Annotated in this window: 63 protein-coding genes and 1 rRNA gene (1 of these 64 running past the window's edge); 43 read left to right on the top strand and 21 right to left on the bottom strand. The window is 63.8% G+C overall.

From position 1 onward, the window contains the following. Together DPV74_RS05860 and DPV74_RS05865 are read right to left on the bottom strand one after the other, a co-directional pair. Positions 1–1,013, bottom strand: a 16S ribosomal RNA gene (locus tag DPV74_RS05860); the annotation flags it as partial. A gap of 563 nt (positions 1,014–1,576) precedes the next feature. After that, on the bottom strand, positions 1,577–2,848 hold the full coding sequence (locus tag DPV74_RS05865; protein WP_119336776.1) for an SGNH/GDSL hydrolase family protein: 1,272 nt from the start codon (positions 2,846–2,848) through the stop codon (positions 1,577–1,579). Between the two features lie 198 nt (positions 2,849–3,046). Between DPV74_RS05865 and paaA the strand changes: the two genes are divergently transcribed. From paaA to DPV74_RS05905, 8 genes are all read left to right on the top strand, one after another. Continuing rightward, complete coding sequence (gene paaA, locus DPV74_RS05870; RefSeq protein WP_027788584.1) at positions 3,047–4,045, top strand: 1,2-phenylacetyl-CoA epoxidase subunit PaaA; 999 nt, start codon at positions 3,047–3,049, stop codon at positions 4,043–4,045. Between the two features lie 37 nt (positions 4,046–4,082). Beyond that, entirely contained in the window at positions 4,083–4,367 is a 285-nt protein-coding gene (paaB, locus tag DPV74_RS05875) for a 1,2-phenylacetyl-CoA epoxidase subunit PaaB (RefSeq protein ID WP_027788585.1), read from the top strand. 10 nt (positions 4,368–4,377) lie between these two features. After that, positions 4,378–5,181, top strand: a complete 804-nt coding sequence (gene paaC, locus DPV74_RS05880) for a 1,2-phenylacetyl-CoA epoxidase subunit PaaC (protein WP_119336747.1) — start codon at positions 4,378–4,380, stop codon at positions 5,179–5,181. 23 nt (positions 5,182–5,204) lie between these two features. Next, on the top strand, positions 5,205–5,765 hold the full coding sequence (paaD, locus tag DPV74_RS05885) for a 1,2-phenylacetyl-CoA epoxidase subunit PaaD (RefSeq protein ID WP_119336748.1): 561 nt from the start codon (positions 5,205–5,207) through the stop codon (positions 5,763–5,765). Between the two features lie 5 nt (positions 5,766–5,770). Then, positions 5,771–6,859, top strand: coding sequence for a 1,2-phenylacetyl-CoA epoxidase subunit PaaE (gene paaE / locus DPV74_RS05890; protein ID WP_027788588.1), 1,089 nt, complete (start codon positions 5,771–5,773; stop codon positions 6,857–6,859). 128 nt (positions 6,860–6,987) lie between these two features. Further along, positions 6,988–7,812, top strand: coding sequence for a DUF1835 domain-containing protein (locus DPV74_RS05895; RefSeq protein WP_059490190.1), 825 nt, complete (start codon positions 6,988–6,990; stop codon positions 7,810–7,812). 16 nt (positions 7,813–7,828) lie between these two features. After that, positions 7,829–8,434, top strand: coding sequence for a TetR/AcrR family transcriptional regulator (locus tag DPV74_RS05900; RefSeq protein ID WP_011350658.1), 606 nt, complete (start codon positions 7,829–7,831; stop codon positions 8,432–8,434). A gap of 244 nt (positions 8,435–8,678) precedes the next feature. Next, positions 8,679–9,326 carry a GNAT family N-acetyltransferase gene (locus DPV74_RS05905; protein ID WP_027788590.1) on the top strand — a complete coding sequence of 216 codons (648 nt, stop codon included), beginning with the start codon at positions 8,679–8,681 and terminating at the stop codon, positions 9,324–9,326. 62 nt (positions 9,327–9,388) lie between these two features. On the opposite strand, the gene DPV74_RS05910 is transcribed toward DPV74_RS05905, so the two are convergent. After that, a complete protein-coding gene (locus DPV74_RS05910) occupies positions 9,389–9,913 on the bottom strand; it encodes an Lrp/AsnC family transcriptional regulator (protein ID WP_021158575.1) in 525 nt (174 codons plus the stop codon). Positions 9,914–10,125: 212 nt separating this feature from the next. On the opposite strand from DPV74_RS05910, the gene hppD reads away from it, so the two are divergent. Then, a complete protein-coding gene (gene hppD, locus DPV74_RS05915) occupies positions 10,126–11,223 on the top strand; it encodes a 4-hydroxyphenylpyruvate dioxygenase (RefSeq protein ID WP_060175012.1) in 1,098 nt (365 codons plus the stop codon). A 133-nt stretch (positions 11,224–11,356) separates the two neighbouring features. Here hppD and DPV74_RS05920 read toward each other — a convergent pair whose 3' ends face one another. After that, complete coding sequence (locus tag DPV74_RS05920) at positions 11,357–11,551, bottom strand: hypothetical protein (RefSeq protein WP_027788593.1); 195 nt, start codon at positions 11,549–11,551, stop codon at positions 11,357–11,359. Between the two features lie 330 nt (positions 11,552–11,881). Between DPV74_RS05920 and DPV74_RS05925 the strand changes: the two genes are divergently transcribed. Continuing rightward, the gene (locus tag DPV74_RS05925; RefSeq protein WP_119336749.1) at positions 11,882–15,472 is read left to right on the top strand and encodes an indolepyruvate ferredoxin oxidoreductase family protein; all 3,591 of its coding nucleotides are present in this window, start codon (positions 11,882–11,884) and stop codon (positions 15,470–15,472) included. A 142-nt stretch (positions 15,473–15,614) separates the two neighbouring features. Here DPV74_RS05925 and DPV74_RS05930 read toward each other — a convergent pair whose 3' ends face one another. After that, on the bottom strand, positions 15,615–17,885 hold the full coding sequence (locus DPV74_RS05930) for an NADP-dependent malic enzyme (RefSeq protein WP_027788595.1): 2,271 nt from the start codon (positions 17,883–17,885) through the stop codon (positions 15,615–15,617). A gap of 458 nt (positions 17,886–18,343) precedes the next feature. On the opposite strand from DPV74_RS05930, the gene DPV74_RS05935 reads away from it, so the two are divergent. Then, on the top strand, positions 18,344–19,030 hold the full coding sequence (locus DPV74_RS05935) for an orotate phosphoribosyltransferase (RefSeq protein WP_011546659.1): 687 nt from the start codon (positions 18,344–18,346) through the stop codon (positions 19,028–19,030). Between the two features lie 623 nt (positions 19,031–19,653). Here the strand turns inward: DPV74_RS05935 and DPV74_RS05940 are convergent. From DPV74_RS05940 to DPV74_RS05995, 12 genes are all read right to left on the bottom strand, one after another. Then, entirely contained in the window at positions 19,654–20,025 is a 372-nt protein-coding gene (locus DPV74_RS05940) for a Mor transcription activator family protein (protein ID WP_060083550.1), read from the bottom strand. Next, positions 20,022–20,438, bottom strand: coding sequence for a gp16 family protein (locus DPV74_RS05945; protein ID WP_119336777.1), 417 nt, complete (start codon positions 20,436–20,438; stop codon positions 20,022–20,024). The genes DPV74_RS05940 and DPV74_RS05945 overlap by 4 nt, the downstream gene beginning before the upstream one ends. Beyond that, the gene (locus DPV74_RS05950) at positions 20,431–20,922 is read right to left on the bottom strand and encodes a hypothetical protein (protein ID WP_119336750.1); all 492 of its coding nucleotides are present in this window, start codon (positions 20,920–20,922) and stop codon (positions 20,431–20,433) included. Before DPV74_RS05950 ends, DPV74_RS05945 begins: the two co-directional genes overlap by 8 nt. Positions 20,923–21,003: 81 nt before the next feature. After that, a complete protein-coding gene (locus DPV74_RS05955; RefSeq protein ID WP_060083548.1) occupies positions 21,004–21,276 on the bottom strand; it encodes an HU family DNA-binding protein in 273 nt (90 codons plus the stop codon). Between the two features lie 63 nt (positions 21,277–21,339). Then, entirely contained in the window at positions 21,340–21,957 is a 618-nt protein-coding gene (locus tag DPV74_RS05960; RefSeq protein WP_021158480.1) for a DUF3164 family protein, read from the bottom strand. 118 nt (positions 21,958–22,075) lie between these two features. Continuing rightward, positions 22,076–22,324 (bottom strand): hypothetical protein, encoded by a 249-nt coding sequence (locus tag DPV74_RS05965; protein ID WP_021158479.1) that lies wholly within the window; start codon positions 22,322–22,324, stop codon positions 22,076–22,078. After that, a complete protein-coding gene (locus DPV74_RS05970; RefSeq protein ID WP_119336751.1) occupies positions 22,321–22,650 on the bottom strand; it encodes a hypothetical protein in 330 nt (109 codons plus the stop codon). Before DPV74_RS05970 ends, DPV74_RS05965 begins: the two co-directional genes overlap by 4 nt. A 1-nt stretch (position 22,651) precedes the next feature. Further along, entirely contained in the window at positions 22,652–23,866 is a 1,215-nt protein-coding gene (locus DPV74_RS05975; RefSeq protein ID WP_119336752.1) for an ExeA family protein, read from the bottom strand. Further along, on the bottom strand, positions 23,863–25,662 hold the full coding sequence (locus DPV74_RS05980; RefSeq protein ID WP_042974073.1) for a DDE-type integrase/transposase/recombinase: 1,800 nt from the start codon (positions 25,660–25,662) through the stop codon (positions 23,863–23,865). The genes DPV74_RS05975 and DPV74_RS05980 overlap by 4 nt, the downstream gene beginning before the upstream one ends. Before the next feature lie 17 nt (positions 25,663–25,679). Beyond that, entirely contained in the window at positions 25,680–26,597 is a 918-nt protein-coding gene (locus DPV74_RS05985; protein ID WP_119336753.1) for a DUF3102 domain-containing protein, read from the bottom strand. A 12-nt stretch (positions 26,598–26,609) separates the two neighbouring features. Beyond that, positions 26,610–26,915 carry a helix-turn-helix domain-containing protein gene (locus DPV74_RS05990; protein ID WP_021158474.1) on the bottom strand — a complete coding sequence of 102 codons (306 nt, stop codon included), beginning with the start codon at positions 26,913–26,915 and terminating at the stop codon, positions 26,610–26,612. Beyond that, positions 26,912–27,391 (bottom strand): hypothetical protein, encoded by a 480-nt coding sequence (locus DPV74_RS05995; RefSeq protein WP_119336754.1) that lies wholly within the window; start codon positions 27,389–27,391, stop codon positions 26,912–26,914. The genes DPV74_RS05990 and DPV74_RS05995 overlap by 4 nt, the downstream gene beginning before the upstream one ends. Before the next feature lie 120 nt (positions 27,392–27,511). On the opposite strand from DPV74_RS05995, the gene DPV74_RS06000 reads away from it, so the two are divergent. Further along, positions 27,512–27,748, top strand: a complete 237-nt coding sequence (locus tag DPV74_RS06000) for a hypothetical protein (protein WP_081712833.1) — start codon at positions 27,512–27,514, stop codon at positions 27,746–27,748. A 45-nt stretch (positions 27,749–27,793) separates the two neighbouring features. On the opposite strand, the gene DPV74_RS06005 is transcribed toward DPV74_RS06000, so the two are convergent. After that, positions 27,794–28,036 carry a DNA-binding protein gene (locus DPV74_RS06005; RefSeq protein WP_042974071.1) on the bottom strand — a complete coding sequence of 81 codons (243 nt, stop codon included), beginning with the start codon at positions 28,034–28,036 and terminating at the stop codon, positions 27,794–27,796. Between the two features lie 102 nt (positions 28,037–28,138). Between DPV74_RS06005 and DPV74_RS06010 the strand changes: the two genes are divergently transcribed. The 22 genes from DPV74_RS06010 to DPV74_RS06115 all read left to right on the top strand — a co-directional run bounded on the left by DPV74_RS06010 (position 28,139) and on the right by DPV74_RS06115 (position 43,214). Then, complete coding sequence (locus tag DPV74_RS06010) at positions 28,139–28,588, top strand: helix-turn-helix domain-containing protein (RefSeq protein ID WP_119336755.1); 450 nt, start codon at positions 28,139–28,141, stop codon at positions 28,586–28,588. Beyond that, complete coding sequence (locus tag DPV74_RS06015; protein WP_119336756.1) at positions 28,585–29,367, top strand: hypothetical protein; 783 nt, start codon at positions 28,585–28,587, stop codon at positions 29,365–29,367. Before DPV74_RS06010 ends, DPV74_RS06015 begins: the two co-directional genes overlap by 4 nt. Before the next feature lie 179 nt (positions 29,368–29,546). Beyond that, positions 29,547–29,771, top strand: a complete 225-nt coding sequence (locus tag DPV74_RS06020; protein ID WP_021158468.1) for a hypothetical protein — start codon at positions 29,547–29,549, stop codon at positions 29,769–29,771. A 66-nt stretch (positions 29,772–29,837) separates the two neighbouring features. After that, on the top strand, positions 29,838–30,185 hold the full coding sequence (locus tag DPV74_RS06025; protein WP_021158467.1) for a putative holin: 348 nt from the start codon (positions 29,838–29,840) through the stop codon (positions 30,183–30,185). Positions 30,186–30,187: 2 nt separating this feature from the next. Beyond that, complete coding sequence (locus tag DPV74_RS06030; protein ID WP_119336778.1) at positions 30,188–30,799, top strand: transglycosylase SLT domain-containing protein; 612 nt, start codon at positions 30,188–30,190, stop codon at positions 30,797–30,799. Continuing rightward, complete coding sequence (locus DPV74_RS06035; protein WP_119336757.1) at positions 30,796–31,395, top strand: hypothetical protein; 600 nt, start codon at positions 30,796–30,798, stop codon at positions 31,393–31,395. The genes DPV74_RS06030 and DPV74_RS06035 overlap by 4 nt, the downstream gene beginning before the upstream one ends. After that, positions 31,392–31,730 (top strand): hypothetical protein, encoded by a 339-nt coding sequence (locus DPV74_RS06040; RefSeq protein WP_015985069.1) that lies wholly within the window; start codon positions 31,392–31,394, stop codon positions 31,728–31,730. Before DPV74_RS06035 ends, DPV74_RS06040 begins: the two co-directional genes overlap by 4 nt. Continuing rightward, positions 31,727–32,059 (top strand): hypothetical protein, encoded by a 333-nt coding sequence (locus DPV74_RS06045; RefSeq protein ID WP_006485389.1) that lies wholly within the window; start codon positions 31,727–31,729, stop codon positions 32,057–32,059. The genes DPV74_RS06040 and DPV74_RS06045 overlap by 4 nt, the downstream gene beginning before the upstream one ends. Before the next feature lies 1 nt (position 32,060). Beyond that, entirely contained in the window at positions 32,061–32,606 is a 546-nt protein-coding gene (locus DPV74_RS06050; protein ID WP_060083524.1) for a DUF3486 family protein, read from the top strand. Beyond that, positions 32,603–34,105, top strand: a complete 1,503-nt coding sequence (locus DPV74_RS06055) for a terminase large subunit domain-containing protein (RefSeq protein WP_021158462.1) — start codon at positions 32,603–32,605, stop codon at positions 34,103–34,105. Before DPV74_RS06050 ends, DPV74_RS06055 begins: the two co-directional genes overlap by 4 nt. Further along, the gene (locus DPV74_RS06060; protein ID WP_119336758.1) at positions 34,102–35,577 is read left to right on the top strand and encodes a DUF935 domain-containing protein; all 1,476 of its coding nucleotides are present in this window, start codon (positions 34,102–34,104) and stop codon (positions 35,575–35,577) included. Before DPV74_RS06055 ends, DPV74_RS06060 begins: the two co-directional genes overlap by 4 nt. After that, positions 35,570–36,406 (top strand): phage minor head protein, encoded by an 837-nt coding sequence (locus DPV74_RS06065; protein WP_119336759.1) that lies wholly within the window; start codon positions 35,570–35,572, stop codon positions 36,404–36,406. Before DPV74_RS06060 ends, DPV74_RS06065 begins: the two co-directional genes overlap by 8 nt. Beyond that, complete coding sequence (locus DPV74_RS06070) at positions 36,403–36,930, top strand: phage virion morphogenesis protein (protein WP_119336760.1); 528 nt, start codon at positions 36,403–36,405, stop codon at positions 36,928–36,930. Before DPV74_RS06065 ends, DPV74_RS06070 begins: the two co-directional genes overlap by 4 nt. Before the next feature lie 214 nt (positions 36,931–37,144). Continuing rightward, a complete protein-coding gene (locus DPV74_RS06075) occupies positions 37,145–38,263 on the top strand; it encodes a peptidase (protein ID WP_042974066.1) in 1,119 nt (372 codons plus the stop codon). Positions 38,264–38,308: 45 nt separating this feature from the next. Further along, positions 38,309–39,232: a hypothetical protein gene (locus DPV74_RS06080; RefSeq protein WP_119336779.1), complete on the top strand. Its 924-nt coding sequence runs from the start codon at positions 38,309–38,311 to the stop codon at positions 39,230–39,232. Between the two features lie 74 nt (positions 39,233–39,306). Next, positions 39,307–39,639: a DUF2190 family protein gene (locus DPV74_RS06085; RefSeq protein WP_119336761.1), complete on the top strand. Its 333-nt coding sequence runs from the start codon at positions 39,307–39,309 to the stop codon at positions 39,637–39,639. 1 nt (position 39,640) lies between these two features. Further along, the gene (locus DPV74_RS06090) at positions 39,641–40,093 is read left to right on the top strand and encodes a gp436 family protein (protein WP_119336762.1); all 453 of its coding nucleotides are present in this window, start codon (positions 39,641–39,643) and stop codon (positions 40,091–40,093) included. Then, positions 40,093–40,557, top strand: a complete 465-nt coding sequence (locus tag DPV74_RS06095; RefSeq protein ID WP_021158454.1) for a Gp37 family protein — start codon at positions 40,093–40,095, stop codon at positions 40,555–40,557. The genes DPV74_RS06090 and DPV74_RS06095 overlap by 1 nt, the downstream gene beginning before the upstream one ends. Then, positions 40,554–40,799 (top strand): hypothetical protein, encoded by a 246-nt coding sequence (locus DPV74_RS06100; RefSeq protein ID WP_021158453.1) that lies wholly within the window; start codon positions 40,554–40,556, stop codon positions 40,797–40,799. Before DPV74_RS06095 ends, DPV74_RS06100 begins: the two co-directional genes overlap by 4 nt. 3 nt (positions 40,800–40,802) lie before the next feature. Beyond that, positions 40,803–42,236, top strand: a complete 1,434-nt coding sequence (locus DPV74_RS06105; RefSeq protein ID WP_119336763.1) for a phage tail sheath subtilisin-like domain-containing protein — start codon at positions 40,803–40,805, stop codon at positions 42,234–42,236. Between the two features lie 2 nt (positions 42,237–42,238). Then, on the top strand, positions 42,239–42,763 hold the full coding sequence (locus DPV74_RS06110) for a phage major tail tube protein (RefSeq protein ID WP_021158451.1): 525 nt from the start codon (positions 42,239–42,241) through the stop codon (positions 42,761–42,763). A gap of 121 nt (positions 42,764–42,884) precedes the next feature. Further along, on the top strand, positions 42,885–43,214 hold the full coding sequence (locus tag DPV74_RS06115; RefSeq protein WP_060083723.1) for a phage tail assembly protein: 330 nt from the start codon (positions 42,885–42,887) through the stop codon (positions 43,212–43,214). A gap of 132 nt (positions 43,215–43,346) precedes the next feature. Here the strand turns inward: DPV74_RS06115 and DPV74_RS06120 are convergent, their stop codons facing one another. Continuing rightward, on the bottom strand, positions 43,347–43,589 hold the full coding sequence (locus tag DPV74_RS06120; RefSeq protein ID WP_119336764.1) for a hypothetical protein: 243 nt from the start codon (positions 43,587–43,589) through the stop codon (positions 43,347–43,349). Between the two features lie 29 nt (positions 43,590–43,618). Here DPV74_RS06120 and DPV74_RS06125 point away from each other — a divergent pair, with 29 nt between their 5' ends. The 9 genes from DPV74_RS06125 to DPV74_RS06165 are packed head-to-tail and all read left to right on the top strand — an operon-like array spanning position 43,619 to position 54,066. After that, entirely contained in the window at positions 43,619–46,297 is a 2,679-nt protein-coding gene (locus DPV74_RS06125; protein ID WP_119336765.1) for a phage tail tape measure protein, read from the top strand. 1 nt (position 46,298) lies between these two features. Continuing rightward, the gene (locus tag DPV74_RS06130; protein WP_060083505.1) at positions 46,299–47,189 is read left to right on the top strand and encodes a phage tail protein; all 891 of its coding nucleotides are present in this window, start codon (positions 46,299–46,301) and stop codon (positions 47,187–47,189) included. Continuing rightward, complete coding sequence (locus DPV74_RS06135) at positions 47,189–47,398, top strand: tail protein X (RefSeq protein WP_119336766.1); 210 nt, start codon at positions 47,189–47,191, stop codon at positions 47,396–47,398. Before DPV74_RS06130 ends, DPV74_RS06135 begins: the two co-directional genes overlap by 1 nt. Next, entirely contained in the window at positions 47,386–48,591 is a 1,206-nt protein-coding gene (locus tag DPV74_RS06140) for a contractile injection system protein, VgrG/Pvc8 family (RefSeq protein WP_119336767.1), read from the top strand. Before DPV74_RS06135 ends, DPV74_RS06140 begins: the two co-directional genes overlap by 13 nt. Beyond that, positions 48,588–49,190, top strand: coding sequence for a phage baseplate assembly protein V (locus tag DPV74_RS06145; RefSeq protein WP_119336768.1), 603 nt, complete (start codon positions 48,588–48,590; stop codon positions 49,188–49,190). Before DPV74_RS06140 ends, DPV74_RS06145 begins: the two co-directional genes overlap by 4 nt. Positions 49,191–49,243: 53 nt before the next feature. Further along, positions 49,244–49,597 carry a GPW/gp25 family protein gene (locus DPV74_RS06150; protein ID WP_119336769.1) on the top strand — a complete coding sequence of 118 codons (354 nt, stop codon included), beginning with the start codon at positions 49,244–49,246 and terminating at the stop codon, positions 49,595–49,597. Then, a complete protein-coding gene (locus DPV74_RS06155; protein ID WP_119336770.1) occupies positions 49,594–50,745 on the top strand; it encodes a baseplate J/gp47 family protein in 1,152 nt (383 codons plus the stop codon). The genes DPV74_RS06150 and DPV74_RS06155 overlap by 4 nt, the downstream gene beginning before the upstream one ends. Next, on the top strand, positions 50,738–51,319 hold the full coding sequence (locus tag DPV74_RS06160; protein ID WP_060220711.1) for a phage tail protein I: 582 nt from the start codon (positions 50,738–50,740) through the stop codon (positions 51,317–51,319). Before DPV74_RS06155 ends, DPV74_RS06160 begins: the two co-directional genes overlap by 8 nt. Then, the gene (locus tag DPV74_RS06165; RefSeq protein ID WP_240439932.1) at positions 51,319–54,066 is read left to right on the top strand and encodes a hypothetical protein; all 2,748 of its coding nucleotides are present in this window, start codon (positions 51,319–51,321) and stop codon (positions 54,064–54,066) included. The genes DPV74_RS06160 and DPV74_RS06165 overlap by 1 nt, the downstream gene beginning before the upstream one ends. 165 nt (positions 54,067–54,231) lie before the next feature. Here the strand turns inward: DPV74_RS06165 and DPV74_RS06170 are convergent, their stop codons facing one another. Further along, the gene (locus DPV74_RS06170) at positions 54,232–54,999 is read right to left on the bottom strand and encodes an SGNH/GDSL hydrolase family protein (RefSeq protein ID WP_162922962.1); all 768 of its coding nucleotides are present in this window, start codon (positions 54,997–54,999) and stop codon (positions 54,232–54,234) included. Continuing rightward, a protein-coding gene (locus DPV74_RS06175) for an XRE family transcriptional regulator (RefSeq protein ID WP_119336772.1) crosses the window boundary here: on the bottom strand, positions 54,996–55,037 show its end. Its footprint extends 231 nt past the window's final position; only the last 42 of its 273 coding nucleotides appear in the window; its start codon lies off the right edge, out of view — the gene reads right to left on this strand; its stop codon occupies positions 54,996–54,998. The genes DPV74_RS06170 and DPV74_RS06175 overlap by 4 nt, the downstream gene beginning before the upstream one ends.

Raw genomic sequence — 55,037 nt, forward strand, 5'->3', positions numbered from 1 at the left:
CCTCTCAGCAGGATTCCGACCATGTCAAGGGTAGGTAAGGTTTTTCGCGTTGCATCGAATTAATCCACATCATCCACCGCTTGTGCGGGTCCCCGTCAATTCCTTTGAGTTTTAATCTTGCGACCGTACTCCCCAGGCGGTCAACTTCACGCGTTAGCTACGTTACTAAGGAAATGAATCCCCAACAACTAGTTGACATCGTTTAGGGCGTGGACTACCAGGGTATCTAATCCTGTTTGCTCCCCACGCTTTCGTGCATGAGCGTCAGTATTGGCCCAGGGGGCTGCCTTCGCCATCGGTATTCCTCCACATCTCTACGCATTTCACTGCTACACGTGGAATTCTACCCCCCTCTGCCATACTCTAGCCTGCCAGTCACCAATGCAGTTCCCAGGTTGAGCCCGGGGATTTCACATCGGTCTTAGCAAACCGCCTGCGCACGCTTTACGCCCAGTAATTCCGATTAACGCTTGCACCCTACGTATTACCGCGGCTGCTGGCACGTAGTTAGCCGGTGCTTATTCTTCCGGTACCGTCATCCCCCGACTGTATTAGAGCCAAGGATTTCTTTCCGGACAAAAGTGCTTTACAACCCGAAGGCCTTCTTCACACACGCGGCATTGCTGGATCAGGCTTTCGCCCATTGTCCAAAATTCCCCACTGCTGCCTCCCGTAGGAGTCTGGGCCGTGTCTCAGTCCCAGTGTGGCTGGTCGTCCTCTCAGACCAGCTACTGATCGTCGCCTTGGTAGGCCTTTACCCCACCAACTAGCTAATCAGCCATCGGCCAACCCTATAGCGCGAGGCCCGAAGGTCCCCCGCTTTCATCCGTAGATCGTATGCGGTATTAATCCGGCTTTCGCCGGGCTATCCCCCACTACAGGACATGTTCCGATGTATTACTCACCCGTTCGCCACTCGCCACCAGGTGCAAGCACCCGTGCTGCCGTTCGACTTGCATGTGTAAGGCATGCCGCCAGCGTTCAATCTGAGCCAGGATCAAACTCTTCAGTTTAAACCTGTTACTGTTTTCGGTTCGGTTAAGAACCGGTCGCTCACTCAAAGCTGACAGGAATATGAATCACTTCATAAACCTGACTTACTTTAGTGTGAGACTCTTGATACTTTTGCTATCTGATCCGAGGATCAGCTCGCTTCCATCAAGCGCCCACACTTATCGGCTGTTAATTTTTAAAGAGCAATCTGCGAGGAACTTCGTGTTTCCCGGCAGCGCTGCGTTTTCAGCAGCAGAGAAGCGAGATTATGAACCGTGTTTCGCAGCTCGTCAACAACTTTTTACACTACATCGTTGCGACTGCGGGGTTCAACTTCCAGGCCAGCCGCGCGCCCGACACTGCGGCACACCACCAGCTTCGCTTCCCCCTTCCGCGCTGCGTTTCCGTTAGCGCGAAAGAGGCGTGATTCTAAGCACCCGCCCCCATCCACGCAAGCCCTTTGTGAAAATATTTTGAAAAGCCCCCGTGCGCTGACGCGCACCGGGGCTAGGGCTCGGCGGGCCGCCGGTGGCCATCGACCACAAGGGGGCCGGCGACACTTCCCTCTATATATAGACGCTCATTACTTGCCGCCCACCGCGGTCTGCAGTTGCTCAATCGGCACCGCGTCGGCCATCGCCGTGTATCCAGCGTCGCTCGGATGAATACCGTCGCCACTATCGAATCGACGCTGCAGCACGCTCGGGCGCGCCGGATCGCGCAGCACCGCGTCGAAGTCCACTACGCCGTCGAACCCGCCACCGCTCCGGATCCACCGGTTCACCTCGAGCCGGAGCGCCTCGCGCCCCGCCGGCAGCCCGGCCGGCGTCAGCGTCGCGCCGAAGACCTTCACGCCCTGACGGTGCGCCGCGTCGATCAGTCGGCGGTAGCCGTCGATCAGCGATGCAGCCGTGACCTGCGTATGCGGGTGGTCGCAATCGAGCCCCGCGCGCGGCGGCATTGCCGCAAAGTTGATGTCGTTGATCCCGATCAGCACGATCGCCGCCTTTACGCCCGCGCGCGACAGCGCATCGCGCTCGAACCGCGACGCCAGCGACGTGCCATAGCAAGCCGAATCGCTGAGCAGCCGGTTTCCGCTGATCCCGAGATTCGCGACGCCGATCGATTCCGCGCCCGAGGCGGCCAGCCGACGCGCCAGTGCGTCCGGCCAGCGGCGGTTCCGGTTCACGCTCGAGCGCAGCCCGTCGGTGATCGAATCGCCGATCGCGGCTACGCTTGCGCGCGCGGAACCGGTCTCGACCGCGAGCTCGGTCACCCATGCAAATTGGGTAAAGTGGGTGCGGAACGCGGCAGCCCCCGGATCACTCACGTGCTCGCCCGGCACCGACACATAATTGAACTGGTTCGACACGCGGTGCCAGACCGTCATCCGCTGGTTCGGCCCCATCTGGAGGCTGATCGCATACGGCTGCCCGGCCCTGACGTCGATCCCCACCGGATCGCTTTCGAGTTCCTGGCCCGGCGCAAGCGTCACCGACACCTTGCCGCCGAACCGGACCGGCGCGGCCGCATCGCCGGACAGCGCCGCACCTTCGCCAGCGCGCGCGACGCTCGCCGCCTCGACGACGAGGGGGGAACGACCGTATGCATTGCTGACGCGGATCCGTGCGGCGCGCCCCGACACTGTCGGATAGACGATCTGGCGCAAGGTGCGACCGGCAACGTCGGGCGCGCGATAAAGCGGCGGCGGTGCGGCAAGGTCGGGAATCGGCTGCAACGCGGTCGCCCACGCGGCAACCCATCCCGCCGGCGCGGCCGAAGCCGACGCCACGAGCGGCGAGACAAAAGCGGCCGCACCCAGCACGGCCGCGGCGATACTGCTTCGGAATGACATCGGCAAAATCCTCGTCGGAAAGCGGGCATTGTGCCGCAGAAGGCGCGGCTCCCGCGTGCCGGCCGCCATCACGCAGCACCATCGCGCCCCGATGTCCCTCGTTTACCCGAGTCTTTCCGCAAATCCGCAAGAAATTTATTAACCGACCGGTCGGTTGGTTTATAATTCGCACACATTCAACCGGACGAGAGCCTCGCCATGTACACGCAATCCCTCGACATCCCCGGCAACGTCGCGCCGCTCGACGCCGCAGCCGAGTCGCCCGAGCAGGCGCGGTTCGATGCGGTCATGGCTGCCGACGGCAAGATCGAACCGCAGGACTGGATGCCCGACGCCTATCGCAAGACGCTGGTCCGCCAGATCTCGCAGCACGCGCACTCGGAAGTCGTCGGCATGCTGCCGGAAGGCAACTGGATCTCCCGCGCGCCGAGCCTGAAGCGCAAGGCGATCCTGCTCGCGAAGGTCCAGGACGAAGCCGGCCACGGCCTCTATCTTTATAGCGCGGCCGAAACGCTCGGGGTATCGCGCGATTCGCTGATCGACGCGCTGCACGCCGGCAAGGCGAAATACTCGAGCATCTTCAACTACCCGACGCCGACCTGGGCCGACGTCGGCGTGATCGGCTGGCTGGTCGACGGCGCCGCGATCATGAACCAGATCCCGCTGTGCCGCTGCACGTACGGCCCGTACGCGCGCGCGATGATCCGCGTGTGCAAGGAAGAATCGTTCCACCAGCGCCAGGGCTTCGACGCGCTGCTGTCGATGATGAAGGGCAGCGACGCGCAACGCGCGATGGTCCAGCAGGCCGTGAACCGCTGGTGGTGGCCGGTGCTGATGATGTTCGGCCCGAGCGACGCCGATTCGGTCCACAGCAACCAGTCCGCGAAATGGGGCATCAAGCGGATCACGAACGACGACCTCCGGCAAAAATTCGTCGACGCGACGGTCGACCAGGCGAAGGTGCTCGGCGTGACGCTGCCCGATCCCGACCTGAAGTGGAACGAAGCACGTGGCCACCACGACTACGGCACGATCGACTGGGACGAATTCTGGCGCGTGGTCAACGGCGACGGCCCGTGCAACAAGGAACGCCTCGCGACCCGCGTGAAAGCGCACGAGGACGGCGCATGGGTGCGCGAAGCCGCCCTCGCCCACGAAGCAAAGCGCCGCGCGCGCGCCGAACAGCACGCCGCCTGAGCGGCACACCATCGAATTCAGGATTCAGGAGAAAGTGATGAACAAGGAATGGCCGATCTGGGAAGTGTTCGTGCGCAGCAAGCAGGGGCTCGACCACAAGCATTGCGGCAGCCTGCATGCCGCCGACGCGTCGATGGCGCTGCGCATGGCGCGCGACGTCTACACGCGCCGCCAGGAAGGCGTGAGCATCTGGGTGGTGCCGTCGTCGGCGATCACCGCGTCGGATCCGAGCGAGAAGGCCGAGCTGTTCGAACCGGCGGGCGACAAGATCTATCGTCACCCGACGTTCTACACGCTGCCCGACGAAGTCAACCACATGTAACGCCCGCGCCATGACGATCACGCCCGAACACCTCTCCTACGTGCTGCGACTCGCGGACAACACGCTGATCCTCGGTCAGCGCAATGCCGAATGGTGCGGCCATGGCCCGATCCTCGAGGAAGACATCGCGCTCACCAACATGAGCCTCGACCTCATCGGCCAGGCACGCATGCTGTATACGCATGCGGCCGAACTCGAGCGCCAGCTCACCGGCGCGACGAAGACCGAGGACGACTACGCGTACTTCCGCACCGAGCGCGAGTTCGCGAACTTCACGCTCGCCGAACTGCCGCATTACGGCCCGCTCGCCGGCACCGCGCACGCCGACAAGGACTACGCGGTGACGATCGTGCGCAACTTCCTGTACTCGGCGCTGATGCTGCACGTGTGGAGCGCGCTGGAAACGTCGACCGACACGCAGCTCGCCGCGATCGCCGCGAAATCGGTGAAGGAAACCCGCTATCACGTGCAGCACGCACGCGAGTGGCTCGTGCGCCTCGGCGACGGCACCGACGAATCGCACCGTCGCGCGCAGGACGCGCTCGACTACCTGACGCCGTATACGCGCGAATTCTTCGCCGCCGATGCGATCGACGACGCAGTCGCGGCCGAAGGCATCGCCCCGGCACCGGCCACGCTCGAAGCGGCGTGGCGCGCGGACGTGGACGACGCGCTCGTGGAGGCGACGCTCACGCTGCCGGCCCCCGTGCAGCACGTGACGACCGGCAAGCAGGGCGAGCATTCGGAACACATGGGCTACCTGCTCGCGGAACTGCAAAGCCTCGCACGCCAGCACCCCGGCGCGACCTGGTAACCCCGACGCCACGGAGCCCGACGATGTCCGTCCAGACCACCCCCGCCAACGCCGTGCCTGCCGCGCGCCGCGACGATCCGCTGCTCGCCCGCGCATGGGACGTGCTCGAAGCCGTGCCCGATCCCGAGATCCCGGTCGTGTCGATCCGCGAGCTCGGCATCCTGCGCGACGTCCGCCGCGCGGACGACGGCCAGCTCGAGGTCGTGATCACGCCGACCTACTCGGGCTGCCCGGCCATGTCGCAGATCGCCGAAGACATCGCCGCCGCGCTGCAGGCCGCCGACCTGCCGCCGCACCGGATCGAGACGGTGCTCGCGCCCGCGTGGACGACCGACTGGATCACGCAGGAAGCGCGCGACAAGCTGCGTGCGTACGGCATCGCGCCGCCGGTCGGCCAATGCGGCACCGCCGCGCCGCGGGAAAACGTCGTGCGCTTCGTGCCGCGGCCCGTCGCGGCGCCCGCGTGCCCGCGCTGCGGCTCGGCACGCACCGAGCGTCTCGCGCAATTCGCGTCCACGGCCTGCAAGGCGCTGTATCGCTGCGTCGACTGCCGCGAACCCTTCGACTACTTCAAACCCTACTAATCGATATGGCGACCCCGCAATTTCATCCGCTGCGTATCCGCGACGTGCGGCCCGAGACCGCCGACGCCGTGACCGTCTCCTTCGACGTGCCGCCCGAGCTGCGCGACGCGTACCGCTTCACGCAGGGCCAGTTCGTCACGCTGAAGACCCACATCGACGGCGAGGAAACGCGCCGCTCGTATTCGATCTGCGTCGGCACGACGGACTACGACCGTGACGGCGAACTGCGCATCGGCATCAAGCGCGTACGCGGCGGCCGCTTCTCGAACTTCGCCTTCGATACGCTGAAGCCCGGCCACACGATCGACGTGATGACGCCGGACGGCCGTTTCTTCACGCACCTGAACGCCGACCACGGCAAGCAGTACGTCGCGTTCTCCGGCGGCTCCGGGATCACGCCGGTGCTCGCGATCGTGAAGACGACGCTCGAACTGGAGCCCCGCAGCACGTTCACGCTGATCTACGGCAACCGCAGCGTCGACGCGATCATGTTCGCGGAGGAGCTCGAGGACCTGAAGAACCGCTACATGAACCGCTTCGTCCTCTATCACGTGCTGTCGGACGACCAGCAGGACGTCGAACTGTTCAACGGCGTGCTCGACCAGGCGAAATGCGCGGAATTCCTCGGCACGCTGACGCCGGCCGACGCGATCGACGAAGCATTCATCTGCGGCCCGGCGCCGATGATGGACGCGGCGGAAGCCGCGCTGAAGGCAGCCGGCGTGCCGCAGGCGAAGGTGCACGTCGAGCGCTTCGGCACGCCGCTGCCGCAAGCCGGTGCGCCGGTCGTCGAAATCACCGACCAGACGCCGGCCGCCGACCTCGAAATCGTGCTCGACGGCAAGAAGCGCAAGCTGCGGCTGCCGTACGAAGGCGTGAGCCTGCTCGATATCGGCCTGCGGGCGGGCCTCGCGCTGCCCTACGCGTGCAAGGGCGGCGTGTGCTGCACGTGCCGCGCGAAGGTGCTCGAGGGCGAAGTGCGGATGGAGAAGAACTACACGCTCGAGGAGCATGAAGTGAAGGACGGCTTCGTGCTCACGTGCCAGTGCCACCCGGTCAGCGACAAGGTCGTCGTGAGCTTCGACGAGCGTTGAGCGACGTCGCGTCGCGGCGCCGGACGGTTTCTCGCCGTCACACATCTCGCTTACACTAGGGGCCGCCGGCCGGCTGGACATCGCAACGTCCGCCCGGCCGGCGGTTTTCTTTTGTTGACGACAGGCCGATGAGTACCATTCATGTGATTCAGGGCGGCACCGCCGCCGCGTCGCTGCGCGAGGCACTCGCGCAAGCCGGGCGCGACGAGCATGTCGTCGGATTGCTCGACGATCTCGGCGTCGGACCGCTCAAGGGCGCCGACGAGACGCCCGACACGCGCGCAGCCTTCTGGCAGCGCGTGCTCGGCGACCAGATTCCCGACTGGAACGCAGAGATCGAAGCCGAGTTCGCACGCCTCGACCAGCTGGCGACGGAGACGGGCCAGGTGGTGGTGTGGCATGCGCCGAGCGTCGGCGACAAGCTGCTGCTGCGGCGCGTCGCCTATCACCTGCGCAATGTCCCGCAACGCCTGAACGAAGTGCGGCTGTCGGCCGCCGACCTCGATCCGGCGCAGCGCGCGTCGCTGTCGCGCACCGATCAGGCATGCGCGACCGGCATGTTCTCGCCCGCCGAACTGGCGCGCAAGCGTCCGGTGGCCGCGCCGATCTCGGTGCTGCGCATCGGCCGCCTCGCGCTCGAATGGCAGGAGGCGAAGCACCAGAACGCCGAACTGCGCTACTGGGTCAGCAACACGATCAAGAGCGGCCACTATGAAGAACTCGACGCGCTGATCCTCGCGCGCGCGGAAACCGACTGGCTGCCCGCGCGGCGCCTCGTCGGCAGCATCATGGCCGACGCCGATCGCGGCGGGCTGTTCGTCAGCGACTCGATCGCCTGGTGGCGCTGCCGCGAACTCGCGGCGGCCGGCCGGCTCGAGCTGCAGGACGACACGCCCGACGCCCTCTCCTCCACGCAGGTGCGCGCGGCCCGCGCGGCCGCCACGCACCGCTAATCTTCCGCATTCGACCATGGCCCGTACCCGAGCGCCCGACCACGAATCCCAGCGCGAGCAGATCCTCGATCTGGCCGCCGACAAATTCGCGCAGACGAGCTATCCGAGCACGTCGATGTCCGATCTCGCGACCGCGAGCGGCACGTCGAAAGCACGCCTCTATCACTATTACGAGAGCAAGGAAGCGATCCTGTTCGACCTGCTCGACCGCTACACGAAACGGCTGATGCTGATCATCGCCGAGGTCGAAGGGGCGAGCCAGCGGCGCGGCCTCAGCGAGCGCGACGCGTTCGCGGAGCTCGTGCGCGCGTTCCTCGCCGAATACGAGACATCGCACAGCCGCCACGTCGCGCTGCTCAACGACGTGAAGTATCTCGAGGACGCGCAGCGTGAAATCGTGCTCGACCGCCAGCGCGACATCGTCGCGGCATTCACGCGACAGCTGGCGCGCGCGTACCCGGACCGCATCTCGAAGGAAAACCAGACTTCCGTGACGATGATGGTGTTCGGGATGATCAACTGGACGTTCACGTGGCTGAAGCCCGGCGGCCGCCTCGGCTACCGCGACTTCGCCGAGCAGGTGATCGACCTGATCGAACGCGGGCTGTCGACGGCCGCCTGATTGCCGCGCAGCAGCAAGCGTTGCGCGACGGGCACACTGCGACCGCCCGCCGCGCGTTTCATATGATGAATTTTAAATCCGTTTAAAATCAAATAGATATCCGATTAACTAAGCGGATTTAGAATTCATCCTCCAGCTCAAACATCGTTAAATACGGGTTTTCCCCAATCCGAGGGCTGACGGTCGGGTAAAATGCTGCTGCATTGCACAACCCGCTGTACGGTCACACATTGAGGAACCCACGATGAACACGCGATTCAACGGCTCTGCCGATGTCGTCGGCACCGCCGGTACTGCGCCGGTTCTCGTCAGGGAACTGGCTTCCAAAGACCGTGAGCAGATGCTCACCCACTTTCTCTCGCTCGACGAAGAGGACCGCCTGCTGCGCTTCGGCCAGATGGTGCCCGACCACGTGCTCGAGAACTATGTCCGCACGATCGACTTCGGTCGCGACACCGTGTTCGGCGTGTTCGACCACGACCTCGAACTGATCGGCGTCGGCCACCTGGCCTACCTGCCGGCCGAGGGCGACAAGCGCACGGCCGAATTCGGCGTGTCGGTGCTCGAAAGCGCACGCGGCCGCGGTGTCGGCTCAAAGCTGTTCGAACGCGCGGCGATCCGCAGCCGCAACACGCACGTGACGACGCTGTACATGCACTGCCTGTCGCGTAACGCGACGATGATGCACATCGCGAAGAAATCCGGGATGCGGATCGAGTATGCGTACGGCGAAGCCGATGCGTACCTGTCGCTGCCGCCGGCCGACCACTCGACGATCATCGCCGAGATGCTGCAGGAGCAGGCCGCGGTGTTCGACTACGCGATGAAGCGCCAGGCGCGCCGCACCACGAAGTTCATCGAATCGCTGATGCCCGCCGCCCTGACGGCGTAACGTCGGCCAGCCGGGCCGCGCCTTCTTCCGCGCGCCCGGCCCCTCCCTCCCCCGCCGCGCAACTAGCGCACCGACCGAATCGGCAACGCCGTCGTCTCCTTGAAGCATTCGAGCGAAAAGCTCGTCTTCACGTCGATCACCGACGGGTGATGCAGCAAATGCTCCTGCACGAAGCGGGAGAAATGCGCCATGTCCTCGACCTGCACGCGCAGCAGGTAATCCATGTCCCCCGTCATCGCGTGGCACGCGACCACTTCCGGCCAGGTCTGCACGGCCGCGCGAAACAGCTCCGCATGGGTCGCGCCCGCGCGCGCCGACGTTTCGTCGACCCGCACCGGCGCCAGGCCGCCGCGTTTCTCGAGCCGCACGCTCACGTACGCGAGCAGGTCGAGCCCGAGCTTCTGCGGATTCAGCAGCGCGACATAACCGGTGATCACGCCGATCTCCTCGAGCCGCCTGATCCGCCGCAGGCACGGGCTCGGCGACAGGTTCACGCGCTCGGCGATCTCCTGGTTCGACAGGCGTCCGTTCTCCTGAAGAATCGCGAGAATCCGCCGGTCGATGGCATCCAATTCGGCGTGCGCCATCTTCTGCCCTCCAATGATTATTTCAAGACTGGAAATTGCGCCATCGTAGGTTCGGGCGATCAAGTTCGCAAGTTTACGCTCGCGACTGCCCGCTACACTCTGTCGCACGTACCGATTCGTCGCGCACGCCGCCGCGTGTGCCACGTTCGACATCGAACCAGGCCGGACAGGCGCACGTCGCCGCGGCCGATCGCCCCCACAGGAGACACGCCATGCAGATCCCGAACTGGGACAACCCCGTCGGCACCGACGGCTTCGAATTCATCGAATACACGGCACCGGACCCGAAAGCGCTCGGACAGCTGTTCGAACGGATGGGTTTCACCGCGATCGCGCGCCACCGCCACAAGGACGTGACGCTGTACCGCCAGGGCGACATCAACTTCATCATCAACGCCGAACCCGATTCGTTCGCCCAACGCTTCGCGCGCCTGCACGGCCCGTCGATCTGCGCGATCGCGTTCCGCGTGCAGGACGCCGCGAAGGCGTACAAGCGCGCGCTCGAACTCGGCGCATGGGGCTTCGACAACAAGACGGGCCCGATGGAGCTGAACATCCCGGCGATCAAGGGCATCGGCGATTCGCTGATCTACTTCGTCGACCGCTGGCGCGGCAAGAACGGCGCGCAGCCGGGCGCAATCGGCGACATCAGCATCTACGACGTCGACTTCGAGCCGATCGCCGGCGCGAACCCGAACCCGGTCGGCCACGGCCTCACCTATATCGACCACCTGACGCACAACGTGCATCGCGGCCGCATGCAGGAATGGGCCGAGTTCTACGAGCGCCTGTTCAACTTCCGCGAAGTGCGCTACTTCGACATCGAAGGCAAGGTGACGGGCGTGAAGTCGAAGGCGATGACGTCGCCGTGCGGCAAGATCCGCATCCCGATCAACGAGGAAGGATCGGATACGGCCGGCCAGATCCAGGAATACCTCGACGCATACCACGGCGAAGGCATCCAGCACATCGCGCTCGGCGCCAGCGACATCTACCGGGCGGTCGACGGCCTGCGCAGCAAGGAAGTGAAGCTGCTCGACACGATCGACACGTATTACGAACTGGTCGACCGCCGCGTGCCGAACCACGGCGAATCGCTGGATGAACTGAAGAAGCGCAAGATCCTGATCGACGGCGCGCGCGACGATCTGCTGCTGCAGATCTTCACCGAGAACCAGATCGGACCGATCTTCTTCGAGATCATCCAGCGCAAGGGCAACCAGGGCTTCGGCGAAGGCAACTTCAAGGCGCTGTTCGAATCGATCGAGCTCGACCAGATCCGTCGCGGCGTCGTGCAGGACAAGGCCTGACGCATCCGGCGGGCGGCTGCCCCGGGGCAACCCGGCAACCCGCCCGATCCGGCGGTACAAAGAAAAAGGGCGGGAATCCGAGGATTCCCGCCCTTTTTGCATTCCGGCGCGGCCCGCCGGCCGCGCGAACGGATCAACGCGCGTTCGCCTTCGACGCGACGGCGCGCTCGGCCGACGGCTGCGCGACGGCGTCCTGGGCCGGCGCGATCTGCTGCATCTGCGCGCCGGCTGCCGCCAGTGCGCTCGCGCCTCGCGCGTGCACCGGGCCGGTCATCGAGAAAAACGCGGCGGACACGATCAGGAAACTCTGGATATGACGTGTGTTCATTGCACCTCCTGTAAAACTGCCGGCGCCTCCCCGATGCGTCGAAACAGACCGACGCGACCGGGCACCTCCGGCAGGCCGACAAGATTAACGGCATTTGCGCGCAGATGAACGCGGCCTTACATGCTTTTACATGATGTAACGCATGATTCAGCCCCTTTTTTACGGTGCGCCGCCGCGGCTCTCCCGGCATTCCAACCGATGGGCGGCGGGTTTGCCCCAGTGCTACCATCGCTTAAAACCGGCGAACATGCCGGCCACTGCCGACGCATCCAAAAGATGCCGACGCAACCGAAGTTTTGGTGATCCCAGACCGGGTGGAGGAGACAGTTAATGAATGCCCCGCTAGACGCAGACCAACGCGCGTCGCTAGAAGCCGCGCTGAAGTCCGTCACGCTTGACGACAAATACACACTTGAGCGCGGTCGCGCGTACATGAGCGGCATCCAGGCCCTCGTGCGCCTGCCGATGCTCCAGCAGGAACGCGACCGCGCCGCCGGTCTCAATACGGCCGGCTTCATCTCCGGCTACCGCGGCTCGCCGCTTGGCGGCCTCGATCTGTCGCTCTGGAAAGCCAAGCAGCACCTGGCAGCCCACCAGATCGTCTTCCAGCCCGGCCTCAACGAAGATCTCGCCGCCACCGCCGTGTGGGGCTCGCAGCAGGTGAACCTGTACCCCGGCGCGAAGCACGACGGCGTGTTCGGCATGTGGTACGGCAAGGGCCCGGGCGTCGACCGCACCGGCGACGTCTTCAAGCACGCGAACTCGGCCGGCTCGTCGCAGCACGGCGGCGTGCTGGTGCTCGCCGGCGACGACCACGCGGCAAAATCGTCGACGCTCGCACACCAGTCCGAACACATCTTCAAGGCCTGCGGGCTGCCCGTGCTGTTCCCGTCCAACGTGCAGGAATATCTCGATTTCGGCCTGCACGGCTGGGCGATGAGCCGCTACTCGGGCCTGTGGGTCGCGCTCAAGTGCGTGACGGACGTCGTCGAATCGTCGGCATCGGTCGACATCGACCCGCATCGCACCGAGATCGTGCTGCCGACCGACTTCATCCTGCCGGAAGGCGGCCTGAACATCCGCTGGCCCGACCCGCCGCTCGTGCAGGAAGCGCGGCTGCTCGACTACAAGTGGTATGCGGCGCTCGCCTATGTGCGCGCGAACAAGCTCGACCGCATCGAAATCGATTCGCCGAACGCGCGCTTCGGGATCATGACCGGCGGCAAGGCCTATCTCGACGTGCGCCAGGCGCTGACCGACCTCGGCCTCGACGACGAAACCTGCGAGCGGATCGGCATCCGGCTCTACAAGGTCGGCTGCGTGTGGCCGCTCGAAGCGCAGGGCGCCCAGGCGTTCGCGCGCGGCCTCGACGAAATCCTCGTCGTCGAGGAAAAGCGCCAGATCCTCGAATACGCGATCAAGGAAGAGCTGTACAACTGGCCCGACGGCCAGCGGCCGCGCGTATTCGGCAAGTTCGACGAAAAGGACGGCGCCGGCGGCGAATGGTCGGTGCCGATGGGCAACTGGCTGCTGCCCGCGCACTACGAGCTGTCGCCCGCGATCATCGCGAAGGCGATCGCGACGCGCCTCGAGAAGTTCGAGCTGCCGTCCGACGTGCGCGCGCGCATCGCCGCGCGGCTCGCGGTGATCAACGCGAAGGAAATGGCGCTCGCGAAGCCGCACGTGCAGACCGAGCGCAAGCCGTGGTTCTGCTCGGGCTGCCCGCACAACACGTCGACCAACGTACCGGAAGGCTCGCGTGCGATCGCCGGCATCGGCTGCCACTACATGACCGTATGGATGGACCGCAACACGAGCACCTTCAGCCAGATGGGCGGCGAAGGCGTGCCGTGGATCGGCCAGGCGCCGTTCACGGACGAGAAGCACGTGTTCGCGAACCTCGGCGACGGCACCTATTTCCACTCGGGCCTGCTGGCGGTGCGCGCGGCGATCTCGTCGAAAGCGAACATCACCTACAAGATCCTCTACAACGACGCCGTCGCGATGACGGGCGGCCAGCCGGTCGACGGCGTGCTGACGGTGCCGCAGATCACGCACCAGCTCGCGTCGGAAGGCGCGAAGAAGATCGTGATCGTCACCGACGAGCCGGAGAAGTACGACAGCCAGAAGGCGCTGCTCGCGCCGGGCGTGCCGATCCATCATCGCGACCAGCTCGACGACGTGCAGCGCGAGCTGCGCGAGATCGAAGGCACGACGATCCTGATCTACGATCAGACCTGCGCGACCGAGAAGCGCCGCCGCCGCAAGCGCGGCACCTATCCGGATCCGGCGAAGCGCGTGGTGATCAACGACGCGGTGTGCGAAGGCTGCGGCGACTGCTCGGTGCAGTCGAACTGCCTGTCGGTCGAGCCGCTGGAAACCGAATTCGGCACGAAGCGCCAGATCAACCAGTCGAGCTGCAACAAGGACTTCTCGTGCGTGAAGGGCTTCTGCCCGAGCTTCGTCACGGTCGAGGGCGGCCAGTTGAAGAAGCCGAAAGCCGTGTCGGTCGACGGCAACGCACTGCCGCCCATTCCCGAACCGACGCTGCCGGACATCGACCGCGCATACGGCGTGCTCGTCACGGGCGTCGGCGGCACGGGCGTCGTCACGATCGGCGCGCTGCTCGGGATGGCCGCGCACCTGGAAAACAAGGGCGTGACCGTGCTCGACGTCACCGGCCTCGCGCAGAAGGGCGGCGCCGTGATGAGCCACGTGCAGATCTCGCACGCGCCGACCGACATCCACGCGACGCGGATCGCGATGGGCGAGGCCGACCTCGTGATCGGCTGCGACGCGATCGTCACGGCCGGCGACGAGTGCACGTCGCGGATGCGGCACGACGCGACGCGCGTGGTCGTCAACAGCGCACAGACGCCGACCGCCGAGTTCATCAAGAACCCGAACTGGGCATTCCCGGGCCTGTCCGCCGAGAACGACATCCGCGCGGCGGCCGGCGAGGCGGTCGACTTCATCGACGCGAACCGCTTCGCGGTCGCGCTGCTCGGCGACGCGATCTACACGAACCCGTTCGTGCTCGGCTACGCATGGCAGAAAGGCTGGCTGCCGCTCACGCTCGTGTCGCTCGTCCGCGCGATCGAGCTGAATGCGGTATCGGTCGAGAAGAACCGTGCGGCATTCGACTGGGGCCGCCGCGCCGCGTACGACCTGGCGAGCGTGAAGCAGGCCGCGGCCGGCGACGCGCGCCCCGCGCAAGGCGCCACGGTGATCGCGCTGCACACGAAGAAGGCGGTCGACGCACTGATCGCGAAGCGCGTGGAATTCCTCACCGCGTACCAGAACGCCGCGTATGCGGCGCGCTATGCGGCGTTCGTCGACAAGGTGCGCGCCGCCGAGCGTGCACTGGCGGACGGCGACACGGTGCAGGAGCAGCTGACTGAAGCAGTCGCCCGCAACCTGTTCAAGCTGATGGCGTACAAGGACGAATACGAGGTCGCGCGGCTGCAGTCCGATCCCGCGTTCCTCGCGCGCCTGTCCGCGCAGTTCGAAGGCGACTGGAAGCTGAAATTCCACCTCGCGCCGCCGCTGTTCGCGAAGACGGACTCACACGGCCATCTGGTGAAGAAGGCGTACGGCCCGTGGATGATGACGGCCTTCCGCTGGCTCGCGAAGGCGAAGTTCCTGCGCGGTACGGGGCTCGACCCGTTCGGCCGCACCGAGGAACGCCGCTCCGAGCGCGCGCTGATCGGCGAGTACGAAGCGCTGATCGACGAAGTGCTGGCCAGGCTGAACGCGGCCAACCGCCCGCTCGCCCTCGAGCTCGCGGCGCTGCCGGACGGCATTCGCGGCTACGGCCACGTGAAGGAGAACAACCTGCGCGCGGTACGCCAGAAGTGGAGCACGCTGCTCGCGAAGTGGCGGGCGCCGGCAGGCGGCCAGTCGCACCAGCAGGTCGCGTGACGGCCGGCCGACGGGCGCGGGCATTCGCGGTTCGAACGCCCGCCCCGGCCGGCGATTCGCAATAAAAAAACGCCACGGAACGCAGGTTCCGTGGCGTTTTTCCTTGCGCCGCGCCTGAAGCGCGACACACGCAGGCGTGGACTTACTTCGTGTTCACGTTCGCGGCGGCAACGGCCGTCATGTTGATGATCCGGCGCACGGTCGCAGCCGGCGTCAGGATGTGGACCGGCTTCGCCGCGCCGAGCAGGAACGGACCGACCGTCACGCCTTCGCCGCCGACCATCTTCAGCAGGTTGTACGCGATGTTCGCCGCTTCGACGTTCGGCATGATCAGCAGGTTCGCTTCGCCCGACAGCGTCGTGCCGGGGAACGCCTGCTTGCGGATCATTTCCGACAGCGCCGCGTCGCCGTGCATTTCGCCGTCGACTTCCAGGTTCGGCGCACGTTCGACGATCAGCTTGCGGGCCTCGCCCATCCGGCGCGACGACGCCGACGGCGCGCTGCCGAAGTTCGAGTTCGACAGCAGCGCGGCCTTCGGCGCGATGCCGAAGCGCTCGATCTCGGCCGCGGCCTGGATCGTCATGTCGGCGAGCTGTTCGGCGCTCGGCAGCTCGTTCACGTACGTGTCGCACACGAACAGGTTGCGGCCCGGCAGCATCAGCAGGTTCATCGCGGCGAAGTGCTCGGCGCCCTTCGCGCGGCCCAGCACCTGCTCGATGAACTTCAGGTGGCTGTGGAACGTGTCGATCATCCCGCAGATCATCCCGTCCGCATCGCCCAGGTGCACGAGCATCGTGCCGATCAGCGTGTTGAACTTGCGCATCGCGGCCTTCGCGACTTCCGGCGTCACGCCGTCGCGCGCGCCGATCTCCTGATACGCCTGCCAGTAGCGGTGGTAGCGCGCATCGTCTTCCGGATCGACGATTTCGAAATCGGTGCCGGCCTTGAGCTTCGAGCCGATCTTCTGCAGGCGCATGTCGACGACCGACGGACGGCCGATGATGATCGGCTTCGCGATCTTTTCCTGCAGCACGAACTGCGCGGCGCGCAGCACGCGCTCGTCCTCGCCTTCGGCAAACACGATGCGCGCCTGCTTCTGCTTCGCGGTCGCGAACACCGGGCGCATCACCATGCCGGTGCGGTAGACGGTCGCGCCGAGCTGCTCGCGGTAGGCGTCCATGTCCTGGATCGGACGCGTGGCGACGCCCGAATCCATCGCGGCTTGCGCGACGGCCGGCGCGATCTTGATGATCAGGCGCGGATCGAAGGGCTTCGGAATCAGGTAGTCCGGCCCGAATTCGAGCGAGTGGCCTTCATATGCCTTCGCGACTTCCTCGCTCTGGTCGGTTTCTTCCGCCAGTTCGGCGATCGCGCGCACGCACGCGAGCTTCATTTCTTCCGTGATCGTCGTCGCGCCGACGTCGAGCGCGCCGCGGAAGATGAACGGGAAGCACAGCACGTTGTTGACCTGGTTCGGGTAGTCCGAACGGCCGGTCGCGACGATCGCGTCCGGGCGCACGGCCTTCGCGTCTTCCGGGCGGATTTCCGGTTCCGGGTTCGCGAGCGCCAGGATCAGCGGCTTGTCGCCCATCGTCTTGACCATGTCTTGCTTCAGCACGCCCGCGCTCGAGCAGCCGAGGAACACGTCCGCGCCGACGATCGCGTCGGCGAGCGTGCGTGCGTCGGTGGTCGCCGCATAGCGCTGCTTCGACGGATCGAGATTGCCGCGCCCTTCGTAGATCACGCCCTTCGAATCGGCGACGAGGATGTTCGACTTCGTGAGACCCAGGTTCACCAGCAGGTCCAGGCACGCGATCGCTGCGGCGCCCGCGCCCGAGCACACGAGCTTCACTTCGGCGAGCTTCTTGCCGACGACCTTCAGGCCGTTCAGGATCGCGGCCGACGCGATGATCGCGGTGCCGTGCTGATCGTCGTGGAAGACGGGGATCTTCATGCGCTCGCGCAGCTTCTGCTCGATGTAGAAGCATTCCGGCGCCTTGATGTCCTCGAGGTTGATGCCGCCGAGCGTCGGCTCGAGCATCGCGATCGCCTCGACGAGCTTGTCGGGGTCGGATTCCGACAGTTCGATGTCGAACACGTCGATGCCCGCGAATTTCTTGAAGAGGCAGCCCTTGCCCTCCATCACCGGCTTCGCGGCCAGCGGGCCGATGTTGCCGAGGCCCAGCACGGCCGTACCGTTCGTGATGACGCCGACGAGGTTGCCGCGCGACGTGTACTTCTGCGCATCGAGCGGATCGGCGTGGATCGCTTCGCACGCAGCGGCGACGCCCGGCGAATACGCGAGCGACAGGTCGAGCTGGTTCGACAGCGGCTTGGTCGGGGTGACCGAAATCTTGCCGGGTTTCGGATTCTGGTGATAGGCGAGTGCCGCCTGCTTCAGTTGTTCGTCCATGATTGACCTGCGAGAGACATGCGAAATATTGACGGTTCAGTACACAGCACCTTGGGCCGCGTCTGCTTGAATCGAGGGGATGGTCGACTGCGAGACGGCACGCAGCGCGCCGGGTCGGCACGCCATCGAACCTTGGCGGATGGCAAAAGGAAAGTACAAAGTACTGAACGATTTCTAAGGGTCGCCTAGTGTACACCCCCTAAATGACCTCCGTTGGTGCAGCGCCGCATCCTCCGCATCAGCGCGAGCGGTCCCGCCCCGTTTGTTTCGCCGGTGGCGAGCCGAGCGCCGAACCCGCGCGAATTCCGCCGAAAACCGGCCTGAATCGGGTAAAATAGCGGGCTACGCGCGCAGCGATGCGATTGGCCCTCCGATCGCGCCCCGGCCCCCAGGGCAGGTTCCCCTTGCTGCGCCACCGGGCCCGCGCCCGCTCTTCGCTCATCACCCAAGGAATGCCCATGACAGGCTACGATCGTCAGTCGATCTCGGATACGACCGCCAAAATCCTGCTCGAAGTGCAGGCAGTGCACTTCAACGCAGAAAAACCGTTCATCTTCACGTCCGGCTGGGCAAGCCCCGTCTATATCGACTGCCGCAAGCTGATTTCGTATCCGCGCGTGCGCCGCGCGCTGATGGAAATGGCTGAAACGACGATCACGCGCGACATCGGCTTCGAGCAGATCGACGCGGTGGCGGGCGGCGAGACGGCCGGCATCCCGTTCGCGGCATGGATCGCGGACCGGATGATGGTGCCGATGCAGTACGTGCGCAAGAAGCCGAAGGGTTTCGGCCGCAACGCGCAGATCGAAGGCCATCTGGAAGAAGGCTCGCGCGTGCTGCTCGTGGAAGACCTGACGACCGACAGCCGCAGCAAGATCAACTTCGTCAACGCGCTGCGCACCGCGGGCGCGACCGTGAACCACTGCTTCGTGCTGTTCCACTACGACATCTTCAAGGAAAGCGTGTCGGTCCTGAAGGACATCGACGTCGACCTGCACGCGCTCGCCACGTGGTGGGACGTGCTGCGCGTCGCGAAGGCTTCGGGCTACTTCGAGACGAAGACGCTCGACGAAGTCGAGAAATTCCTGCACGCACCGGCCGAGTGGTCGGCGGCGCACGGCGGCGCGACGGCCCCGAAGGAATGACGCCGCGCCGGCCCGCAGGCCGGCGTCCTGGCTGAACAAGCCGCCCGCTTCATCGCGGGCGGTTTTTTTTCGTCCGCCGATTCGCGCAGCAAACGATCGCGACCATGGGTCGCGGCGTGCATCGCTCATCGAACCCTAATGCTAGACTTGATCCATCGTCGCCATCAGCTGCGCGGGCAACGCACAACGCCAACAACGCCGGAAGCATCGGTCCGGCCCACGTGACGGGAGAAGCGCCATATGCGTGTGGATCGCCGGATGAAGAGAGGTGAGATATTTCCAAGGGAGAACGCGCGATATTTCCGGTATGAGGCGGGACGGAACGGGATCACACGAAACGGCGCTTGCAAACCACTTGCGTAGGTTGAAACAGAAATATATCTCTCTGGGGCAAGGCCCGCGAGGGCCGCGTCAGGCCGAAGGCAAGGCTCGCGAGGAGACAGTGGTCAACGGTGGAACCGCGTAGCGGTTGTCCCCGCCCTTGTGGTGGGGGCAACACCGTTGTCCACTGGCGGACGCGGGATTTACGACGACACTTGCGGACCGAACCTGCGGCACTACGTCGGCAGCTGCAAAGGAGTCTGAGGGGCGGCTACCTACCTGTCAAGGCAGCCTCCTCAAGCTCAATCGGCAGAAGTGGGGCTCGCAAACAGGTCGCGTTGGCGGGCGGCGATTTCCTCGCGTCGAACCGCCTTGATGATCTTGTAAATCCACTGGAGTGACACACCGAACTTCCGCGCCAGCTCGGCATGGTTGTCGCCGCGGAATTCGTCGAAAATCTGCCGATCTCGCTGGGACAGCCGGTAGGACACGCCCATTGGAAAGTAGATGTTCTGGCCGCCCCAGTGGCCGGCCATGCGGTCGGCGATCTCGCGGCCGAGCTGGTTCGCCTGGTCGGCGCCGATGTCGGCCAGCTCGATCAGGGCCTGGGCGACCTGCAAAGACAAGTCAACCAGCAGTTCCGGCCCCTTGCTTTTGAACGTTTCGTCCTTCATACGGCCTCCGTCGTCCTGTCACGCCATTTTTTGAGGTGCTCGATTACACGGGATGCCTGGGCGGAACTGAGCCATTCGAGCGCATCGACGTGCGTCATGCGCTTTACGAAAGCCCCAAGCGCTTCCTCAGACCGGTTCTGCACGACGCCACGATCCGCCAGCTCTAGCCAGAGGCCGCGGATCATCTTCGATTGCTCGTCGTCTGCCTGCCCGCGCGAGCCCTTTTTGGAACGCACTTTAAAGCCGCAGCGCTTCAGGTGTTCCAGAACCCTTTCCAGTTCTGGAATGGTCAGGTCCGCGGCGGATTCCTTCTTTCCAATCTGCATCAGGACAGCACGGTAGCTGTCGTCAGGCATCGCCAATTCACGCTTTGCGACGTGAATTAAACGGATGAGCTGCTTCCGATCAGCCATTTCGGACTCGTCCAGATGCGGCGCGAGCATTCAGCGCGTCGGCGATTTCCATCGCGACTACTGGACTGGTGGCGACAGCAAGCTTTGCGCCACCTTGCCAGAGTTCCAGACCGTATTGCCGGGTCGGGATGAAGCTCGAAGCCCGTGCGTCCGCCGGGGTGGATGCGAATTTCACCCATTCGGCGCAGCCTTCGCGCACTCGCGGTAGATCGCCGCCGCAGACACAGCCGCCCGCGCGCTCGCAATAGCCGCTCTGCGCTGTTGCGGGAGGTTCGACTGGGGATGCGGCGAGGTTTCTCGCGTGTTGATCGGCCAGCTCGACCACGAACTCATCGTCGTTCGCGTCGACCTGGTCATCGTTCAGATAGCGGGAAGGATTGTCTCGGCGGTACAGTTTCAGCGCCGCCCGCACGGTGCGATAGAACACTTCGCGCGTGATCGTGGGGGAAGTCACCGTTTCAGCGTGGCTCATATCGGTCGTCATGGTGTGATCCTTGTTCAGAGTGCGTCGTCCGGGCAAACCGTGGACGCCCGATCCATCGGGCGTCACGCCGTAGCTCGACGATTACTTGACGGCGTCCTTCAGCCCTTTGCCCGCCTTGAACTTCGGCGCCTTCGAAGCCGGGATCTTTATTTCCTCGCCGGTCGCCGGGTTGCGGCCCGTGCGAGCCGCACGTGCGCCAACACTGAACACGCCGAAGCCCGTGAGCGTCACGGTGTCGCCCTTCCGCAGGGACTTTGTGATGCCCTCCAGGACTGCCTCCAGTGCAAAGCCGGAATCGGCTTTCGTCAGGCCCGTTTCGGCCGCTACGTGGTTGATCAGGTCCGCTTTGTTCATAAATGCTCCGTATGGTGGGTACCGCGAAACGCTCGCGGCCAGCGAAATAACCCGGCGCCGCGGTTACGCGTTCGCGATGTCGAGCGGAATCTGTACGTATTGATCGGTGTCGCCGACACGCTCGTAGACGCGGACATACGACTTGCTGCCGATCACCTGCAGGGCTTCGCCGATCGCCCGCATCGCTTCCAGCCAGCGCGGATCGGTGATATCCAGGCGCCGCAGCGCGAGCACGCGCCCGGTGTTGATCTGACCTTCCTTGTCGGTCGCAAACGCCTGCGTCACGATCGCCTGAATCTCGGGGCGAGCATCCAAGGTCCAGTCACGAAGACACTCGTCGATCATGGATTTGGCTGCCTGCAGGCGTTCATCGAACGCGATGCGGTCCTGGATGGCCCGCTGGATGCGATAGCGGCCGTCGAAGGAGTACAGGGTGACGTTGCCTTTCTTGCCGCCGACCTTCGAGCCGTATTCCTCCGCGGAAAGGTCGATGAAGGCCGAGATATCGCCGAAGATTCGAGCCTTCAGGTCGACGAGTCCCTTCGATCTCGTTTTGGCTTCGTCCGCCAGCTCGCGAACGAGGCGATCGCGCTCGCGGTCGATCGGCTTGATCATGGTTTCGGGAATCAGGCAGCCTTTCGCGTCCTGCCAGTAACCGTTCGGAATCTGTTTCTGTTCCATGTGGTGCTCCTGATCGGTAGATGGTTGAAGATTGGTTAGCTCGTCCACCAGCGACGTATTTCCTTGCGGCAGAGGCAGACGAGAAAGACAATTCCCGCGGCGATAACAATCGCGTCGGTCATGGCTTCGTCCGAGTGCAAGCGGTTTTCGTGAGGCGGGTCGATTCGGCCGCGAACTCGCGGTCAAACGCGCGGAGTTTCTTCAGGCGCGCGAGCACGGCACGACGAACGGTTTTCTGGAGGTTTGGGACCTCCAACGCCGCCTCGCACTTCACGCGATCAAAGTCGCGCACCATGCGGATGCGGTCGTCCGCCGTGCAGTATTCCGTTTGCACATCGCCGTAGCGCGGGCCAAGGAACGGGCTCATGCTGCTATCTCCCACGTCACTCGAACGCTCATGAAAATGACGTGGGCGAACTGTCGGTCGCCACGTCGCTGAATAGAGACACCGCCCGCACGCTGCCGCAGCACGTCGGATGACTTCGCGAGGTACGGGCCGATATGGATCGTCGGCCGGCTGCCATCGCGCGGCGCGATCTCCTCGGCCAGCACCCGGTAGCCCAGGCCACGCAGCGCCCGCGCGCAAGCGTTCAGCAGCGTGAGACGCGAGACGCACTCTGCGTCGAATACCCGCGTGCCGTCAGGCAGCGGACTCCGCGATGCGGGCAAGTTCATTTGCACGATGGCGCCCATGTCAGACTCCCTTGATCACGTCTGCATTGACGACCGGCACGCCCAGGCCAGCGGCCAAATTCATCGCGGCCGTCAGGAGGTTGCCGATCGCGAGCGGGTACAGCAGAGACACCGTTTCGGCACGATCCCGTCGCGTGCTGGTCATCGTGAGCCGCGCGCGCAGCGCGTCGACGCCGCTGGCATCGATCACGTCGGTGACCGGCTTGTCGAGGCGACCGAACTTGAACCGGAGGTATTCGTCCAGGCGCGGGCCGTCGAGCGGCGCCAGTTCGACCATTTCGCATCGCTGCACGACTTCACGGACGTCCTGGTTGCGCTCAGACAGCTTGACCTTCAGCTCGGGTTGGCCGATCAGGATGATGGACAGCAGCTTTTTAAAGCCCATCTCCAGCTCGAAGAAGCGCTTCAGGTGCTTCAGCGTCGCGATCGGCAGTGCATGAGCCTCATCGATCACGAGGCAATGCTGGTAACCCGCTGCGTGGCTTTCCTTCAGCGCCTTGTGCAGTTGGGCGAAGCGCGCTTCCGGGCTGCTCTTGACCTTCTCCAGCGGAGCCACGGCGGCCATGATCGCTTCGGCGATATGCGTCGCCTTCAGTGTCTTGCCCTTCTGGTCGTTGTCTTCCATCGCCAGCACGTACGGCTTGATGACGATGATCGGCTGGTTCTCACGCATCACGCGATCGTCGAGGTCGCGCATCAGCGTCGTCTTGCCGCCGCCCGATTCCGCGACGACGGCCAGAAGCCCGCCATGCTTCGCGGTCTGGAACATCGCCTCACGCACGTAACGAATGTCAGGGCTGACGAACATATCTTCGTGCGACTGGATGTCATCCGCGAACGGGTCACGGAACAGGCCGAAGTGCTTGCGGGTGGCTGGTGCGAGAACCTGTTTGCGCAGTAACATGGATTCCTCCTGGTTGAGATCGGTATTGCTGTTCGGCTGGGAGATCGGGTGGCCCGTCGTATCCGCCAAGACATCGGTCGGGCCCCCCACCTTTTGCACTTCATCGAAAACGCCTTTGCCCGCGTCCGACACCCCTTTGTTCTCCAGGTAGTCGAGAATTCGCTCCCGCAGGTCGAGGTCGTCGAGGCTGCGCGGCCATACGCCGTGATTCACGATCTGGGCGACCGCGGCCTGCGACAGATTCAGGTGTTCCGCAAGTTCGGCCTGCTTGATAGAAGCGCGTTGCAGAACGCTTTTCAGAACCAACATCATTGACCTCCTGCCGCTGCGCGAACGAGCTGCAGCGGTTGCTGTTGACCCGCACGCGGGCCGGTAAGCTCGGCGACGATCGCGTCGAGCTGCTCTTGCGGCACACCGTCCGGATAGCGCTGTTGCAGCCAGCGGAACCGGTCGGCGCTCCAGTCGACGCCGGCAGCTTCGACAGCCGCCTTGATCTGCTTTGCCGCCTCGATCAGCGTGAGCGGCGCCAGTTCGACGCGCGGCGCGACGAGGTCGTGTTCCGTGCCACGGCGCGGCAGGTACGTCGGAAGATCGGCTTCGTCGAGGTGCTTGTACGGGTCGAGACGGCCGCCGAACGGCAGCGCCTTGCCCTTACGAGCCGCTTCCGCCTCGGCCGGCGTCGACGTACCGGTAACGAGCTGCTCGATCTCACGAAGCGCGTGCTGTGCCGGCGTATCCGCATGACGGCGGTAGGTTTCGCCGATCACCGCGGCGGTTTCGGCGTAGCCGAATTCGGTACGTGTCACGACCGGGACAACGAAGAACGTCTCGTGTCCGTCTTCGCCAGTCAGGACGGCTTGCGCGGCATCGTCGCGCCACGGATTGCGTGTGATCATCAGCTTCTCGCCGACCATAACGCCCGGCACCGACGACACGTCGTATTCCTCGCCACGGAACGACACACGCAGCTTCGGCGTGACCTTTCGGCTTTCCGGGGCGGCGACCGCCAGCTCCCGGCAAACGTCGAGCGACGGGGCTTTGATCAGTTGCTGGGCGGTAATGCGCATCCACGCCTCACTACGCGTAGCGCCATGTCGGCTATGCGTTTCGGTTGCGTTGAAGTGCATACGCCAGCGCTTTGCAAGCGCGTTCAGCTCGTCGAGGCTGGTCACCGGTTGGAACTTGAGACCCGGTTCGAACTTGCGCTCGATGAGGTTCCGTGCGTTTTCCACCTGTCCGGTGGCGCGTGCGTTGCCGACCTTGTGCACGATCAGCTCGATACCGAGCGACCGGCACAGGTTGCGGGTCATGGAGGCCGTGTTCGCCGAACCCGCGTCAAGCATCAGAATGCGCGGCACCCCATGCAGCAGATCGGCACCACCGCGTTCCTGCATTGCATTAATGAGCGTCGAACAGAGGTTTTCGCCCGACTCCGCGCCCATCACGTACTCGGTGTATATCCAGTCGCTCGCGTGGTCGGAGATTTCGTAGCTCCACACGCGATCGGCTGCGATCCGTGCGAGGTTCTTCGGCTTGTTCTTGTAGAACTCGGCGTGATCCATCACACGAAGTCCGTTTGCACGGGCGTCAGCAGTCGGCTTCAGGTAGTACAGCACGCACAGGCTCGCGTCGATCTGCCATACGTGATTCGGATGCAGGCTCGCCAGCTCGGTCACCGGGGCCGGTGCAAGCAACTGGTCGGGGTGCACGCCGTACGTGCGCAGTGCGCGTTGAATCGCGCTATCGGATAGCGGCCGCAGCTCGCCCGTGGACTCGTCGAGGAACTCCGCACGGATCATGCCGTTCGCGCGCAGGGTCTGGACCGCGTCGCCGACCGAATACAGGCGCTTGCCGTTCTTCCGAGTCGACTCGATGAGCGTTGCGGAAATCAGCATCGCTTCATCACGCGTCAGCGAGCTTTGACCCGCGTCAACACGGCGCTTGCGTTGCGTGGTCACAGTGGCTTCCTTCAGTTTGCGCATCAGGGTAGTGAAAGACAGGCCCAGCTCGCGGCAGGCCGCGTCGTAGATCGCACCTTTCTTGCCATGGCCGGCCGCGCGCGCTGCCTGGGCGACAGCCACAATGCGTTCGTTCAAGACGGCACTCATCGTCGCGAGCCCCCGAGTCAGTTAGCAGCGCGCGAGTAGTCGTCAGCCGCTGTCCCGGCCGCCGTATCACGCAGCCATTGCGGGACGTCGTCACCATCCGCAGCAGCCTTGACGCCGAACTCGCTTCGAAGCTGGTTGAGCGACAACTGGATTTGACCCAGGACGCCGGCCATGAAATCGTCATGCGGTGCACCGTTCGTCTCGGTGTGCTGCGCGAGGGTTTCGAACGCGGCACGCAGATTGCCGCGAATGACCGACTCCGCCTCGAAGGCGATCGCGCTGGTTTCCTTGCGGATTTCCTCACCTTCCTGATCGGGCGTGATCCGTTTGACGCGCGTCTTTTTCGCGGCCAGCTCGTCGATCTTCGCGTTCTTGTCGGACAGGAGCCGAGCCTGTGCCGTCGCGTTTTCATGGGCTTCCCGAAGTGCGGCGCGGAGTTCGCGGCTGGTCATACGATCGATGTCGTCGAGCGTCATGCCTGCTACAGTGCCGCCGTCTGCGAGCGCTGCGAGGTCGTCGTCATCCTCTGCAACTAGCTCGAAGAGTTTGGTTTTCCCCAAAACGGACAGCGCTGTCCGTTTTGACTCCAGTGCGGGTGACATGAACTTGACCGACGCCGCCATCATTCGACGCGCGGTGCGTTCATTCAGCCCGAGCTGATCTTCGACGATCTCCGTGAATTCGCCGTGCGGCTCGTTTTCCTTCAGAAGGATGAGACGCTTCCCGGCCTCAAGCATGGCTTCGGCTGACTGCGCCATATAGAAACGAGCCTCGTTCACGACACGATGGCGCTCATACGGCAGGCCATCGCCGAACTGCTTCGAAATTTCGCTGGAGCGTGCGGCGAGCGCGTTCGCCGCTTCGGTAAGCGCGGGGAGTACTTCTAAGGTGTTGTCCGCCGCGACGACGGTTGTTTGACTTGTTTTGCGACCCATAGCCTTCTCCAGTTAGACGTACTTCTTCAAGCGGTTTTCGGTTTCATCAATGCGGGCTCGGGCGCTGTCCAAGCTGCGCAAAATTCCTACGGCGTGCTGCGCCAGCTTCACGGACGGCCGAATGCGGCCCGTTTCCGGAATCCTTTCTGCGAAACCCATCGCCTCAAGCGTCGCCACGTAGCGCGTGATGTTCGACGGCGAAAGGTTCGTCGCCTTGGCGACTTCACCCGGCGTCAGACCGTGCGCGAAATGACCGAGCAGGACGTTGAGAACCTCCAGCACTTTCTCGGCGGACTTCGTGGTTGCGTTCGTGGTCATTCAGGCGCCCCCAGGTCGAGTTCGGGCTGAACGTGGCGCTCAACGTTGCCGCGATGCCACGCGAGGCCCTCCATCGCTTGCTGGATCGTCGAGATCGTTTCATCGGCATCGGCCGAGCCAGCGTAGAAGTCGAGCAGTTGCCCGACCGCCGCGTTGAGCGTGCGCTGCAGGACCTGCATGTCTTCGGCAGTTGCGTCGCGGCCGGTCGGGATGTCGATGATCAGCCGGCCGGCACTGGCTGCCACCCAGCGCGTGACGAAGTCGGCGCCGCAGGCATCTTCGAACGGACGGAGTAGCGAGATCGGCATGCGGGCTGACTGAAACCACTTGTAGAGGGTCCAGTGGTCAGCAAGACCCATATGTTCGGCAATGCGCTCGACACCGAGGTTGCGCCGCTCGCGCGCATGCTCTTTACAGAGTTCAAGCGCATGCCGAAGGCTATGCGGCTGAATACGTTTCCAATTCCGGCGGCTCATTTGGAGTCCCCATTCAGAACGGTTTCCGGCCGGTTCCAAACAAATTCCCGTTTTGCGCCTATGCAACAGCGTTGCGACTCGTAGAATGAAAAACGGTTACTCTTACGGGAAAAATGTTCCATGACGGACTCGGATTTCAGTGAGTTAGCGGCGCGGGTGGATGCTGTCGGGCAGACGATGCTTCGACTTATCAGTCACCTCGAAGAACAAGGCCGCGTCGACGGTGTACGTTTTTCGCAGGCGCTGCGCCGTTTCGGCGCTGGCCGGCGTCAACTGCCCGATCCGATCCAGGCGCGCGGCGGCGAAGTTGTCCTGCAGATGGTGCAAATGCTGGACGAAGCGAGGGCTCGCCGATGACCGGGTTATTGAATGGGAAGCCGAAGGCGCAGCGCATGAGCTTTCTCACGCTGCGACGCGGTGTCGAGGCAAAGCTAGGGCTTTTGCCGGGTCGGCGCAGATTTCGCCAGCCTTGAGGCCCAGCATGACGGCGATTTCGTGCGCTTGGCCGCGGACACACTTTTTCCGGCCACCCAAGACCTCGAAGACGAGATTGGGAGAGAATTTGTTCGCGATCGCCCACTGGGTGATCGAGACACCTTTTGATTGAAGCTCCGCGCGGGCTTCAGCAGCGGTACGCAGTTTCATAGACGCTCCGGTTAAGGGGCCGTCGGCACTGCACAAAGTGCCGACTAAGTTGCCGTTCGTGGTGGGACGGTGTGAGTTAATTATGGTGCAGAATTCTGCACCATGCAAGGGGTTGATGTGCAGAAAATCGAGATCGGCGCACGGCTGAAGGAGGAGCGCAGCCGGCTAAAGAGGAGTCAGACCGAGTTTGCTGAACTGGCCGACGTATCGAAGCGCGCGCAGATAACCTATGAAAAAGGGGAAAGCACGCCGGACGCGGCGTATCTCTACGCCGTGTCACAGGAAGGCGTCGACGTGCAGTACGTCATCACGGGAATTCGTTCCGTCGCTGGATTGACGAACGATGAGACGGAGTTGCTGGAGCGGTACCGCGCAGCTCCACTTGTGCTAAAGGCGGCCGCAATCGGAGCCTTGGTGGCTGGCGCTGAATCGCCGCCCGTCGGACGTAAGGAGCAAGTTTTCCACGGCCAAGTGGGTCAGGCCGTGAAGGTCGAAGGAAACCTCGATCAGCAGGGGATCAGTTTTTTTGGTAAAGGCAAGAAAAGAAAATGACCAATGACGCTAACGGGAAACAGGAGTTCAACAGGCCGGTCGGGCAAGCCATACAGGCCGGGGAGGCAAACATCGCTGATCGCTCGGTGAATATCCGGGCCGGCTCAATCGGGAACGTTGCTGGCCGCGACATCGTCAACGTAAACCACGGCGTACCGTTCTCGAACAGCAATGTCGTGAACCTTCAGTTCGGCGCGAAGGAGCCCGAAGAAGTCGAGTTCGTGACGAACCACCAGAAGGGCGTGATCATGGAACTGGTCGGCCAGATTGCCGATGCGACCGAAGGTGACGCCCTGAAAGTTTGTCGGGTCGTGTTGGCACGCGCAGGCGCGAAGCGGATCAAGTTCATTCGAAGCGACCGCTACGTCGATGTCGAGCAATACCTCACGTCCTGGCTGAACCGCGTAGCGATCAAGTCAGTGGCACCGAGCAACGACCAACCTACGCCCGCTCGCGAGAACGTTTGCGAGAATCCGAGCGTCGACCTGACTCCACAACTTCAGCACGCCCAGGCGCAACTCGCCTCCACTCGAACGTTGTTGAAGGTCACGTTGTTCGCAGCGCTCCTGAGCGCGGCAACTCTCGGCTATTACGGCTGGACCAGCCATCAAACGATCGGCCAGCTCCAGTCAGCATTCGGCGGATGCCAGTACGCGGGGAAAACGTACGCGGTCGGCGCCATCATCGACAATTCCGAAGCGCCCGACATCGAGTGCGTTGTGACATCGGACGGAAAGCCCGGTATCTGGCGCGATCTCACGGCACGTCGTAAGAGATGACGATTCCGCCTGAGTCGGCCGAGCGTGCTGCAATGAACATCAAGTTCGGCGCGACACGTGCAATCGCTCGGGTCGTCAATTTTCCCGGCCACGCGGCGCACCTACCGCGGCCGTCGATTTAGCCTTGTTCCCGGCCGTGCGCGTGCCTATGCTGGATGCTCCTCGTTGGGGAGTTCGACATGAGCATCCACCCAGTCATCGCGGCATTCGAGCATCAGGCGAAGATTCTCGACATGACTGGCGACAGGCAAGACGCGGATGACGCGATCGCGCTGCTCGCCGGCTGGATTGACCTCGCAATCGAACACCTGACCGAGGAAGATGTAAGCGTCCTCGTCAACGTCGGTGGCTTGCTGTTTCGCGATGGCCTGCAGCGTAAAAACGCGTCTGCGAGTGGCCCCTAAAGCGGATTAAAAGACCTACCCGTGCATGCCGTCCAAGATGACGGCATATCCACTACGGGAGGTCATATGCCCTTCATCAAGCGCTTCCCGCGGCTGACGAGCTGGCTCGTCGCCGCGATCATCCTTGTTGCAGCCATCGCGCTTTTCTCGCCGCAGCAACTGCCCGTCGCCCTCTACAAACTGAGCCTTGTGAGCCTCGCGGCCGTCGTCGCGTACTGGCTCGATCGCGGGCTTTTCCCGTACGCACGTCCGGACAGCTACCTCGAACACGACTGGCGATACGGCTCGCTCGAAGCGCCCCTCGACGCCGACTTTCGCGTTGTGTCCGGGTACGAGCTGGTGTTCGCCGCCGCAATGCTCCGCCGCGCGGTGATCGTCCTCGGCGTCGTGGTCGGCGTCGCGCTGGGCCTGTGATCATGCGCGTGCTGATCGCCTTTCTCGTCGTGCTGCTCGGCGCCTCTGCGCCAGCGGCTGCGCAAGTGCCCTCCGAGGCGCTGGCGTACCGCGCCGAGCTGACGCGCAACGCGCGCGCTGTCTGGGGTATCGATGCGCCTGTGTCGTCGTTCGCGGCACAAATCCACCAGGAAAGCCGCTGGCGCGCGGACGCCGTCAGTGTCGTCGGCGCACGTGGCATGTCGCAGTTCATGCCGTCGACGGTCGACTGGATCGCGGGGGCCTATCCGGCCGAGCTGGGCGAGGCGCAGCCGTTCAACCCGTCATGGTCGATTCGTGCGCTCGTACGGTACGACCGGCACCTCTGGGAGCGCATCACAGCGGCCGGCGCGTGCGAGCGCATGGCGATGACGCTGTCGGCCTATAACGGCGGCCTGGGCTGGGTCTATCGCGATCAGCGCGTGACGGCTGCCGGCGGCGCCGATCGTCAACGCTGGTTCGGCCATGTCGAGCGGTTCAATGCCGGCCGACACGCGGCCGCATTCCGCGAGAACCGCGGCTACCCGCGCGTGATCCTGCGCACGTTCGAGACGCGTTACGTCAAGGCCGGATTCGGGCCGGGAGCGTGCTCATGAACTTTCCTGTCCTGCTATCACGTGGCCAGTGCGTGGCGGTCGCTGTCGGTGCCGCGGCTGTCGGCGCGATTGCCGCTGGCGCAATCGCGTACTTCGGCGGCTACCACGCCGGTGCGCTCGCCGGCGACGCGAAGGTCGCGAAGCTCGAACGGCAATACGCGGACGGCGCGCGCGACGCCGTCGAACAGGCGCGCATCAAGGAGCGCGCCGAGACGCAGCGCGCGGCGGCACTCGCCGGCGACCTGTTTGCCGAGAAAGCCCAGCACGCGCTCGAAGTCGACGAACTGAAACGGAGAATTCCCAGTGTCACGAGCCAATATCGCCCGGCGCCGGATGCGCCTCTTCAGGATTTGCCTCGCTGCGTGTTCACTGCCGGCTTTGTCAGCGTGTGGAACGCCGCCGCCGGCGCCAATGGTGTGCCCGCGACCGGTGCTGCCGCCGGAGCTGCTACGCCGGCCGGCGCCGATGACGCCCTTGATTCCGGGGTACGCCAGGACGACATCCTCGCCCACCACGTCGACGCCAGCCGCCGCAGCCGCGACATCGAATCGCAACTGAACAAGCTGATCGACTACATCGAGGGAGAAAAGCAGTGACGTTACAGGTGGAATTCTGGCAACTCGTGTCGATGCTCGCGACGTTCATCGGTTTGCTGATTGCGGCCGGCAAGGTGTTGATCGTGCAGATCGAGCGGCACCAGGCCGAGCGTGATCAGAAACAGGAAGACCAGCTCAAGGCCATGCTCGAACAGATCAGCCGGCAGGCGGACAACACGGCCCGCCTGGAGCGTGACTTTCTGCGATTTCAGGCGGACCTACCGCTGCAGTACGTACGCCGCGAGGACTACGTGCGCAACCAGACCGTCATCGAAGCCAAGCTCGACGCGATCGCGCTCAGATTCGAAAACTTACAACTCCGGGGAAATCAATGACGCCCACCAACCCGCTGGGAATCGACCACGCCAAGGTGCGCCGCGAATCGCTGCGCTGGTATCTGATTCTGGCGCTGTACAACGCGCGTCCCGAGGAAGTCGTCGAGGACGTGATCCAGATGACGATGCGCTCGATCTTCGCTGACATCACGGCGCTCGAAGTGCGCAAGGAACTGGACTACCTCGCCGATCGCGTGCTGGTGAAGCTGCGCAAGGAGCCGTCCGGCCGCTGGTGGGGCGACCTCACGCGCTACGGCGTCGACATCGCCGAGTACACGATCGATTGCGAGCCGGGCATCGCGCGGCCGGCCAAGTACTGGAGCCAGTGACATGGGGCGCAGCAGCGGCGTGCAACGCCTTCCGAAGGCCGTACGCGACTGGCTCGACAGCGCGCTCGTCGACGGCAATTTCACCGGCTACCAGGAGCTGGAGCAAACGCTTCGCGACAAGGGCTACCAGATCAGCAAGTCGGCGATCCACCGGTACGGCCAGCGTATCGAGCGCCGCTTCGCCGCCATCAAGGCGAGCACGGAAGCCGCACGCATCCTGACCGAAGGCGCGGCCGACGACCAGGACGCGCGCTCCGAAGCCGTCATTGCGCTCGTGCAGACCGAGATGTTCGAATCGATCGTCAACCTGCAGGAAGCGACCGACGAAGACGCCGATCCGGGCGAGCGCATTGCGCTGCTGTCGAAGGCCGCGAAGAACATCGCGACGCTGGCCCGCGCGAGCGTGAACCAGAAGAAGTTCCGCCTGGAGGTCCAGGCGCGTGCGGAAGCGGCCGCCGCTGCCGTCGACAAGGTCGTCAAGAGCGGCGGTCTGTCCGATGACGCGGCCGACGTGATTCGTCGGCAAATTCTCGGGATTGCAGGATGACGAGCGCAGATACACGCCTTGACCGTGCGCCGGCCGTCCTGCTGCCGTATCAGCAGAAATGGTGCGCCGACACGTCGCCCGTCAAGGTTTGCGAGAAATCGCGCCGCGTCGGTCTGTCCTGGGGCGAAGCGGCCGATTCCGCGTTGCTGGCTGCCAGCCAGCGCGGCATGGACGTTTGGTACGTCGGTTACAACAAGGACATGGCGCAGGAATTCATCCGGGACTGCGCCGACTGGGCCAAGTTCTACAGCCTCGCGGCCGACGAGATCGAGGAAACCGAGGAAGTCTTTCAGGACAAGGACGGCGACAAGTCGATCCTCGCGTTCGTGATCCGCTTCGCGTCGGGCTTTCGCGTGACGGCGCTGTCGTCGCGCCCGTCGAACCTGCGCGGCAAGCAAGGCCGCGTGATCATCGACGAAGCCGCGTTCCACGAGCAGCTCGGCGAGCTGCTGAAGGCGGCGATGGCACTGCTGATGTGGGGCGGGCAGGTCCACATCATTTCGACGCACGACGGCGTCGACAACGCGTTCAACGAGCTGGTCACGGACGTGCGCACCGGCAAGAAGCCGTACAGCCTGCATCGCATCACGTTCGAGGATGCGGTTCGCGACGGGCTTTACCAACGCATCTGTTTGCGCAAGGGCGAAGCCTGGACGGCCGAGGGCGAAGCCAAGTGGGTCAAAGACATTCGTGCGTCGTACGGCGCGGATGCCGAGGAAGAACTTGACTGCGTGCCGAAGAACAGCGGCGGCGCATGGCTGTCGCGCGCGCTGATCGAGTCGCGCATGTCGGCTGATACGCCGGTGCTGCGCTGGGCCTGCAAACAAGGTTTCGAGGTGCTTCCCGATCACATCCGCGCAGCCGAATGCCGCGATTGGCTCGAAGCGACGCTCGGTCCGCTGCTCGCGGCGCTCCCGGCCGACGCCCGCTCGTACAACGGCGAGGACTTCGGCCGTACCGGCGACCTGACGGTCCACGTGCCGCTGATCGAACAACAGAACCTGATTCGTCGCGTGCCGTTCATCGTCGAGCTGCGCAACGTACCGTTCCGGCAGCAGGAGCAGATTGCCTTTTACCTGCTCGACCGGCTCCCGCGCTTCACGGGTGGCGCCTTCGACGCACGCGGCAACGGCCAGTACCTCGCCGAAATCGCGATGCAGCGCTACGGCGCATCGCGCATCCAGCAAGTGATGCTGTCGGAGTCGTGGTACCGCGAGCACATGCCGCCCGTGAAGGCGGCATTCGAAGATGGCACGCTCGACGGCCTTCCGAAGGATGCCGACGTGCTCGCGGACCTGCGCGCCGTCCAGGTCATCAAGGGCGTGCCGCGCATCCCGGACGTGCGCACGACCGGCCAGGACGACGGCAAGCGCCACGGCGACGCCGCCGTGGCGGTCGCGCTGGCGTATTACGCAAGCCGAGAACTGAACAAGGGGCCGGTGACCGCCAAATCGCGGCGGCGCCGTTCCAGCGTCCGAATGACAGAGGGTTACGCATGAGCAAGGGTTTGTGGGTCAGCCCCACCGAGTTTGTAACGTTCGGCGAGCCGGACACGTCGCTGTCGTCGCAGATCGCGACGCGGGCGCGCAGCATCGATTTCTTCGCGCTCGGCATGTACCTGCCGAATCCCGATCCGGTACTCAAAGCACTCGGCAAGGACATCCGCGTTTACCGCGAGCTGCGCGCGGACGCGCACGTCGGCGGTTGCGTGCGCCGCCGCAAGGCGGCCGTGAAGGCGCTTGAATGGGGCCTCGACCGGGGCCAGGCCAAGAGTCGCGTCGCGAAGTCGATCGCCGACGTCTTCGCGGACCTCGACCTGTCCCGGATCGTGACCGAAATGCTGGACGCCGTTCTGTACGGCTACCAGCCTATGGAGATCGCCTGGGGCAAGGTCGGCAAATACATCGTGCCGATCGACGTCGTCGGCAAGCCGGCCGACTGGTTCGTCTACGACCCGGAGAACCAGCTCCGCTTTCGAAGCAAAGAACACTGGGTTCAGGGTGAGGAACTGCCGGCACGCAAGTTCCTGGTCCCTCGCCAGGAGGCGACGTATCTGAACCCCTACGGCTTTCCGGACCTGTCGATGTGCTTCTGGCCGACGACGTTCAAGAAAGGCGGCCTCAAATTCTGGGTGCAGTTCACCGAGAAATACGGTTCGCCGATGCTGATCGGCAAGCACCCGCGCAGCGCATCCGATGGCGAAAAGAACCTGCTGCTCGATTGCCTGGAAGACATGGTGCAGGATGCTGTCGCCGTCGTCCCGGACGATTCCAGCATCGAGATCAAGGAAGCCGCCGGCAAGAGCGGCAGCGCCGACGTCTACGAGCGCCTGCTGCACTTCTGCCGCGGCGAGGTGTCGATTGCCTTGCTGGGCCAGAACCAGACCACCGAGGCGACGTCGACGCGCGCGTCCGCGCAGGCCGGGCTTGAGGTAACGGACGACATTCGCGACGGCGACAAGGCGATCGTCGCCGAAGCGATGAACATGCTGATCCGCTGGATTTGTGACCTGAACTTCGACGGCGCCGCCCGGCCTGTCTTCGATATGTGGGAGCAGGAACAGGTCGACGAGATTCAGGCCGGCCGCGACCAGAAGCTGACGCAAGCTGGCGCGCGCTTCACGCCGGCGTATTTCAAGCGGGCGTACAACCTGCAGGATGGCGATCTGGACGAACGGCCTCTGCCGGTGTCCGCCGTTGATGCCGTGGGCGCCGCATCCTTCGCGGAGTTCGAGGCGCCCGACCAGGACGCGCTCGACGCTGCGCTGAACACATTGTCGGCACATGACCTGAATGCCGACGCCCAGGCGCTGGTCGCGCCGCTTTTAAAGCGGATTGCGAATGGCGCGAGCGCCGACGAGCTGCTCGGCATGCTCGCCGAGCTGTATCCGAACCTCGACGCAGACGCGTTGCAGGAACGTCTTGCACGCGCGATCTTCGTCGCGAACCTCTGGGGGCGTCTCCATGCCTGAAGCGGTCGATCTCGGCTACTGCATGAAGCTCCCGCCGAAGAAGGCGATCGAGTACTTGCGCAGCAAGGGCTATGAGATCACGTGGGATTGGGAGGAGCTTTGGCAGGACGCTCAGGCGAAGGCGTTCACGGTCGCCAAGGTCACGCGCCTGGACATCCTGCAGGACATTCGCAATGCGGTCGAAACCGCGATCAGCGAAGGTAAGACGCTGCGCTGGTTCACGAAGGAGCTGACGCCTGTCCTGCAATCCAAGGGCTGGTGGGGAAAGCAGAAACACGTCGACCAGGACACGGGCGAGATCACCCCGGTTCAGCTCGGTAGCCCGTGGCGCCTGCAGACGATCTACCGGACGAACCTGCAGACCGCCTACATGGCCGGGCGCTACGCCGAACAAATGGCGAACGTCGACGACCGCCCGTATTGGATGTACGTCGCGATCCTGGACAGTCGCACGCGCCCGAGCCACCGCGCGATGAACGGCAAGGTGTTCCGTTACGACGATCCGTTCTGGCAGTCGTTTTATCCGCCAAATGGCTGGGGCTGCCGGTGCCGCGTGGTTGCGTTGTCGCACGATGAGATCGTCGTGCGTGGCATCAAGGTCGAGGCGGCCGGCGACCGCCTCGGCAAGACGCTCAAGCTGGTCAACGAGAAAACCGGCGAGATGCGCGAGGTCGCGACGTTCCGCACCGTCGACCCGGTCACGCGCCGCGAAATCGTCGTGTCGCCGGACGTCGGCTGGAGCTACAACCCCGGCGCTGCGGCGTGGCAGCCTGACCTGTCTCGATACACGGGTGATCTCGGCACGATCGCCAGGAGGGAATTGCAGTGAGCGATTTCGTGAGTTTCCAGATCGACGACTCGGCCCTGCGCACGCGCCTGCTCCAGCTCGAACAGGCCGGCCATCAGAAGGCCGGCGCGATGCGCAAGATCGCCCAGGCGCTGGTGTCGGTCACCGAGGACAACTTCGCCGCGCAGGGGCGGCCGCGCTGGCAGGCACTGTCGGAAGCGACGATTCACATGCGCGTCGGCGGCAAGAAGGCGTACAAGAAAAACGGCGAGCTGACTGCGGCCGCGTCGCGCCGCAAGGCCGGGCTGATGATCCTCCAGGACAGCGGCCAAATGGCCGCATCGACTGCGACCGATTCGGGCGAGGACTATTCGGTGATCGGCAGCAACAAGGAGTACGCCGCGATTCAGCATGCAGGCGGGCAAGCCGGTCGCGGATTGAAGGTCACGATTCCAGCTCGGCCTTGGTTGCCCGTTACGGCTGATGGCGAGCTGCAACCTGAAGCGGTTGAGCCGGTGCTCAACACCATCCTGCGCCACTTGATGGACGCAGCGAATCGTCGCTAACCTGTCGACGAGCCGATCGCGCTCTGCGCGCCTCCGGACCACCCGAGGCGCGCAACGATAGCCAAAGCGCCGTGAAGCTGCCTCGTAAAGTTTTATAAAGGCTTTATGAGTTTGGTTCGAACCTGCCGCGCTCCCCACATCGCGCGTACAGCGCCGGTTCAATCGTAAAGCCGATTAAAAGACCCGTTCCGTTCGCCGCCCGATGATGGGCAGCATGAACGCGAAACCACTCCACATTTTCCGGGCAGGCACGCAGACCGACATGAGCGGTCGCGTGCTTGAGTTCGCCGAAACGGATCTTGCCGCGACGGCTGCCGCATACGACCCGAAGGTCCACGAAGCGCCGATCGTCATCGGCCATCCGCGCGACAACGCGCCGGCGTGGGGCTGGGTCGCATCACTCTCTGCGGCTGGCGGCAACCTGCAGGCCGAACCCGCCCAGGTCGATCCGGCATTCGCCGAACTCGTCAGCGCCGGGCGCTTCAAGAAGATCAGCGCCAGCTTCTATCACCCCGATTCGCCGCACAACCCGACGCCCGGCGTCTACTACCTGCGCCACGTCGGCTTTCTGGGCGCGCAGCCGCCGGCCCTCAAGGGCCTGCGCGACGTCAATTTCAGCGACGGCAACGAAGGCGTCGTCGAATTCAGCGACTGGGGCCAAGAACTGAACGCAGGCCTCTGGCGCCGCATGCGCGAATGGCTGCTCACGCAGTTCGGCCAGGACACGGCCGACACGGTCATTCCCGACTGGCAAATCGAGTCGATCCGCGAGGTCGCGCGGCAAGACGATGCGCCGACCAGCGCATTCGCCGAGCGCGGCGCGGCAACCAAACCCACCACCACTCAGCAGGAGAACGCCGCAGTGACCCCCGAGCAAAAGGCCGCCCTGGAGGCCGAAAACAACCAGCTCAAGCAGCAGCTTGCCGATTCGCAGGCGCGTGAGCGCAAGGCGGCAGACGAACGCCGCCACGGCGAGCACGTGTCGTATGCCGAGCAACTCGTCGCCGGCGGCACGCTCGCGCCGAAGCACAAGGACGCAGTCGTCGCGGTGCTCGATTTCGCCGCGCGCGAGCCGTTCGAGTTTGGCGAAGGTGATGCCAAGCAGCCGCTGGCGACCGCCTTCCGCTCGTTCCTCGGCGAGCTGCCGAAGGTCGTCGACTTCAGCGAGCACGCAACGCGCGAACGCGCTGGCGTGACGACGACTGGCGCCGACACCGTCGAGTACGGCGAGAACGTCGACCCGAAACGCGTCGAGCTGGACGGCCGCATTCGCGCGTACATGCGCGAGCACAACGTCGACTACGCGGCAGCCGCAAACGCGGTGATCCGCTAACCACCGGCGAAAGCCACTGCAAAGGCCATTGAGCCAGGAGAAATGATGGGACGTCTCTCGAAACTGCGAATCGTCGACCCCGTGTTGACGAATCTCGCGATCGGCTACACGAACGCCGATTTCATCGGCCAGACCCTGATGCCGATCGTCGAAGTGGAAAAGGAAGGCGGCAAGATTCCGAAGTTCGGCAAGGAATCGTTCCGCCTCTACCAGACGGAACGTGCGCTGCGCGCGAAGTCGAACCGCATGAATCCGGAAGACATCGGTAGCGTCGACGTGAACCTCGACGAGCACGATCTCGAGTATCCGATCGACTACCGCGAAGACCAGGAATCGGCGTTTCCGCTGGAACAAGCCGCCGTCCAGACTGCGACGGATGCGATCCAGTTGCGCCGCGAAAAGATGGTCGCAGACCTCGCGCAGAATCCGAGCAGCTACGCGTCGGGCAACAAGAAGCAACTCAGCGCAACCGAGAAGTTCACCGCAGCCAACAGCGATCCGGTCGGCGTCGTCGAGGACGGCAAGGAAGCGATCCGAACGAAGATCGGCCGCCGGCCGAACACGATGGTGATCGGCGCGTCGGCCTACAAGACGCTGAAGGCACATCCGCAGCTCATCGAGAAGATCAAGTATTCGATGAAGGGCATCGTGACCGTCGACCTGCTGAAGGAAATCTTCGAGGTCGAGAACATCGCGGTCGGTGAAGCCATCTATGCCGACGATAAGGACCGCTTCACGGACATCTGGGGCGCCAACATCGTGCTCGCCTACGTTCCGCTGCAGCGCGGCGGCCAACAGCGCACGCCGTATGAACCGTCCTACGGCTACACGCTGCGCAAGAAAGGCAATCCGGTCGTCGACACGCGCATCGAAGACGGCAAGCTCGAACTGGTGCGGGCCACGGACATTTTCCGGCCGTACCTGCTCGGCGCGGACGCCGGCTATCTGATCTCGGGCATCAACGGCTGATCGCTCGCGGCACCGAATCCCGTACTGACCACGTCTCGCCCTCGGGCGAGACACACCCGAACGGAACATGACTCATGAAAACGCATCAACCGATCCTTACCACGTCCGTTACCGCTGCCGCCGGCCTGAATCGCTTCCAGTTCGTCGGTTTCGATGGTGGCGTGTGCGCAGCCGGCGCGAAGGCGCTCGGCGTTGCCGAAGCAACCGCCGATGCCGGCGAACAAGCGTCGGTCAACTTGCTCGGCGTCATCCTGGTCATGGCCGGTGCGCCGGTCGACCGGCACGCCGAAGTCGAGGCGGACGCGGCCGGTCAGGCCATTCCGAAGGCGACCGGCGCATCGAACGGCTACGCGCTCGATGCGGCGACGGCCGCCGGCGACGTCATCCGCATCCTGCGGGGTATTTGACGTGCGTTATTGCACGCTCGCCGACCTGAAGCTGGCCGTGCCGGAACGGACGCTCATTGAGCTGACGAACGACACGACCACCGACTACGGCGTACCGGCGCCGACGACGATCAATACCGACATCGTCGAAAGCGCCGTGCGCCAGGCGGAGGAAATCGTCGACGCGCACTTGCGCGGCCGCTACAACCTCCCGCTATCGCCGGTGCCGACGGTTATCAAGGACGTCACGGTCAATCTGGCCCGGCACTGGCTGTATGCCCGCCGACCGGAAGGCGCGGCACTGCCGGACACCGTGTCGCAGACCTTCAAGGCATCGATGCACATGCTCGAAAAGATCCGCGACAACAAGCTGACGATCGGCGACCCGAGCGGCCCTGCGACACCCGAACCCGGCGAGATGAAGGTACGCGCCCGCCGTCGCCAGTTCGACGCGGACCTGTTGGAGCGCTTCTGATGGCGACGACGCTTGAAATGGTCGACTCCGTCGTAGCAAGGCTTCGCGTCAAGCTGCCGGCGCTCGTGGCGGAGTACTTCCCGGAGCGTCCGGACGAATACCGGCTCAACCATGCGATCGGCGCGTTGCTGGTCAGTTATCCGGGCAGCCAGTACGACACGACCGTCGACACCGACATGGTGGTGCAGCCGCGGCGAGTGAAGTTCGCCGTCGCGATCGTGCTGCGCCAGCTCAACGGCCGCGGCGGTGCGATCGACGTGCTCGATCACGTTCGCACCGCCCTGGTGGGCTTCCGCCCACCGGACTGCAAAAAGCTCGCGGCGGTCAGTGACAAGTTTCTCGGCGAGTCGGCCGGCTTGTGGCAGTACGTGATCGAGTTTTCGGCGGGTGCGGTGATTGTCGAGGATACGGAGCCGGACGACAGGCCGCTGTTGACGCAAGTTACCTACGAGGAGGAATCGTGAAATACCAGTACAGCGGACCGACCAGCGGCGTCACGCTGCAGGACGGCGAAAACGTCCAGGAAGTGATGCTTCACACGGGCGCTGAAGTCGAGCTGCCCGAGGGGAACGAGTACACGGCGACGCTGCTCGCGATGGGCTACCTGACGCCGGCCGCAGCGCCGTCGACCAAGCCCGCGCGCCCCAGCGTGCCGGAAGACCAACAGAAGGCCGCCGCAAACGCGGTCGCCGTGAAGGGAGTCTGAGCGATGGCGGCAAATTATCTGCATGGCGTCGAGACGATTGAAAAGGAAACCGGCTCGCGGCCCGTCAAGGTCGTGAAATCGGCCGTCATCGGCCTGATCGGCACGGCGCCGATCGGGCCGGTCAATACGCCGGTCCAGTCGCTGTCCGACGTCGACGCCGCCCAGTTCGGGCCGCAGCTCACGGGCTTCACGATCCCGCAAGCGCTCGACGCGGTCTACGACTACGGCAGCGGCACGGTGATCGTGATCAACGTGCTCGACCCGAACGTCCACAAAGGCAATGCCCCGAGCGAGTCGATCACGTTTGACGCCGCGACCGGCCGCGCCAAACTGGCGCACCCGGCCGCGGCGAATCTCGTGCTGAAGAACGATTCGGGCGGCGCGACGTACGCCGAAGGCACCGATTACGCCGTCGACCTCATCAACGGCGTTATCACGCGGATCAAGACCGGCACGATTCCGGCCGGTGCTGCGACCGCCAAAGCGACGTACGACTACGCGGACCCGACGAAGGTCACGGCCGCGGACATCATCGGCGCGGTGAACGCGGCCGGCATGCGTACGGGCATGAAGGCGCTGAAGGATACGTACAACCTGTACGGCTACTTCTCGAAGATTCTGATCGCGCCGGCGTACTGCACGCAAAACTCGGTTGCCGTCGAGCTGGAAGCGATGGCTGTCCAGCTCGGCGCAATCGCGTATATCGACGCGCCGATCGGCACGACGCTCGCGCAGGCGCTTTCCGGTCGCGGGCCGGCGGGCACGATCAACTTCAACACGTCCAGCGACCGCGTACGCCTTTGCTACCCGCACGTGAAGGTCTATGACACCGCGACCAACGCCGAACGCCTGGAGCCGCTCTCGTCGCGTGCAGCGGGCCTGCGCGCACGTGTCGACCTGGACAAGGGCTACTGGTGGTCCAGCTCGAATCAGCAGCTCGTCGGCGTAACCGGCGTCGAGCGGCCGCTGTCGGCGATGATCGACGATCCGCAATCGGACGTGAACATGCTCAACGAACAGGGCATCACGACCGTCTTCAGCTCGTACGGCTCGGGCCTGCGCCTGTGGGGCAACCGCACCGCGGCATGGCCGACCGTTACGAAGATGCGCAACTTCGAAAACGTACGGCGGACGGGCGACGTCATCAACGAGTCGATCCGGTACTTCAGCCTGCAATTCACCGACATGCCGATCGATCAAGGATTGATCGACTCGCTCGTCGAGTCGGTAAACGGCTTTGGCCGGAAGCAGATCGGCGACGGCGCGCTGCTCGGTTTCAAGGCGTGGTTCGATCCGGCCCGCAACCCGAAAGAGGAACTGGCCGCCGGACACTTGCGCATTAGCTACAAGTACACGGTGCCGCCGCCGCTCGAACGCCTGACGTACGAGACGGAAATCACCGATGAGTACTTGCTCACCCTGAAGGGAGGTAACTGATCATGGCGGGTGGCGTCAAAATCAACCGGATCACGAACGCCAACGTGTATCTGAGCAACAATTCGATGCTCGGCAAGGCCGAGGAAATCAAGCTGCCGGACGTCCAGGCCATCATGGCCGAGCACAAGGCGCTCGGCATGATTGGCAAGGTCGAGCTGCCGGGCGGCCTGGACAAGCTCGAAGGCGAGATCAAGTGGAACTCGCTCTACGCCGACGTGGCGAAGGCGATGGCGAACCCGTTCAAAGCTGTCGCACTGCAATGCCGTTCCAGCATCGAGACTTACGGCGCACAGGGCCGCGTGCAGGAAGTCAGCCTTGTGACGTACCTGACCGTGATGTTCAAGAAGAACCCGCTCGGTACGTACAAGCAACACGAGAACGCAGACTTCAGCTCCGCGTTCGGCGCGACCTACATCAAGCAGGTCATCGACGGCGAGGAAGTGCTGGAGCTGGATTATCTGGCGAACATCTTCCGTGTCGGCGGTGAAGACATGCTGGCCGACTTCCGCGCCAACATCGGCGGCTAACCCAACACCTCCGCAGTCGTTGTCGTCTTGGCCCGCTTCGGCGGGCCTTTTTTAATCTGCGCTGAAAGTGCGAACGCGCGCGCGAATCGACAATGTGTGCTCTACCACCACGGAGCACGTCGTGAAAATCCCCCTCAAATTCCCCGTCAAACTCGCTACCGGCCAGACGCTCACGGAACTGAACCTGCGTCGCGGTAAGCGCAAGGAAATGGCCCTCGCGGCCAAGTACAGCGAAGACCCGGGCGAACAGGAAGATTTCCTGCTCGGCACGCTCACGGGCCTCACCGTCGAAGATATCGGCGAACTCGATCTCGCTGACTCGAAGCGGCTCATGGATGCCTTTCGCCGCATGGTTGAGGGACGGGATACCGCCGAAGATGCGGGCTCCCAGCAATCAGCCGCCGAGCGAGGAAACGCAGACGCTGGACTCGGCGCTGCGACCGCTGGATGAGGTGTTGCTACTGGTGCTGAAGATTCAGCCGTCCGAGATCGCCGAACTGGACATGGACGACTACTGGCACTGGATCGACGCCGCGGAGCGGGAAATCAAGCGGCGCATCGATGCGACAAAGCAATCCTGAGATCAGGCGGCCCGGTGCCCGAGCCGGCCGCAAAGCCACACGATGGCCTTGATCAATGCCGCGATGAGGTACGAGCCGGCCACGATGGCCGGCCCGAGAAAGGCAAACCCGAAAAACGCCACGATGCCGAACACGATCGGCACGGACCACCAGGGCAGTTCGATGAACAGCCACACGGCAAGCACGATGCCGGCGATCGCGATCACGGTGTACGTAATGCCTTCGGCGATGGACTGGATGTTCATGGGCGGCCTCGTCACTTTCCGGTAAGGGTATGGCAAGCGAATTCTATATTGGCGTAAAGATCGGCGCGACGCTACTCGGTAGCTTCGGTGCCGCGCTATCTGGCACGCGTACGACGCTCAACGGCCTCGGGCGGGTCGCCGACGAGCTGCGCGCGAAGCATACCCGTCTCGGCGACACGATGGCGCGGGCGGTCGCGCATCCGATGCGCAATATCGCCGAGCTGCGGGGCCAGTACGACCGCCTGGGCCGCACCATCGATCAAGTCCAGGCGAAGCAAGCGGCCCTTGCGACCCGGCTGGCACGCGGCACCGCATTGCGCGAGCAACGCCAGGCGATCGGCGCCGACATGCTCGGCACGTACGCGACAGCGGTCGCAACGGCTGCGCCGGTCATCGGCGCCGTGAAGCAGGCCGCCAACTTCGAAGCCGGGCTGCGCGACATTGCAATTACCGGCAACCTGACCCGCGACGAAGAGTTCCGGATCGGCGAGACGATGCGCCGCGCGGCCGTTGCCACGAGCCAGGGCCACAACTCCATTCTGGAGGGCGTCGGCACGCTGGTCGCGGCTGGCATGGACGCGAAGGAAGCCGGGCAAAAGTCGAACCTGCTCGGGCGCGTAGCGACGGCGACGAATGCCGACATGAAAGACCTCGCGGGCATGGTCTATTCGTTCTCTGAGACGCTGGGAATCAAGGGTGATGCGGCGCTGAAGGAAGCGTTCAACCGCGCCGCGTATGGCGGCAAGCTCGGCCGGTTCGAGCTGAAGGATATGGCGAAAGCCCTGCCCGAAATGACCGCAGCGTTCGCGGCCAAGGGCATCAAGGGGCAAGACGCACTGACGCAGATTATCGCGAGCCTCGAAGTCGGCCGCGAAGGCGCCGGCAGCGGCGACGAAGCCGTAACGAACCTGCGCAACTGGCTGTCGCACATGAACGCGAAGGCGACCATCGACGCCTACAAGAAAGCTGGTGTCGACTATCAAAAGTCGATGTCCAACCTCGTCGCCGGCGGTTACTCGAGCTACGAGGGCTCGCTGCAGATTGCACAGAAGTTCATCGCGTCACGTGGCGACGCGTTCATGAAGCAATGGAAGGCCGCCGGCGCCAAGGGCGACGAAGAAGCCCAGCGCAAGCTGATGGAGAGCTTCGGCCTGAATGAGGTGTTCCAGGACATCCAGACCATCAACCATCTGCTCGCGATGCGCCAGGGCTGGGACAAGTATCAGCAGAACAAGAAGGACATGGGTAGCGCGCAGGCGCTGAACACGATCGACCAGGACTACGCGCGCCGCGCAGAGCTGGCGACCGTCGCGTGGGGCCGTTTCCAGACCCAGATTGCCGATCTCGGGATCACGGTCGGGCGTGCGCTGCTGCCGTCGCTCACGGACCTGATGAACACCGTCACGCCGCTGATCCAGCGCACCGCGCAATTCGCGGCCGCACATCCGGGCCTGATCCGTGGTCTGGTCGGCTTCGCAACGGCGGTGATTGGTATGAAAGTCGCGACGCTCGCGGCCGGCTGGGGGCTGAATTTCTTCGTCAAGTCGCCGCTGAACATGGTCAGCACGGCATTGACGACGGTCGGGGCGAAGTGGACGCTGTTTCGCGCGCTCTTGGCCGGTGGTGGCTCCCGTCTGTCCACCGTGTTCCAGATTTTCGGCATGGGCGCTGGCGCGGCCGGCAAACTTGCCGGCGCGGTCGGACGTACCGGGAGTCTGTTTATGGGACTCGGACGCGGCGCGCTGGCAGTCGGCCGTGCCCTGGTCCCGTTCGGGCAAGGGCTCGTCATGACGGTTGTCGGGCCGGTGAAGCTGGTCGGTCAAGCCATCTGGTGGCTCACCAAGGGACTTGGTACGCAGGCGCTGTCGTTCTTCGGCTTTCTGGCGCGCGGGGCGCTTATGCTCGGTCGTGTCCTGGGCGGCGGCCTTGTTCAAGGTCTGCTGCTCGCTGGGCGCACGGTGCTCTGGCTGGGCCGCGCGCTGATGCTCAATCCGATCGGAATCGCCATTACCGCGATCGCCGTCGGCGCATACCTCATCTACCGCTACTGGACGCCGATCAAGCAGTTCTTCGGGGGTATCTGGAACTCGATTCGCACCGCGTTCGCGGGCGGAATCGGTAGCGTGATGCGCCTGATCATCAACTGGTCGCCGCTGGGCCTGTTCTATCGCGCGTTCGCGGGCGTACTCGGGTGGTTCGGCGTTGGACTCCCGAAAACCTTCACCGATTTTGGCTCGCACCTGATCGACGGCCTGGTCAACGGCATTCGCAATCGCTTCACCGCCGCGAAAAACACGCTGATCGAATTCGGCAGCAACGTGAAGGCGTGGTTCGCGAACACGCTGGGGATCAAGTCGCCGTCCCGCGTCTTCATGGGCTTCGGCGACAACATCGCCCAGGGCGCCGCGATCGGCATCGGCCGATCGTCGGCGGTCGCCGCACGCGCGGCTGCAGGCATGGCGACACAGGCGGCGGCCGCCGCGTCCCTGCAGCGCATCAACGCAGCTCGTGGCGGGTCGCCGGCCGGTGGATCGGTAGCCGGCTCTGGGATCGTGGTCCACTTCTCGCCGAATATCACGGTCCAGGGCGGCTCGCCGGACGGCGTCAAGGATCAGGTCAAGCAAGGGCTCAACCTGTCGCTGCGCGAGCTGGAGCGCATGCTCGACGACCTGCTCGCGAAGCGCGAGCGCCGCGCATACAGGAGCTGACGTGTTTGCAATTCTTGGTGATATCGAATTCGACCTGATCGGCTATTTCGATGGGTTTGATGCGACGTTTGGCGCCGATTACGCCGAGCACGCGCTGCTGCAAGGCAAACCGCGGCTGCAACGCATGGGCGACAAGCTCGACGAAATCCGGATCGCGCTGTCGTTTCACTACTGGTACTGCGACCCGGAAGCCGAGCTGGCGAAGCTGCGCGCGGCGGTAAGCGCGAAACAGGCCATGGCGCTTGTGTTCGGCAATGGCGACTACAAGGGCTGGTTCGTGTTGACCGAGGTTCAATCGACCAGCAAGCAGACAGACACGTCGGGAACCGTGTTGTCCCTCGATGCGCAGATCACCTTGCGCGAGTTCGTGGGCGACAAGAAGAACCCGCTCAAGCCGCCAGCCGTCCAGCCCAAGGTGCCGCCGGCGGCCGCGCAGGCAGTCTCCAGCGTCTCGTCGACGGTAGCCACCGTACGAGGCACGATCCAGCAGGCCGTGACCTGGGCGAACCAGGCGAAATCTGCCATGCGAGTCGCCGTCGACGCGGTCAAGACCGTCCAGAAGCTGAAAGACGATCCGCTTTCGGCCTTGAGCCGTTCGTCGAGTGTGCTGACGAACATCAAGGAAGCGGCCGCGCCGCTGTCGAAGCTGTCGCCGGCGCTGGCGTCGGTGACCGACCAGATTCCTGAAGCGGCCGGCATCCTGCGTGCCAGCAATACCGCGCTGGATGCGGTGCGCTCGGCGCAAGGCGGCTTGGCGAACGCGACGATCGGCACGATTACCGGCGCGATCGACCGGGCCGCTGGGCAGCTCTCGACGGCGACCGGCGCGTTGAGTTCCGCTGCGCCGAGTCTGAGCAAACTGGCCGGGCTAGTCGTGACGCGGAGGATTTGATGTTTCTGACCCACATCACAACTGAGGGCGAACGGTGGGATCAGATCGCCTACCGGTACTACGGCGACCCGTTTGCCTATGAACGGATCATTGTCGCGAACCCCAGCGTGCCGATCACGCCAGTGCTCGCGAGCGGCATTGTGCTGTCAATTCCGGTCGTGGCCGCCGACAACGTAGCCGATGAGGAGCTTCCGCCGTGGATGCGGTGATCGCCACCCCGACGTCGGTCGCCGACGTCCCTGAGCCCACCTTCACGCTCGTATACGAGCAGAAGAACATCACGAACGACATTGCGCCTTACGTCGTGTCGGTGTCGTACACCGACTTCCTTTCCGGCCAGTCTGACGAAATCGAGGTCGTGCTCGAAGACACGGACGGACGATGGCTCGACGCGTGGTATCCGGGCAAAGGCGACGCGCTGACGCTGAAGATCGGCTACACGGGGGCGCCGTTGCTCGCGTGCGGTCGCTTCGAGATCGACGAGATCGGCTTCAACGATCCGGCCTCGACGGTCACGATCCACGGGCTCGGCACGGGCGTGAAGGCGTCCGTTAGAAGCCGCAAGGCCAAGGCGTACGAGCACACGACGCTGGCGACGATCGCAGCGCGTGTCGCGAAGCGGAACCACCTGACGCTCACCGGCCGGATTCGGGATATTCGCATCGACCGAGTCACGCAATACCAGGAGCAAGATGTTGCGTTTCTGACGCGGCTCGCGCACGAGTACGGTTATGCGTTCAAGATTTCGGGCAGCAAGCTCATCTTCAGCGAACTCGCCGACCTGCGAGGTTCTGACGCTGTCCTGCAGTTCAAGCGCGCCGAGCTGAAAACGATCCGCCTGCGCGACAAGATCAAAGACGTCTACGCGCAGGCCAAAGTCGGCTATCACAACCCGAAGACGAAGAAGCTCGTCGTCTACGGCGTGACAGGCGATTCCGTAGGTGTCGTCGGTCAGTCCGAGGCGGCCGCGGGCAAGCGCAAACAGTCCGGTCAGTCGACCAGCGGCGACACGCTGCGGCTGTCCGCACGGGCCGGCTCCAAGGCGACGCTGCAGACGAAGGCGCGTGCGGCGCTTGACCAGGCGAACCTCAAGCAAACGAGTGGATCGGTCGAGATGACCGGCGACACGAAGTTGGCCGCCGGCGCGTCGATCGAGCTGCTCGAACTCGGCAAGCTGTCCGGCAAATACCTGATCGAGTCGGCACGCCATCGCCTCGACCGAGGCGGCGGCTACCAAACCGAAGTCGAGCTGAAGCGCTCGGCGATCGCCGTCCAGGCGGGCAAAGGCGGCGGCACCGCGAAAAAGTCCACGAAAGGGCTGCAGGTCTACGGTGTCACGGCGAAGGGCGACGTCGGTGTCGTCGGAACAACGCCCGTTGCAGCGAAAGGCAAGAGGAAATGAACGATACCCTCGACGAGTTCGGCGCGACGATCAAGTTCGGCACGGTCAGCGCGTCGAAGCCCGGCTTCGCGCGTGTGCGCCTAACCGACCTCGGCAACATGCGCACCATGTGGCTGCCGATCGCGTACCCGAAGACCTTGGCCGATCAGGCATGCTGGACCTACGACGACGGCGAGCAGGTTGCCGTACTCCTGGACAGCCGCTGCGAGGACGGGGTCATTCTGGGCGCCATCTACTCCGATGCCGACCGGCCGCCGGTCACGGACTCGAACAAGTTCGTCGTCCGCTTCAAAGATGGCGCGGTGCTTGAGTACGACCGCGCAACGCACACCCTGACGTGCTCGGGCATGCAGACCGTGATCGTCGACTCGAAGTCGGAGATCGTGCTGCGCGCGGCCGACAAGGTGACGGTCGACGTGCCGGAGGCAGAGTTCACGCGTAACGTCACGGTCAAGGGCAAACTGGCCTACGAGGGCGGTATGGCCGGCTCGGGCGGCGATGGCGCCGCACTGACGGGCAACGTGAACGTCAACGGTAACGTGAGCGCGACGGGCACGATCATGGACGCCGGCGGCAACTCGAACCACCACAGCCACTGAGCTTTTAGCCGGCTTTAATATCCCCCGGACTGGTCGCGCGGCAACATGGCCGCATGACCCAGCTCTCCGACATCACCTCCGTTCATTGGCAGCCGGCCCTTAACCGCGAAGGCGTGGTTGAGGGCGTGGATGACATCGATCAGGCGATTCGCCTGATTCTCGGGACGCCCCAGGGCAGCGATCCGCATCGCCCCGAGTTCGGCTCCAAGCTCTATCTGTACCTCGACATGCCGATCGACCGCGCCACGCCGCACGTTGTGCGCGAGTCGGTGGACGCGATCCGCCGCTGGGAACCACGCTGCGAGGTCGTGCGCGTCATCCCGTCGATCTCCGAGTCGCGCGAAACGATCCGCGTTCAGTGGCGCCTGGCTGACGGTGTGATCCGTGAAACGGAGGTGCCGCGATGACGCTGGACGAACCGGATTTCATCGCCCGCGACCCCGAGGTCATTACGGCCGAGATCGTCGCCGACTATGAGGCGCGCACCGGGAAGACGCTGTATCCCGCGCAGGTCGAGCGGGTCATGATCGACATCATTGCGTACCGCGAAACCCTCGTGCGGGTCGGTGTCCAGGAGGCTGCGAAACAGAACCTCGTCGCGTTCGCCCGCGCTCCCATGATCGACTACCTTGGCGAGCTGGTCGGCGTGACCCGGCTGCCGGCGCGGCCGGCGAAGACGACGCTTCGGTTTTCGGTCGACGCCGCGCTGCCGTCGAATCTGCTGATCGCTGCCGGCACACGGGTCGAGACGAGCGACGGCGCCGTTTCGTTCGCGACTGACATCGACGTGACGCTCGTCGCCGGCCAGTTGGCGATCGACGCGGCCGCGACCTGCGAAACCCCCGGTTCACTCGGTAACGGCTGGCAGCCGGGCCAGCTCGGCTCGCTCGTCGACGACCTGGGCGACATCGACGTGACGGTGGCCAACACCAAGATCAGCGCGGACGGGTACGAGGAGGAAGACAACGACCGGCTGCGCGAGCGTATCCGGTTGGCGCCGGAAGCGTTCAGCACGGCGGGCTCACGGCTCGCGTACGTGTTTCACGCCAAGAGCGCACACCAGTCGATCGTGGATGTCGGTGTGATTGGTCCGGAAATGGACATGCGCGACGGTCGGCTGGTTTCGGTCAACGGCGTTCCGCCGGGCTGCGTCCAGGTGTATCCGCTCGTCGACACGGGGCTTCCGAGCGAAGCCATTCTCCAACTGGTGCGGGACAACCTCAACGACGAGCGTCGACGCCCACTGACCGATTACGTCGACGTCCGGCCGCCGACTCCCGTCGACTATGCGATCGACGTCCGTCTGACGCTTTACAAGGATGCCGACGCCGATACGGCGATTGCGCAGGCACGATCCGCCGCTGAAACCTACCGCGCCGATCGTGCCGCCGGCCTCGGACGCGACATCGTCCCGCGCCAACTCAGCCGTGCCGTACAGGTTCAAGGCGTGTACGACGTGGACCTGCCGGGCCTCGCACTGCGCGTGCTGACGGGAAGCGAGTGGGCGCGGTGTACCAGCGTCAGCGTCATTCCAATCGGGGTTGCAAATGGCTGACTTGCTCTTGCCGCCGGCGCTGGCGAAAGACACGCGCTTTAAGGCGTTCGCTCAATTGACCGAACGACTCGACAACATCGACCTGTCGCCGCTCCTGGTCTATCTGATTGACGGCGTTGACGCTTCCGCGCTGCCGTTCCTGGCTGACCAGTTCTCGGTCATGGGAGAGGACGGCTGGAGTCTCGCCGAGTCGGACGAAGCCAAGCGTGCCCTCATCAAGGGGGCAATCGAACTGCACCGCTACAAGGGCACGCCGTGGGCGGTCAGAGAAGTGATCCGCCGCCTGGGTTTCGGCGAGGTCGAACTTATCGAGGGTATCGGCCGCTTCAACTATGACGGGACCCGTCGCCACGACGGCACGATGGTGTACGGCGGCGATGGGTTGTGGGCCGCGTACCGGGTGATTCTCCTCGATCGCGCCATCACCAATGATCAGGCCACGTTGCTGCGCACGACGCTGGCCGCGTTTGCGCCGGCGCGTTGCGTACTCGCCAGTCTTGAATACCGTCGCGTACCGGTGCGCTACAACGGCGTCGCCCACTACGACGGACAGTACAACCACGGGAGCAGTTAATGGTCAAACTCGTCGAATCTTCCCAATGGGAAGAGGATCTTTACCAAATCGAAACGGCCGATCCAGTCGAAGGTGGCCCGGACGGCGTTTCTAACAAGCAAGCGAAGCAGCTCGGCGGCCGTACGCGCTATTTGAAAGCGCAGGTCGAACAGTCGCAGACGGGCCTCGCGCAGCACATTGCCGCAGCCGATCCTCATACGCAGTACGCGACGAAGGCTGACCTCGCGGCAAAGCTCGCCGCGCTCGTCGGCCAGTCGCCCCAGAGCCTCGATACATTGAAGGAACTGGCAGACGCCCTCGGGAACGATCCGAACTTCGCGACGACGATTATCAATGCGCTCGCTCAGAAAGCTGCGATCGATTCGCAAACCTTTACTGGCACGCCCAAAGGGCCGACCGCACCGCAATTCGACAACAGCACGAGGCTCGCGACGACTGCGTTTATTCAACGTCTAGGGTTGAAGGCCAGCGGATTCGAGGTCTATACGGCAACGGCTACGTTGCCGGCCTCGGTATGCGGTGCCGTGATCTACACGGGTGGCGCGTCAGCATTCACGCTGACGTTGCCACCGGCCTCGGCAGTTCCTGGCGGTGCCCGAATTGAGGTCTATAGCATGGCCGGCGCTGGGGTAACGTTCTCCGCGCAGGGTTCGGACACTATCCCGGCGACGGGATCGAAAACCATCGTCCTGAACGCCGGCGACACGATGGCGCTGCAGTCGAACGGGATTGACCATTGGGAACTGGTCGGCGGCTCGGCAGCGCTTCTGTATGCGTCTGTGATGGCAGGCGCGAACTGGAAGACGCCGCCGCAATTCGACAGCTCGGGCAAGCTTGCGACGACCGCGTTTGTCCAGCAGTCGGCGGGGAATTTCCAGACCCGAAAATACATCAACGGATCGGCGACACTTGCCGCGTCTGATACCGGATCGTGGGTTGAGGCCGGCGGTGCTGGTCCGTCTACGATTACGCTGCCGAGTCCGGCGACCAGCAACCTCACGTATACAGTAACGAACGTTACGTCAAACGGTACGGCGGTGACGGTTTCCACTCCTACCGCAAGCATCTACAACCAAGCGTCGGCGTCCGCCTCGTTCTCACTCGACGTCGGCGCAACGGTAGAACTCGTTTCTGACGCGTCAAACTGGACCGTGATCGCGCATTACACGCGAAGCCCGAGCGCACAAACCGCTCCCCAGTACGACAACAGCACGCGCCTCGCTACGACGGCGTTCGTGAAGCAATCCGGCGAGTCGTTTTCGGGAATTCAAGGTATCAACGCGACGGCATCATTGAACGGCGGGCACGTCGGAGCATTCATTTGGGCATACGGCGCAGGTATAACTTTGACGTTACCGGCTGTCGCTGGCGTTCCCAATGGAGCAACAATCACCATTGCCACTCCAGTCGGCATAACCGTTAAGGGGAGCGGAACCGAGAATATCAACAACCAGAGCGGAGGCTTGTCGAACACGTTCGCGCTGAACGCGGGCGAGCAAGCTCAGTTTGTCAGCAATACCGGTGCGTGGTACTTGTCAAGCTACACAACGGTTCTCGGAACGACGCCGCCGCAATTCGACAGTTCGAATAAGCTCGCGACGACAGCGTTCGTACAGCGCGAACTCGGTAGTTATCGGTCCCCGAGAGGATATGTTGGCAACGTTACCCTGAGCGCTATTGACATTGGGGCGATGATTACTTGGGACGGCAACGGCACGTTGACGTTGCCGGACGCCACCACCGTTCCCAGTGGTTCCGCAATTCGTGTGTTTAAGTACGCGGGGCCGATTGCTTCTGTTCTTGCGGCAAATAAGCCGGGGCAATTGAATGTGCCTACTAGCGGAGCCGACACTTACACATTCGCCGTCGGTGTGTACGGTTTCTTCGAGCTGATTAACGAAAGTGGCGTGAAGTGGGACGTCGCTGGGGAGTTGTTCAACCAGTTCGGAACGACTGCTGCCGCTGGAGACAACAGCACGAGGCTTGCGACTACGGCTTTCGTGCAGCGCGCAACTGCTGCCGTCGTCGGCTCGATGCGCAACGCCGCAATGGGCGTCCCAGTGGCAAGCGCATCGGCGACGTTCACCGCCGACGAGATCGTCGTCGAAACCGCGCTCGGTGGCGTGGCCTACAAGCTCGCGAACTTCAACGAGGCGATCAACCTCGCGACGACGGGGATGGATACCGGATCGGCCCCTGTGTCGGGATATGTCGGTCTATATGCAGGTTACAACCCGTCCACTGGCGCTCGCAAATTGTTCGCAAGCAATGCCACCTCAACCGTTCTTGGAAGCGTATATGGCGGCTCCAATCCACCGGCTGGTATCGCAGCAACGGCGCTCGTCAGCGTTTGGCCGACGAACGGGAACGGGCAGTTCGTCCCTGGGCTGCAAATCGATCGGGAAATTGGCATCGCGAGTTCGGTTGTATTGACGACTTCGACGCCCCAGGCTTCCTTAACGCCGTTCTCCGCTGCCAGCGCGATTCCGCCGAACGCGCGCACATGCCGACTCGATCTCACTATCGGATCGGCCACGGCGTCCTCGGGTGCGAATTTGGTCGTCACGGGTGTCTCGCTCGAAGTTGGCCGTACTTCCTTGGGAGCGACTTCGCCGACTGCTGGCGCAACGACGGTCATCTCGACGCCGTTCATTCCGATTGTTACTCCGCAAACACTTTACTATCGAGCGTCAGTATCCAGTGGCGCGTTGAACGTGGCTGTCGGCGTTAATGCATACACATTTTGAGGGTGATGATGGAATACTTTGTGGCTTTTACGGACGAGTCAGAGACGGAGATTAGTGCATCGTTCGGATGCGAACAGGACCCTGCGGTGTGGCGCAATCAAGGGATCGTCTCTGCAGACGATCCCCGATGGAAGGCATACGTCGCGTCATTCGCGGCAGAAGCATTCACTGCTTCCGGGCAGTCGGATTCATTAAATCCATCACGATCGGCGCAATAACATCGAAAGTCGCTCTTGCATGCATCGAATACAGTTCGGTAGTCGGGTGAGTGCAATCACTAAGCAATGCCTGCCAGTCTGGCCTGGCGACAATCGGCCAATAATGCTGCACGAGCGGCACGTCTAGATTCTTGGCGACGTTGTCGACGCGCATCACGTAGTACGGCAACGTCGCTTGGCGGTTGGGATTGCATGATGGCCCTGGTTCGATGAGTACGACCTTCTTGCCAGCCGCGCGCGCGCCGGCAACAAGCTCAGCCACAATTTGCTCAAATCGGTCCGGTGACTCTGATTCGACGCCGGCGCGTGGATTTCCGAAGAAAAAGGTGTCGTTTAGCCCGAATTCGATCAAGACGACGTCGGCCTTCGACTGCGCCATTTGCTTCGTCCATGTCGGATGGCGGCCATCGGTTCCATTGAGCAACTGCGACGCTTCCGTTCCGCTCACTCCATGATTTGAGACAGTCACCGCCTTGCCGAATCGTTGTTGAAGCAGAGTTTGAAGAATAGCTATCTGGTTGTTCGGATTTTTGACGGCCACCCCGTTTATGACGGTCATGCCGTCCGTAGTACTGTCGCCATATGTCTCGACAAGCACGGCCCGCTGCTGTTGCATGGAGGGAGTCGAGGCGTATGCCGACGATCCGTCACCGCCGCCGCAACCGAAGCATGAAGCGATGAGCGCGCCGAGAAACAAGCAGGATGATCTCTTCACGATGACTCTCCAGAGCGAAGATCGATCGTGGCTCCAAT

The sequence above is a fragment of the Burkholderia sp. HAN2018 genome (assembly GCF_024704855.1).
In the GTDB taxonomy this organism is placed as follows: Bacteria; Pseudomonadota; Gammaproteobacteria; order Burkholderiales; family Burkholderiaceae; genus Burkholderia; species Burkholderia cepacia.

Bases quoted from the DNA above. Each gene is read 5' to 3' on its own strand.
- DPV74_RS05865 (WP_119336776.1), bottom strand. From the start codon at position 2,848: ATGTCATTCCGAAGCAGTATCGCCGCGGCCGTGCTGGGTGCGGCCGCT.
- paaA (WP_027788584.1), top strand. From the start codon at position 3,047: ATGTACACGCAATCCCTCGACATCCCCGGCAACGTCGCGCCGCTCGAC.
- paaB (WP_027788585.1), top strand. From the start codon at position 4,083: ATGAACAAGGAATGGCCGATCTGGGAAGTGTTCGTGCGCAGCAAGCAG.
- paaC (WP_119336747.1), top strand. From the start codon at position 4,378: ATGACGATCACGCCCGAACACCTCTCCTACGTGCTGCGACTCGCGGAC.
- paaD (WP_119336748.1), top strand. From the start codon at position 5,205: ATGTCCGTCCAGACCACCCCCGCCAACGCCGTGCCTGCCGCGCGCCGC.
- paaE (WP_027788588.1), top strand. From the start codon at position 5,771: ATGGCGACCCCGCAATTTCATCCGCTGCGTATCCGCGACGTGCGGCCC.
- DPV74_RS05895 (WP_059490190.1), top strand. From the start codon at position 6,988: ATGAGTACCATTCATGTGATTCAGGGCGGCACCGCCGCCGCGTCGCTG.
- DPV74_RS05900 (WP_011350658.1), top strand. From the start codon at position 7,829: ATGGCCCGTACCCGAGCGCCCGACCACGAATCCCAGCGCGAGCAGATC.
- DPV74_RS05905 (WP_027788590.1), top strand. From the start codon at position 8,679: ATGAACACGCGATTCAACGGCTCTGCCGATGTCGTCGGCACCGCCGGT.
- DPV74_RS05910 (WP_021158575.1), bottom strand. From the start codon at position 9,913: ATGGCGCACGCCGAATTGGATGCCATCGACCGGCGGATTCTCGCGATT.
- hppD (WP_060175012.1), top strand. From the start codon at position 10,126: ATGCAGATCCCGAACTGGGACAACCCCGTCGGCACCGACGGCTTCGAA.
- DPV74_RS05920 (WP_027788593.1), bottom strand. From the start codon at position 11,551: ATGAACACACGTCATATCCAGAGTTTCCTGATCGTGTCCGCCGCGTTT.
- DPV74_RS05925 (WP_119336749.1), top strand. From the start codon at position 11,882: ATGAATGCCCCGCTAGACGCAGACCAACGCGCGTCGCTAGAAGCCGCG.
- DPV74_RS05930 (WP_027788595.1), bottom strand. From the start codon at position 17,885: ATGGACGAACAACTGAAGCAGGCGGCACTCGCCTATCACCAGAATCCG.
- DPV74_RS05935 (WP_011546659.1), top strand. From the start codon at position 18,344: ATGACAGGCTACGATCGTCAGTCGATCTCGGATACGACCGCCAAAATC.
- DPV74_RS05940 (WP_060083550.1), bottom strand. From the start codon at position 20,025: ATGAAGGACGAAACGTTCAAAAGCAAGGGGCCGGAACTGCTGGTTGAC.
- DPV74_RS05945 (WP_119336777.1), bottom strand. From the start codon at position 20,438: ATGGCTGATCGGAAGCAGCTCATCCGTTTAATTCACGTCGCAAAGCGT.
- DPV74_RS05950 (WP_119336750.1), bottom strand. From the start codon at position 20,922: ATGACGACCGATATGAGCCACGCTGAAACGGTGACTTCCCCCACGATC.
- DPV74_RS05955 (WP_060083548.1), bottom strand. From the start codon at position 21,276: ATGAACAAAGCGGACCTGATCAACCACGTAGCGGCCGAAACGGGCCTG.
- DPV74_RS05960 (WP_021158480.1), bottom strand. From the start codon at position 21,957: ATGGAACAGAAACAGATTCCGAACGGTTACTGGCAGGACGCGAAAGGC.
- DPV74_RS05965 (WP_021158479.1), bottom strand. From the start codon at position 22,324: ATGAGCCCGTTCCTTGGCCCGCGCTACGGCGATGTGCAAACGGAATAC.
- DPV74_RS05970 (WP_119336751.1), bottom strand. From the start codon at position 22,650: ATGGGCGCCATCGTGCAAATGAACTTGCCCGCATCGCGGAGTCCGCTG.
- DPV74_RS05975 (WP_119336752.1), bottom strand. From the start codon at position 23,866: ATGATGTTGGTTCTGAAAAGCGTTCTGCAACGCGCTTCTATCAAGCAG.
- DPV74_RS05980 (WP_042974073.1), bottom strand. From the start codon at position 25,662: ATGAGTGCCGTCTTGAACGAACGCATTGTGGCTGTCGCCCAGGCAGCG.
- DPV74_RS05985 (WP_119336753.1), bottom strand. From the start codon at position 26,597: ATGGGTCGCAAAACAAGTCAAACAACCGTCGTCGCGGCGGACAACACC.
- DPV74_RS05990 (WP_021158474.1), bottom strand. From the start codon at position 26,915: ATGACCACGAACGCAACCACGAAGTCCGCCGAGAAAGTGCTGGAGGTT.
- DPV74_RS05995 (WP_119336754.1), bottom strand. From the start codon at position 27,391: ATGAGCCGCCGGAATTGGAAACGTATTCAGCCGCATAGCCTTCGGCAT.
- DPV74_RS06000 (WP_081712833.1), top strand. From the start codon at position 27,512: ATGACGGACTCGGATTTCAGTGAGTTAGCGGCGCGGGTGGATGCTGTC.
- DPV74_RS06005 (WP_042974071.1), bottom strand. From the start codon at position 28,036: ATGAAACTGCGTACCGCTGCTGAAGCCCGCGCGGAGCTTCAATCAAAA.
- DPV74_RS06010 (WP_119336755.1), top strand. From the start codon at position 28,139: ATGCAAGGGGTTGATGTGCAGAAAATCGAGATCGGCGCACGGCTGAAG.
- DPV74_RS06015 (WP_119336756.1), top strand. From the start codon at position 28,585: ATGACCAATGACGCTAACGGGAAACAGGAGTTCAACAGGCCGGTCGGG.
- DPV74_RS06020 (WP_021158468.1), top strand. From the start codon at position 29,547: ATGAGCATCCACCCAGTCATCGCGGCATTCGAGCATCAGGCGAAGATT.
- DPV74_RS06025 (WP_021158467.1), top strand. From the start codon at position 29,838: ATGCCCTTCATCAAGCGCTTCCCGCGGCTGACGAGCTGGCTCGTCGCC.
- DPV74_RS06030 (WP_119336778.1), top strand. From the start codon at position 30,188: ATGCGCGTGCTGATCGCCTTTCTCGTCGTGCTGCTCGGCGCCTCTGCG.
- DPV74_RS06035 (WP_119336757.1), top strand. From the start codon at position 30,796: ATGAACTTTCCTGTCCTGCTATCACGTGGCCAGTGCGTGGCGGTCGCT.
- DPV74_RS06045 (WP_006485389.1), top strand. From the start codon at position 31,727: ATGACGCCCACCAACCCGCTGGGAATCGACCACGCCAAGGTGCGCCGC.
- DPV74_RS06050 (WP_060083524.1), top strand. From the start codon at position 32,061: ATGGGGCGCAGCAGCGGCGTGCAACGCCTTCCGAAGGCCGTACGCGAC.
- DPV74_RS06055 (WP_021158462.1), top strand. From the start codon at position 32,603: ATGACGAGCGCAGATACACGCCTTGACCGTGCGCCGGCCGTCCTGCTG.
- DPV74_RS06060 (WP_119336758.1), top strand. From the start codon at position 34,102: ATGAGCAAGGGTTTGTGGGTCAGCCCCACCGAGTTTGTAACGTTCGGC.
- DPV74_RS06065 (WP_119336759.1), top strand. From the start codon at position 35,570: ATGCCTGAAGCGGTCGATCTCGGCTACTGCATGAAGCTCCCGCCGAAG.
- DPV74_RS06075 (WP_042974066.1), top strand. From the start codon at position 37,145: ATGAACGCGAAACCACTCCACATTTTCCGGGCAGGCACGCAGACCGAC.
- DPV74_RS06080 (WP_119336779.1), top strand. From the start codon at position 38,309: ATGGGACGTCTCTCGAAACTGCGAATCGTCGACCCCGTGTTGACGAAT.
- DPV74_RS06085 (WP_119336761.1), top strand. From the start codon at position 39,307: ATGAAAACGCATCAACCGATCCTTACCACGTCCGTTACCGCTGCCGCC.
- DPV74_RS06095 (WP_021158454.1), top strand. From the start codon at position 40,093: ATGGCGACGACGCTTGAAATGGTCGACTCCGTCGTAGCAAGGCTTCGC.
- DPV74_RS06105 (WP_119336763.1), top strand. From the start codon at position 40,803: ATGGCGGCAAATTATCTGCATGGCGTCGAGACGATTGAAAAGGAAACC.
- DPV74_RS06110 (WP_021158451.1), top strand. From the start codon at position 42,239: ATGGCGGGTGGCGTCAAAATCAACCGGATCACGAACGCCAACGTGTAT.
- DPV74_RS06120 (WP_119336764.1), bottom strand. From the start codon at position 43,589: ATGAACATCCAGTCCATCGCCGAAGGCATTACGTACACCGTGATCGCG.
- DPV74_RS06125 (WP_119336765.1), top strand. From the start codon at position 43,619: ATGGCAAGCGAATTCTATATTGGCGTAAAGATCGGCGCGACGCTACTC.
- DPV74_RS06135 (WP_119336766.1), top strand. From the start codon at position 47,189: ATGTTTCTGACCCACATCACAACTGAGGGCGAACGGTGGGATCAGATC.
- DPV74_RS06145 (WP_119336768.1), top strand. From the start codon at position 48,588: ATGAACGATACCCTCGACGAGTTCGGCGCGACGATCAAGTTCGGCACG.
- DPV74_RS06150 (WP_119336769.1), top strand. From the start codon at position 49,244: ATGACCCAGCTCTCCGACATCACCTCCGTTCATTGGCAGCCGGCCCTT.
- DPV74_RS06155 (WP_119336770.1), top strand. From the start codon at position 49,594: ATGACGCTGGACGAACCGGATTTCATCGCCCGCGACCCCGAGGTCATT.
- DPV74_RS06160 (WP_060220711.1), top strand. From the start codon at position 50,738: ATGGCTGACTTGCTCTTGCCGCCGGCGCTGGCGAAAGACACGCGCTTT.
- DPV74_RS06165 (WP_240439932.1), top strand. From the start codon at position 51,319: ATGGTCAAACTCGTCGAATCTTCCCAATGGGAAGAGGATCTTTACCAA.